Annotated in this window: 45 protein-coding genes, 1 tRNA gene and 7 pseudogenes (1 of these 53 cut by a window edge); 29 read left to right on the top strand and 24 right to left on the bottom strand. The window is 51.7% G+C overall.

The features are described from left to right. Window positions 1-27 precede the first annotated feature (27 nt). Window positions 28-1,053 carry an SDR family NAD(P)-dependent oxidoreductase gene (locus ABV298_RS04980; RefSeq protein ID WP_353721071.1) on the top strand — a complete coding sequence of 342 codons (1,026 nt, stop codon included), beginning with the start codon at window positions 28-30 and terminating at the stop codon, window positions 1,051-1,053. 69 nt (window positions 1,054-1,122) lie between these two features. On the opposite strand, the gene ABV298_RS04975 is transcribed toward ABV298_RS04980, so the two are convergent. Both ABV298_RS04975 and ABV298_RS04970 read right to left on the bottom strand, forming a co-directional pair. Continuing rightward, window positions 1,123-1,914 (bottom strand): SDR family oxidoreductase, encoded by a 792-nt coding sequence (locus ABV298_RS04975; RefSeq protein ID WP_353721070.1) that lies wholly within the window; start codon window positions 1,912-1,914, stop codon window positions 1,123-1,125. A gap of 191 nt (window positions 1,915-2,105) precedes the next feature. Beyond that, a complete protein-coding gene (locus tag ABV298_RS04970; RefSeq protein ID WP_353721069.1) occupies window positions 2,106-2,543 on the bottom strand; it encodes a hypothetical protein in 438 nt (145 codons plus the stop codon). A 240-nt stretch (window positions 2,544-2,783) separates the two neighbouring features. Here ABV298_RS04970 and ABV298_RS04965 point away from each other — a divergent pair, with 240 nt between their 5' ends. The 3 genes from ABV298_RS04965 to ABV298_RS04955 are packed head-to-tail and all read left to right on the top strand — an operon-like array spanning window position 2,784 to window position 4,439. Continuing rightward, a complete protein-coding gene (locus ABV298_RS04965; protein ID WP_353721068.1) occupies window positions 2,784-3,818 on the top strand; it encodes a Gfo/Idh/MocA family oxidoreductase in 1,035 nt (344 codons plus the stop codon). Window positions 3,819-3,829: 11 nt separating this feature from the next. Further along, window positions 3,830-4,162, top strand: coding sequence for a hypothetical protein (locus tag ABV298_RS04960; protein ID WP_353721067.1), 333 nt, complete (start codon window positions 3,830-3,832; stop codon window positions 4,160-4,162). Beyond that, window positions 4,125-4,439, top strand: coding sequence for a hypothetical protein (locus tag ABV298_RS04955; protein WP_353721066.1), 315 nt, complete (start codon window positions 4,125-4,127; stop codon window positions 4,437-4,439). The genes ABV298_RS04960 and ABV298_RS04955 overlap by 38 nt, the downstream gene beginning before the upstream one ends. A gap of 7 nt (window positions 4,440-4,446) precedes the next feature. On the opposite strand, the gene ABV298_RS04950 is transcribed toward ABV298_RS04955, so the two are convergent. Genes ABV298_RS04950 through ABV298_RS04940 form a run of 3 tightly spaced genes read right to left on the bottom strand, consistent with a single transcriptional unit; the run spans window position 4,447 to window position 8,140 of the window. Next, on the bottom strand, window positions 4,447-5,451 hold the full coding sequence (locus ABV298_RS04950) for a glycosyltransferase family 9 protein (RefSeq protein ID WP_353721065.1): 1,005 nt from the start codon (window positions 5,449-5,451) through the stop codon (window positions 4,447-4,449). After that, complete coding sequence (locus ABV298_RS04945; protein WP_353721064.1) at window positions 5,448-6,431, bottom strand: glycosyltransferase; 984 nt, start codon at window positions 6,429-6,431, stop codon at window positions 5,448-5,450. The genes ABV298_RS04950 and ABV298_RS04945 overlap by 4 nt, the downstream gene beginning before the upstream one ends. Next, a complete protein-coding gene (locus tag ABV298_RS04940) occupies window positions 6,431-8,140 on the bottom strand; it encodes a carbamoyltransferase C-terminal domain-containing protein (protein WP_353721063.1) in 1,710 nt (569 codons plus the stop codon). The genes ABV298_RS04945 and ABV298_RS04940 overlap by 1 nt, the downstream gene beginning before the upstream one ends. Before the next feature lie 46 nt (window positions 8,141-8,186). Between ABV298_RS04940 and ABV298_RS04935 the strand changes: the two genes are divergently transcribed. The 4 genes and pseudogenes from ABV298_RS04935 to ABV298_RS04920 form a co-directional block, all read left to right on the top strand. Further along, complete coding sequence (locus ABV298_RS04935; RefSeq protein WP_353721062.1) at window positions 8,187-9,503, top strand: glycosyltransferase family 4 protein; 1,317 nt, start codon at window positions 8,187-8,189, stop codon at window positions 9,501-9,503. After that, entirely contained in the window at window positions 9,478-10,797 is a 1,320-nt protein-coding gene (locus tag ABV298_RS04930) for a glycosyltransferase family 1 protein (protein ID WP_353721061.1), read from the top strand. Before ABV298_RS04935 ends, ABV298_RS04930 begins: the two co-directional genes overlap by 26 nt. Continuing rightward, on the top strand, window positions 10,787-11,365 hold the full coding sequence (locus tag ABV298_RS04925; RefSeq protein ID WP_353721060.1) for an HAD family hydrolase: 579 nt from the start codon (window positions 10,787-10,789) through the stop codon (window positions 11,363-11,365). Before ABV298_RS04930 ends, ABV298_RS04925 begins: the two co-directional genes overlap by 11 nt. Then, window positions 11,358-12,236, top strand: a pseudogene (locus tag ABV298_RS04920) (glycosyltransferase family 9 protein); the annotation flags it as partial. The gene ABV298_RS04925 and the pseudogene ABV298_RS04920, both read left to right, overlap by 8 nt. A gap of 164 nt (window positions 12,237-12,400) precedes the next feature. On the opposite strand, the gene ABV298_RS04915 reads toward ABV298_RS04920, so the two are convergent. Then, window positions 12,401-13,768, bottom strand: coding sequence for an MFS transporter (locus ABV298_RS04915; RefSeq protein WP_353721059.1), 1,368 nt, complete (start codon window positions 13,766-13,768; stop codon window positions 12,401-12,403). A gap of 755 nt (window positions 13,769-14,523) precedes the next feature. On the opposite strand from ABV298_RS04915, the pseudogene ABV298_RS04910 reads away from it, so the two are divergent. From ABV298_RS04910 to ABV298_RS04900, 3 genes and pseudogenes are all read left to right on the top strand, one after another. Continuing rightward, window positions 14,524-15,206: pseudogene (locus ABV298_RS04910) on the top strand (HAMP domain-containing sensor histidine kinase); the annotation flags it as partial. Window positions 15,207-15,263: 57 nt separating this feature from the next. After that, window positions 15,264-16,172 (top strand): response regulator, encoded by a 909-nt coding sequence (locus tag ABV298_RS04905; protein WP_353723142.1) that lies wholly within the window; start codon window positions 15,264-15,266, stop codon window positions 16,170-16,172. A 204-nt stretch (window positions 16,173-16,376) separates the two neighbouring features. Beyond that, entirely contained in the window at window positions 16,377-16,646 is a 270-nt protein-coding gene (locus ABV298_RS04900) for a Mov34/MPN/PAD-1 family protein (protein WP_353723141.1), read from the top strand. Between the two features lie 159 nt (window positions 16,647-16,805). Here the strand turns inward: ABV298_RS04900 and ABV298_RS04895 are convergent, their stop codons facing one another. Further along, window positions 16,806-18,293 carry a gliding motility-associated C-terminal domain-containing protein gene (locus tag ABV298_RS04895; protein ID WP_353721058.1) on the bottom strand — a complete coding sequence of 496 codons (1,488 nt, stop codon included), beginning with the start codon at window positions 18,291-18,293 and terminating at the stop codon, window positions 16,806-16,808. A gap of 885 nt (window positions 18,294-19,178) precedes the next feature. Between ABV298_RS04895 and ABV298_RS04890 the strand changes: the two genes are divergently transcribed. Continuing rightward, window positions 19,179-19,589 (top strand): hypothetical protein, encoded by a 411-nt coding sequence (locus ABV298_RS04890; RefSeq protein WP_353721057.1) that lies wholly within the window; start codon window positions 19,179-19,181, stop codon window positions 19,587-19,589. Between the two features lie 148 nt (window positions 19,590-19,737). Here ABV298_RS04890 and ABV298_RS04885 read toward each other — a convergent pair whose 3' ends face one another. The 4 genes from ABV298_RS04885 to ABV298_RS04870 all read right to left on the bottom strand — a co-directional run bounded on the left by ABV298_RS04885 (window position 19,738) and on the right by ABV298_RS04870 (window position 23,038). Beyond that, the gene (locus tag ABV298_RS04885) at window positions 19,738-20,358 is read right to left on the bottom strand and encodes a hypothetical protein (protein ID WP_353721056.1); all 621 of its coding nucleotides are present in this window, start codon (window positions 20,356-20,358) and stop codon (window positions 19,738-19,740) included. 79 nt (window positions 20,359-20,437) lie between these two features. Further along, window positions 20,438-20,953, bottom strand: a complete 516-nt coding sequence (locus ABV298_RS04880; RefSeq protein ID WP_353721055.1) for a hypothetical protein — start codon at window positions 20,951-20,953, stop codon at window positions 20,438-20,440. Window positions 20,954-21,593: 640 nt separating this feature from the next. Then, a tRNA-Leu gene (locus ABV298_RS04875) sits at window positions 21,594-21,677 on the bottom strand. A gap of 116 nt (window positions 21,678-21,793) precedes the next feature. Then, window positions 21,794-23,038, bottom strand: a complete 1,245-nt coding sequence (locus ABV298_RS04870) for an ABC transporter permease (RefSeq protein ID WP_353721054.1) — start codon at window positions 23,036-23,038, stop codon at window positions 21,794-21,796. Window positions 23,039-23,209: 171 nt separating this feature from the next. On the opposite strand from ABV298_RS04870, the gene ABV298_RS04865 reads away from it, so the two are divergent. The 8 genes and pseudogenes from ABV298_RS04865 to ABV298_RS04830 all read left to right on the top strand — a co-directional run bounded on the left by ABV298_RS04865 (window position 23,210) and on the right by ABV298_RS04830 (window position 33,674). Continuing rightward, window positions 23,210-24,472 carry an asparagine synthetase B gene (locus ABV298_RS04865; protein WP_353723140.1) on the top strand — a complete coding sequence of 421 codons (1,263 nt, stop codon included), beginning with the start codon at window positions 23,210-23,212 and terminating at the stop codon, window positions 24,470-24,472. Window positions 24,473-24,660: 188 nt separating this feature from the next. Continuing rightward, window positions 24,661-25,905 (top strand): efflux RND transporter periplasmic adaptor subunit, encoded by a 1,245-nt coding sequence (locus ABV298_RS04860; RefSeq protein ID WP_353721053.1) that lies wholly within the window; start codon window positions 24,661-24,663, stop codon window positions 25,903-25,905. Beyond that, window positions 25,902-27,363 (top strand): annotated as a pseudogene (locus tag ABV298_RS04855) (TolC family protein). Before ABV298_RS04860 ends, ABV298_RS04855 begins: the two are co-directional and overlap by 4 nt. Window positions 27,364-27,473: 110 nt before the next feature. Continuing rightward, window positions 27,474-28,136 (top strand): ABC transporter ATP-binding protein, encoded by a 663-nt coding sequence (locus ABV298_RS04850; protein ID WP_353721052.1) that lies wholly within the window; start codon window positions 27,474-27,476, stop codon window positions 28,134-28,136. A 276-nt stretch (window positions 28,137-28,412) separates the two neighbouring features. After that, window positions 28,413-29,657, top strand: coding sequence for an ABC transporter permease (locus tag ABV298_RS04845; RefSeq protein WP_353721051.1), 1,245 nt, complete (start codon window positions 28,413-28,415; stop codon window positions 29,655-29,657). Window positions 29,658-29,696: 39 nt separating this feature from the next. Further along, on the top strand, window positions 29,697-30,863 hold the full coding sequence (locus ABV298_RS04840; RefSeq protein WP_353721050.1) for an FtsX-like permease family protein: 1,167 nt from the start codon (window positions 29,697-29,699) through the stop codon (window positions 30,861-30,863). A gap of 154 nt (window positions 30,864-31,017) precedes the next feature. After that, the gene (locus tag ABV298_RS04835; RefSeq protein ID WP_353721049.1) at window positions 31,018-32,391 is read left to right on the top strand and encodes a sigma-54 dependent transcriptional regulator; all 1,374 of its coding nucleotides are present in this window, start codon (window positions 31,018-31,020) and stop codon (window positions 32,389-32,391) included. After that, window positions 32,388-33,674, top strand: coding sequence for an ATP-binding protein (locus tag ABV298_RS04830; RefSeq protein WP_353721048.1), 1,287 nt, complete (start codon window positions 32,388-32,390; stop codon window positions 33,672-33,674). Before ABV298_RS04835 ends, ABV298_RS04830 begins: the two co-directional genes overlap by 4 nt. A 5-nt stretch (window positions 33,675-33,679) precedes the next feature. On the opposite strand, the gene ABV298_RS04825 is transcribed toward ABV298_RS04830, so the two are convergent. From ABV298_RS04825 to ABV298_RS04805, 5 genes and pseudogenes are all read right to left on the bottom strand, one after another. Next, window positions 33,680-34,681, bottom strand: a complete 1,002-nt coding sequence (locus ABV298_RS04825; protein ID WP_353721047.1) for a phosphotriesterase — start codon at window positions 34,679-34,681, stop codon at window positions 33,680-33,682. 62 nt (window positions 34,682-34,743) lie between these two features. After that, the gene (locus ABV298_RS04820; RefSeq protein ID WP_353721046.1) at window positions 34,744-35,943 is read right to left on the bottom strand and encodes a site-2 protease family protein; all 1,200 of its coding nucleotides are present in this window, start codon (window positions 35,941-35,943) and stop codon (window positions 34,744-34,746) included. Continuing rightward, window positions 35,933-36,568, bottom strand: a complete 636-nt coding sequence (locus ABV298_RS04815) for an HAD family phosphatase (protein ID WP_353721045.1) — start codon at window positions 36,566-36,568, stop codon at window positions 35,933-35,935. Before ABV298_RS04815 ends, ABV298_RS04820 begins: the two co-directional genes overlap by 11 nt. An 8-nt stretch (window positions 36,569-36,576) precedes the next feature. Continuing rightward, a pseudogene (locus ABV298_RS04810) lies at window positions 36,577-37,534 on the bottom strand (acetyl-CoA carboxylase carboxyltransferase subunit alpha). A gap of 35 nt (window positions 37,535-37,569) precedes the next feature. Further along, a pseudogene (locus ABV298_RS04805) lies at window positions 37,570-38,987 on the bottom strand (MBL fold metallo-hydrolase). Between the two features lie 202 nt (window positions 38,988-39,189). Between ABV298_RS04805 and dacB the strand changes: the two are divergent. Beyond that, window positions 39,190-40,395: a D-alanyl-D-alanine carboxypeptidase/D-alanyl-D-alanine-endopeptidase gene (dacB, locus tag ABV298_RS04800; protein ID WP_353721044.1), complete on the top strand. Its 1,206-nt coding sequence runs from the start codon at window positions 39,190-39,192 to the stop codon at window positions 40,393-40,395. Further along, window positions 40,316-40,612 carry a D-alanyl-D-alanine carboxypeptidase gene (locus ABV298_RS04795; RefSeq protein WP_353723139.1) on the top strand — a complete coding sequence of 99 codons (297 nt, stop codon included), beginning with the start codon at window positions 40,316-40,318 and terminating at the stop codon, window positions 40,610-40,612. Before dacB ends, ABV298_RS04795 begins: the two co-directional genes overlap by 80 nt. A 249-nt stretch (window positions 40,613-40,861) precedes the next feature. On the opposite strand, the pseudogene hslV reads toward ABV298_RS04795, so the two are convergent. The 3 genes and pseudogenes from hslV to lepA form a co-directional block, all read right to left on the bottom strand. Next, window positions 40,862-41,405, bottom strand: a pseudogene (gene hslV, locus ABV298_RS04790) (ATP-dependent protease subunit HslV). A gap of 98 nt (window positions 41,406-41,503) precedes the next feature. After that, window positions 41,504-43,199: pseudogene (locus tag ABV298_RS04785) on the bottom strand (pyruvate dehydrogenase complex dihydrolipoamide acetyltransferase). Window positions 43,200-43,313: 114 nt separating this feature from the next. Continuing rightward, a complete protein-coding gene (gene lepA, locus ABV298_RS04780) occupies window positions 43,314-45,101 on the bottom strand; it encodes a translation elongation factor 4 (RefSeq protein ID WP_353721043.1) in 1,788 nt (595 codons plus the stop codon). Between the two features lie 469 nt (window positions 45,102-45,570). Here lepA and ABV298_RS04775 point away from each other — a divergent pair, with 469 nt between their 5' ends. The 7 genes from ABV298_RS04775 (at window position 45,571) to ABV298_RS04745 (ending at window position 52,383) form a co-directional block, all read left to right on the top strand. Next, window positions 45,571-46,176 carry a TetR/AcrR family transcriptional regulator gene (locus tag ABV298_RS04775; protein WP_353721042.1) on the top strand — a complete coding sequence of 202 codons (606 nt, stop codon included), beginning with the start codon at window positions 45,571-45,573 and terminating at the stop codon, window positions 46,174-46,176. A gap of 76 nt (window positions 46,177-46,252) precedes the next feature. After that, window positions 46,253-47,536, top strand: a complete 1,284-nt coding sequence (locus ABV298_RS04770; protein WP_353721041.1) for a TolC family protein — start codon at window positions 46,253-46,255, stop codon at window positions 47,534-47,536. Between the two features lie 18 nt (window positions 47,537-47,554). Then, the gene (locus tag ABV298_RS04765) at window positions 47,555-48,487 is read left to right on the top strand and encodes an HlyD family efflux transporter periplasmic adaptor subunit (RefSeq protein ID WP_353721040.1); all 933 of its coding nucleotides are present in this window, start codon (window positions 47,555-47,557) and stop codon (window positions 48,485-48,487) included. Then, a complete protein-coding gene (locus ABV298_RS04760; protein WP_353721039.1) occupies window positions 48,487-49,398 on the top strand; it encodes an ABC transporter ATP-binding protein in 912 nt (303 codons plus the stop codon). Before ABV298_RS04765 ends, ABV298_RS04760 begins: the two co-directional genes overlap by 1 nt. Before the next feature lie 14 nt (window positions 49,399-49,412). Next, window positions 49,413-50,159 carry an ABC transporter ATP-binding protein gene (locus tag ABV298_RS04755; protein WP_353721038.1) on the top strand — a complete coding sequence of 249 codons (747 nt, stop codon included), beginning with the start codon at window positions 49,413-49,415 and terminating at the stop codon, window positions 50,157-50,159. 2 nt (window positions 50,160-50,161) lie between these two features. Further along, on the top strand, window positions 50,162-51,268 hold the full coding sequence (locus ABV298_RS04750; RefSeq protein WP_353721037.1) for an ABC transporter permease: 1,107 nt from the start codon (window positions 50,162-50,164) through the stop codon (window positions 51,266-51,268). Next, window positions 51,265-52,383: an ABC transporter permease gene (locus tag ABV298_RS04745; protein WP_353721036.1), complete on the top strand. Its 1,119-nt coding sequence runs from the start codon at window positions 51,265-51,267 to the stop codon at window positions 52,381-52,383. Before ABV298_RS04750 ends, ABV298_RS04745 begins: the two co-directional genes overlap by 4 nt. A 59-nt stretch (window positions 52,384-52,442) precedes the next feature. Here the strand turns inward: ABV298_RS04745 and ABV298_RS04740 are convergent, their stop codons facing one another. From ABV298_RS04740 to ABV298_RS04720, 5 genes are all read right to left on the bottom strand, one after another. Continuing rightward, entirely contained in the window at window positions 52,443-53,456 is a 1,014-nt protein-coding gene (locus ABV298_RS04740; RefSeq protein ID WP_353721035.1) for a zinc-binding alcohol dehydrogenase family protein, read from the bottom strand. 9 nt (window positions 53,457-53,465) lie between these two features. Continuing rightward, window positions 53,466-54,254 (bottom strand): SDR family oxidoreductase, encoded by a 789-nt coding sequence (locus tag ABV298_RS04735; protein ID WP_353721034.1) that lies wholly within the window; start codon window positions 54,252-54,254, stop codon window positions 53,466-53,468. 40 nt (window positions 54,255-54,294) lie between these two features. Then, window positions 54,295-55,548, bottom strand: a complete 1,254-nt coding sequence (gene fucP / locus ABV298_RS04730; protein WP_353721033.1) for an L-fucose:H+ symporter permease — start codon at window positions 55,546-55,548, stop codon at window positions 54,295-54,297. 132 nt (window positions 55,549-55,680) lie between these two features. Further along, window positions 55,681-56,430, bottom strand: coding sequence for a LytTR family DNA-binding domain-containing protein (locus ABV298_RS04725; RefSeq protein ID WP_353721032.1), 750 nt, complete (start codon window positions 56,428-56,430; stop codon window positions 55,681-55,683). Between the two features lie 236 nt (window positions 56,431-56,666). After that, window positions 56,667-57,671: the 3' portion of a cytochrome d ubiquinol oxidase subunit II gene (locus tag ABV298_RS04720; RefSeq protein ID WP_353721031.1), read on the bottom strand. Its footprint extends 21 nt past the window's final position; the window shows 1,005 of its 1,026 coding nt (coding positions 22-1,026); the start codon falls outside the window, past its right edge; it ends in the stop codon at window positions 56,667-56,669.

The following is a 57,671-nucleotide window of genomic DNA, read 5'->3' as shown; positions in this document are numbered from 1 at the left end:
TAGTTCACCGGCTTTTTTTTATCAATTATGAAAAACACATTTGGATTCCAGAATAAGAATGGCCGGTCGCTGGGTATCGTTTTGGCAGGGGTCGGATTACTGGCTTTCGCCCGGGCCGTATACCGCCGTGCGACCCGGCTCGATTTCCGTGACAAGGTAGTACTGATCACGGGCGGTTCGCGCGGGCTGGGGCTCGAAATTGCCCGGATCGTTCAGGAGAAGGGGGCGGCGGTAGCATTGTGCGCACGTTCCGAGGAGCATCTGAACAGAGCGGCTTCGGAACTTGGAGGAAGCGTACTGGCCGTTGCCGCGGACCTCACACGCGCCGGCGAGGCACAGCGCGTCGTGGACCAGGTTCTCGGGCGGTTCGGGCGGATCGACGTGCTGGTGAACAATGCCGGCATAATGCTGGTGGGGCCGGAGAATGTGTTGGAAGCCGAGGATTATCAGCGGGTAATGGCTGCTAACTGCTGGACTGCGCTGCATATGATCCAAGCGATACTACCGCATTTCAGGGCCAGGGGCGTTGGGCATATCGCCAACATATCGTCGATCGGCGGAAAGGTTTCGGTGCCGCATATGCTGCCTTACAGCGTGAGTAAGTTTGCATTGACAAGCCTTTCCGAAGGGTTGGCCGCGGAACTAAAAAAAGACTATATCCATGTAACGACAGTGATTCCCAGCCTCATGCGAACTGGTAGCCCGCGGAATATCTCGTTAAAAGGAGATCACGAGGAAGAATACGCCTGGTTCAAGATCGCCGATTCGTTGCCTTTGCTTTCGCAGGATGCACGGAAGGCCGCCTCCTGCGTTGTCGAGGGCATTGCGGCGGGCGATACCGAGGTATTTCTGACACCCGTTGGCCGTGCGGCGTCTGTGATGAACGGCATTGCGCCGGGCGCTGTCACAACACTTATGCGCTGGGTGGACCGCTTTCTTCCCCGAAGCGACAGCAAACACGTAAAAAAAGGATATGAAAGTGAATCGGAAGCCACCAGGGGTATAATTGGTTCCCGTACCGATGCGGCAGCAGCCAGAAATAATGAATTGTAAAAAGAAACCGGGGACAAACATCCCCGGTTTGGATAAACACCTCTGATTTAGTTCTGGTTAATGCTACTCCTAGTTTACAGGCTTTTGTTGCTCGCTCATCTGATGCGCCACCACGCTGTCGGGCATCACCGCGCTCATCGCAACCTGCATTTTGTTTTTAAAGCCTGAAATCACCTTGTCTTTGCCGGCCATCAACGCTTCGTAGCCATCGCGCGCTACCACGGCCGGGTCCGCGAGGTCGTCCTCGTCCTGGACCGCCCTGCTATTTTCCATATCGGCTTTGTTGAAGAAATCGGTATCGGTGACGCCCGGCATCAGGGCTGTGATCGTCACGCCACTGTCCTTGGTCTCTTCCCGGATGGCTTCTGTAAACGAAAGCACAAAAGCCTTCGTACCGTGGTAAACAGCCTGCCAAGGCCCCGGCAGCTTGCTTGCGATAGATGCGAGGTTGAGTATCCTTCCCGAATTCCGGGCCAGCATATCCGACAGGAAACACTTTGTCAGGATCACCAGCGAAGCGATGTTGAGGTCGATGATCCGCAGCTCACGATCGACGTCGATCTGCTCGAAGTGGCCGTATACACCCTGACCTGCATTATTGACCAGAACGTCTATCTCGATATCTTTCTGCTTGATATCGGCATACAAACCAAATGCCTGCTCGCGGTCGAAGAGGTCTTTCGCGATGGGTAGTACCTCTACGCCTTCGGCCCGCAGCAATGTGGCGGTTTCGTCCAATTCGGCGATATCCCGTGCAGTAATCACGAGGTTAAAACCGTCTTTCGCGAATAACTTGGCCAGTTCCAGCCCGATTCCACTCGTAGCACCGGTGATCAGTGCATATTTTCCTCTGTTTTCCATAATCTTGACTGTTGTTTGAAAGCGCACCAGTCAGGTAAAAACCGTGCCTCAGCCCCGGTGGGAATTGCCTCAATGGAATTGCCGCAATGGAATTGCCTCAATGGAATTGCCGCAATGGAATTACCTAAAAAGGATTACCGCAACGGCGTCGTGACAACGGCGAGCAGCGAAGCCACATCACTTCATCGATGTCACTTGAGACTTTTGATGGCCAGCGCCGCCGCCAGTCCGCCGAGAAGGTACCAGGCGACAGTCAGCAATTTGGTTTCGTCCGTTTTGCTGACGGGCCTTTCGTCAAGTCCGAGCGGTTTGGCCAGCCCTATTGCTCCCAATCCGGCCATTAACCCGTAGCCGGCACCGCGGAGCATGATGTTTTCGCTGTCGCCTTTGCCGATCATCGCATAATAGCCGGCATTGCTGGCAAGGTCGGCGACGAAGGTGGAGGCGGTCAGCGCCCGGCCAGTAGGCGCTTCGGCACCCACGGCCTCGACGGTTTTAGTCACGGCCTCCTCGCCCAGCAGGTCGATGCGCGGTGCCTTGTGAGATACGCGTTTAGCGATTTCGTGGACCAGATTGAGCACAATTGCCCCCGTGATCCCGCCCAGAATGTTTCTGATCTCCGGTTTCATGGTAATGTTGATGATTTTGATAAAGAATTAAAACAAGCGGAGTGCACGAAAAAACCGAACCAGCCGGGGAATCGCGACTTAGTTGACATTTTTCTACAACCGATGCGGCGTCGGGCGCATTGCCGGGGTGCGGGTACGATGGCATGTTTATTTCCCTGCGAGGCCAGTTGAGCGGGAACCGGCGCGTTAACGCCGTCCGGTGCGAATAGGAAATAATGCGTTCACATAAGTGGAATTACGATGGAAACAAAAAATAAACTCGGGGTTGCCCTGGTGGGCCTTGGCAAATATGCGACGGAGCAACTGATCCCCTCATTAAGGGTTACGCAAAACTGCCGGTTGGCCGGATTGGTGAGCGGCAGCGACGAAAAGAAAAGAAAATGGCAGCAGGAATTCGGGCTTAACGACGAAAGCCTTTACAGTTACGACGATTTCGACCGCATTGCCGCGAATCGCGATATCGACATTGTATATGTAGTGCTCCCCAATTTTATGCATGCCGGGTTCTGTATCCGTGCCGCCCGTGCGGGAAAGCATGTGATTTGCGAAAAGCCCCTGGCTATGAATGTGCGGGAGTGTTATCATATATTCGACGCCGTTTCGGAAGCTAACGTCCGTTTTTCGATGGGTTACCGGTTGCACTTCGATCCGTTTAACCAGGAAATGATGCGGTTGGGGCAGAAGGAAATATTTGGACCGGTCAGAAAAATGGAATTGCTGGATAGTATGGATATCGGCACTCAAAGCCCGTGGCGGATCGATCGACAGCGGTCGGGTGGCGGGCCGCTGGTCAACAACGGCATCTATTGCATCCAGGCAGCCATTTACATTACGGGTAAGTTGCCGTTTGCGGTGGAAGCGCGTTTTGCGCCGGTTACCAATCCCGAACGCTTCACGGAAGTCGAAGAAGGCGTAATCTGGACCCTGTTTTTTGAAGGAGGCGTTACCGCGCATTGCGAGACGAGTTATTCCAAAAATCAAAACCTCATGCGTGCCGAAGGCAGCGAAGGCTGGTTCGAACTGAATCCCGCTTACGAGTACGAGGGGCTCACAGGCCGGACTTCCAGCGGAGCGATGGACATCGCGCCGGTGAAACAGCAGGCCCGCCAGATGGACGATTTTGCCCGCTGCATTTTGGAAAACGGCGAAACCCGGGTGCCCATCGAAATGGGTATCCGTGATATGCAGATCATCGAGGCGGTGTACGAGTCGGCACGTACCGGTCAACGAGTGGAGTTGCACCTGGAAGAGTTTGCCTCGTTGCCGGAGTTTTAAACAACAAAATCATGGAAGAGAAAAACTACACGGGCGCTGTGCCCGAGAATCGCCGTGGCGAGGCCGTGACGGCGGAAGCAAGCCGTACCTTTAACGACGCAGCCCTTGCCGCCGGATTTTTTACAGATACTGTCCGGAAGTTACTCGATGTAAACCGCTGGCATGAACATGCGGGGGAGGCATTGGCCCGCTTTGTATTGACGGACAGTACCGGAAACGCCGTCGAAGGGGAGGCCAGGGAAGGGCTCCTGATGAAAATAGATATCCCCGGCCCAGGGTCGCAAGGGGGGCGGCGGGTTCGATTGGGTGGTGATCGAAGAGGTCAGAAAGGAAGATTCCGCTAATGTACAAAGCATTGCCCTGCGTGTTCGCCCGGTTCCTGCACCCGGCTCAGGCAATGAGAAGCCGACGCACTTTTACGACGGTGAATCGACCAGCACATTTACGCTTTCCCGGGAGAGTACGACGGTTACGGTCGCGATCTACGACCGCAACATCAGCCCCAACACCGAAGCCGATTCGCTGATAGACAAGGTAAGGAATGCCATTACAGGGCTGTTTGGCGAAAAGGTGTTTTCCGGAATACAATGGCAGGCGCTGGCGGACGGACTTTTGAAATAATGCCAGACTACGACTGGGCAGCCTGATATTGATCTTCGAGCAGCGATTCCATTTGTGAAAGGACTGAATCGAAATTTGCATCGCGGGTCCAGTCGATGGTTTTATGGAGTTCTTTGTTAAGCGGGCCCCACCGTTCGGGTTCGCCATCCATGCTGATGACAATGCTGGGCGTCCGGACAGCGGCCGCAATATGCGACACCCCCGTGCAGTTGCTGATCAGCAGATCGGCCTCCCTGATGAGTTGGCCTATCTCGCCCAGGTCGGTGCGGCCAGTAAGGTCGATGGCTGGATAGTCCATCAGTTCTATCACTTCCCGGGTAATTGGCGCCTCGCCTGCCGTGCCTGTAACTACTACCTGATAGCCCCTTCCCGCGCATTGATCGGCCAGGCAGGCGAAATGCGACGGTGGCCATTGCCGCCAGGCGCCCCGTGAGCCGGGATGTACGCATACGTAGCGTTCCCGCATGAGCGCGGGATTGTTTACGTAAAGATTTCTCGCTTCTTCTTCCCGTATCGGAAATTCCAGGTGGTCGCCCAGGGTGGGGATGCCCAGATGCTCCATCAGCCGCAAATGCCGGTGGATTTCCGAAATGCCGGTCGGATACCGCACAAAATACTCAGGGTTCCCTTCATTGCCTTCGCTATGAAACCCGGCGACGATACCCGCATCCATACCGCACAGCATTTCGTTGACGATCGAACCGTTGCCCTGCATCTGAAGTATCAGGTCGAATTTTTCATCCGACATGCGGCCTACGAACTGTTGCCAGGCCGGACGGTCGAAAGGCTGCTCGGGAAGGCCGGGATAGCCTGGAAAATGCAGAAAGCGGTCGAAATAGGCCGAAAACCGTTCGGTGAAGGCTTTCGCCCAGGGCAGGCCTAAAAGCACAATTTCGGCGTTAGGATAAGCAGCGCGCAGCGCCCGGAAAGCCGGTACGGCGCAAAGCATATCGCCAAGTTGCAAAGCTCTGAAAACGGCTATCTTACGGATGGTTTCGACCGGGAATTTCATAGGAAAAACACTTTGTAACGCAGCGCGCCGCGTAATGTCCAGTAAACGGAAAGATAAGGGATTATCAGGGAGGTGAAGACCATTTCGAGCCGGTGGGAGAGGGAATCCGAGGTACCGCTGAGACGCTTGACGATAAACGCCCCGACGGCGCCGGCCCATACCGCAAGTGCAAGCAGCGCGATCACAGGCGTGCCGGCAAGCCATGCACCGACGCCGATTATTGTGGCGAGGATAATGACGTAGTAAGTCCACACCGGCCCGGAGGCGATTTTGGCACGATAAAATTTCGGGTGCTTCTTGAACAGCAATGCGTTGAACATGCTTTTTTTCTGCTCGGCCACGCTCACTCCCCACGATGCTTCGCGTACGGGATGACAGACGACCGCATCCGGCACATGCAGGATCGGCACCTGTTTTTCGAGTAGTTTGAATTCCAGATCGGAATCTTCGCGCCAGGCGATGGGAAATTCTTCGTCGAAACCGCCCGTCAGTTCCAGCGTCGCCCGCGAACAGGCGCAGTTGGCGGTAATGAACTCGGCGGTCGACAAATGCGCCACATTCTTTTCATAGTCGGTAGGCTTTTCGGAAATCGGTACGAGGACTTTCCCCGTCAGCCCGAGGAAACGTTCGCCGGCTGTCCGGTAACTGTATTCGAATTTTTCGAGCCAGCACGGGTCGGGAATACAGTCGTCGTCGGTAAACACAACGAGTTCGCCGCTGCTCTTTTTCCAGCCGTGGTTCCGGGCGGCGGCTGGTCCGAGCTTGGCGGGTAACGGATAGAAGTAGATCGCAAAATCGGGCCGCTCGCCGACGTAGCGTTCGATAAGCAGTTCGGTTTCACGGTCGGGACCATCGGACACGACGATTACCTCGTAGAATGTCCGCCGATAGGTTTGATCCCGAAGGGCGTCCAGGCACTTTTTCAAAAGTGCCGGGCGCCTGTAAGTCGGTATCACAACGCTGATGCTGGTCGGTAGCATTACTTTTCAAGGATAAACGAGTTGATAATCAATGCATCGAAAGGGGACGTCCAGAAACATTCGATCGCGTCCCTCGGAGAACATACGATGGGTTCTCCGCGTGTGTTGAATGAAGTATTGACCAAAACAGGTACGCCCGTAAGCGCCTTGAACTCCGTGATGAGCCCGTGGTAAAGCGGGTGCTGGTTTGCGTTGACGGTCTGCACGCGGGCGGTGCCATCGGTGTGGCGCACGGCCGGTATCCGTTCGGCCTTATCGTCTTTGACCGGGTAGACAAACAGCATGAAAGGCGAAACATCGGCTTTTTCAAACCATTCTCCCGCCTCTTCTTCCAACACTACCGGTGCTACCGGGCGGAAGTCCTCGCGGTCCTTGATGTCGTTAAGCCTGGCCTGCATTTCGGGGTTAATGGGCGAGGCGAGGATCGATCGTGCCCCGAGCGACCGCGGGCCGAACTCCATCCTCCCCTGGTACCAGGCGATGATTTTGTCCTGGGCCAGTAATGCGGCCGTTTCTTTTGCGACGTTGTAGAGCCTTTTGTAAGGTGTTTTGGCCCAAAGCATAAATTGCTCGATTTCTTCGTCGGTATACTCTGGTCCCCAGTAAACGTGTTCCATCGGCGCGGTGTAGCGCGGGCCGGTTGTTGTTGCATTGAGTTGAACGTCAAGCCACTGCGCTGCGCCGAGGGCAGTTCCGGCATCTCCCGCCGCGGGTTGCACCCACACGTTCTTGAACGGTCCCTGGTCGCGGATAACCGCATTCATCACGCAGTTTAACGCCACACCGCCCGCCATGCAGAGGTTTTCGGCGCCTGTTTGGTCATAAAGCCATTGAACCAGTTTCAAAACGGTTTCTTCCAATGCTTTTTGCAACGAATGGGCGATGTCGTGATGCAGCTGCTCGAAAGGGTCGTCCTTTTTGCGGCCGGGGCCCCACCACTGTTCTGGATCGAAGTCGTCGATGGTGTACTGGCCGTTTTCGCCCACATGGATAATCGACCGGAAATCTTCGAGGTAAACGGGCTTGCCGTACGAGGCCAGCGCCATCACCTTGTATTCGTCCGACGAATGCAAAAAGCCCAGGTAGGTGGTGATTTTTTCATACAACATACCCAGCGAATGGGGCATATCCACCGTCGCGATTTGTTCCAGACTATTGCCTCTGCCCATGAAATAACCGGTCGTTGCCTTTTCACCTCGCCCGTCGATCGTCAGCACCGCGGCTTCGGTGAATGGCGAGGGAAAGAATGCGCTGGCAGCATGCGAAATGTGGTGGTTTACAAATTCCCATTTGCCCGAAAGATCGCCTGCGCCGGCGAGGCGTTTTTGCAAATGGTGCGGATAACCGTCGCGGAGCTGCTCGGGTGCTTTGCGGATATAGTTCAGAAAAATAGTATCCCAACCGTTGTATACTTTCGAAGGCATCATGACGTCATCGTACCCTTCCTCTTCATAAACCGACGCGTCACTCACACCTTCCGGATCGAAGGAATAGGCGATGCGATCTATGTCCCGCAACGTGATCCCGGCGGTCTTCAGGCAATAGTCGATGGCGTGAAAAGGCAATTCCCAGGTCGTGAAAGGGACAGGGCGCTTGCCGTGTTTGATGTGTGTAAATCTCTCTTCCTCCGCGGCTGCTATAATCCGGCCGCCTTTCACCAGAGCGGCAGCGCTGTCGTGGAACGCTGCATTGATTCCCAGTATGTACATAAGCGATGTGTAGATTTTGAAATGCGGCGAACTCCGTACAAGTACCATGCCAGTTACCTTTCCGGGACGGCCGAAAGAGGCATTCGCCCGGGCCGGAAAGCGCCTCGCGCACGATCTGTATAATGCGCGTATGAATCTTTCCCGGAAAGCGCCCGCTCCTGTCCGGACGGGGCGTTTCTTACCTGTGGAACTTCTTCCCTGCACGGCAGGACGACGGAAATGTGCCTATACGTTGCGTTTGGAAGCGGTTCTCCCATACTTCCGGGTGCCGGCCGGTAACAGCCTCGCAATCAGGAAAGCGTTTCTTCCCGAATGGCATTGTTTTTTACAGGGCGGCGTCTGTTTCAATTCAAACGCAACAAATATGGATGGGACGAGCGCCATTAAACCACGGCTGAAAATCTTCACATGGCATATTCATGGAAGTTATCTGTACTACCTTTCACAAGGCAATTATGACATTTACATCCCGGTCAACCAGGCACGGACGGAGGGCTATTACGGCCGCGGCAAAACTTTCCCTTTCGGTGCGAACGTGATCGAAGTACCGGCGGCCGAAGTGCGGAACATGGAGTTCGACTGTATCCTGTTCCAGTCGGAGCGTAACTTCCTGATCGACCAGCACGATATCCTCTCGGATGTCCAGAAACGCCTGCCGAGGCTGTATGTGGAACATAATACCCCCGAGCGGCACCCTACCAACACCCGGCACGTCATGACCGACCCCGCGGTAACCCTGGTGCACGTGACGCATTTCAACAAACTGATGTGGGACAATGGCGGTCTGCCCCACGTGCGGGTGATCGAGCATGGCGTATGTATTCCGGAGATCTCCTGGAAAGGGGATATTCCAAAGGGCATTGTGGTCATCAACCACATTCAGCAGCGCGGGCGGATTACCGGCTGGGACGTTTTCGAGGAAGTACGAAAACACGTACCGATAGACCTCATCGGAATGGGGACCGAAGAATCCGGTGGCCTGGGCGAAGTGCTCAACCCACAGTTGCCCGGTTTCATCAGCCGCTACCGCTTCTTTTTCAACCCTATCCGGTACACCAGTTTCGGACTGGCCGTTTGTGAGGCGATGATGACCGGCATGCCGGTCGTGGCCATGGCTACTACCGAGTACGTGACGGTGATTAAGGATGGGGAATCCGGATTTATCGACACCAACCCCGACAAACTCATCGAAGGCATGCGTAAGCTGATCGACGACCCCGGCCTCGCGCGGCGTATGGGCGAAAATGCCCGGCGGATCGCGGGAGACAGGTTTGCGATCGGCCGGTTTACCTCCGAATGGGAAACTATCTTCAGAGAAACTATTCAACTTCATCATCATGAAAAGGAAAATAGCATTTATTAGCGAACACGCATCGCCGCTGGCGGTGCTGGGCGGGGTCGACAGTGGCGGCCAGAACGTGTACGTGGCCGAAATTTGCAAGTCGCTCGCCAGGCTGGGTTACACCATCGATATTTTTACCAGAAAAGATGATGAGGACCTCCCCGAGATTGTCGACTGGCTGCCCGGGATCCGGGTCGTGCACGTCGAGGCGGGGCCTGCCCGCGAAGTGCCCAAGGAGCAGTTGCTGGGCTTTATGGACGAGTTTACGACCAGTATGGTAAGGCTGATCCGGCGCATGCACCTGCAATATGAACTGGTGCATGCCAATTTCTTTATGTCGGGACTGGTGGCTTCGCGCATTAAACTGATCCTCGGCATTCCGTACGTGGTTACTTTCCATGCCCTGGGGAAAATCCGGATGATCCATCAGAAGGAGCTTGACGCGTTCCCGGCTTCCAGGCTGGACATCGAACAGATGATCGTGGAAGATGCCGATTATATCATAGCCGAATGCCCGCAGGACCGCCAGGACCTGATCGAACATTATCAAGCCGATCCTTCGCGCATTACGATCATTCCGTGCGGGTTTAGTTCGGAAGAATTCGGCCCTGCGTCGAAGGCGGGTGCACGGCGCAGGCTTGGGCTGCACAAAAACGAAGTTGTTTTGTTACAACTCGGGCGTATTGTACCCCGGAAGGGTGTCGATAATGTGATCCGTGCGATGCGTTACCTGCGCGATATTCCCCGTATCAAATTGCTCGTGGTGGGTGGTTCCGATGAAAAGCCGGATTTCGACCGCGACCCTGAGTTCAAACGCCTGAAAGCCCTCGCAAAAGCCGAAGGAGTGGAAGATAAGGTGCTGTTTACGGGACGGAGAAACCGCCGGCAGCTGAAATACTATTACCAAGCCGCCGATTTCTTTATTTCGACTCCCTGGTACGAACCTTTCGGCATTACCCCGCTGGAAGCGATGGCTTGCGGTACGCCGGTGATCGGCTCCGAGGTTGGAGGGATCAAATACACGGTCCGGCATGGAGAAACCGGTTTCCTTGTGCCGCCGCACGATCCGGAGGCATTGGCGGAGGCCGTGAAGACCGGTATTGCCTGTCCCGACAAATACGGGCAACTTTGCCGGAACGCCTTGAAGCGCGTCAACGAGCACTTTACCTGGTCGTTCGTGGCCCGGAAGGCCGACCGGCTGTACACGCGGGTGATCGGCGAGCGCAAAACGAAGCCGGCTTATCTGCTGGACCTGAGAAAGCAAAGCAAACCGCTGGTGGGCTACCAGGCAAATGCGATTACCTATGCGTCCTGATCAGGAGTTGGTAAAGGCGGTTTTCCTCGATAAAGACGGCACCCTCATCCGCGACGAACCCTATAATGTGGATCCTGCGAAAGTGGTGTTCGAGGAGGATGTTTTTGAGGGATTGCGGACATTACACGGGGACGGCTACCGGCTGGTGATCGTCTCTAACCAGCCGGGCATTGCCATGGGCTTGTTTTCCCAAACCGAACTGGACGCATTGATCCATTATTTTGACGACCAGTTTGCGCAAAACGGGCTGGTGCTGTCGGGATTCTACTATTGCCCGCATCTTCCGGCTACCGCGGAGCCGGCTTGCGAATGCCGCAAACCGGAACCGGGCCTGCTGCTGCGCGCCGCGCGCGAACTGAACATCGATTTGGGACAGTCGTGGATGATAGGCGATATTCTGAACGATGTGGAAGCGGGGAAAAGGGCTGGTTGCCGGACCGTGCTGATCGATAACGGCAACGAAACCGAATGGGAAACAGGCCCGTACCGTGAACCGGATTATACCACACGCTATTTTCTCGACGCGACAGATTACATTACCACACAGACGATCAGAAGGGATGCCTGACAATATTTGCCAGCACGTGCTTTGTATCAGGGCCGATAACATGGGCGACGTTATCATGTCGTCTCCGGCCATACGTGCATTGAAACAATCTTTCGGAAGCCATATCACCTTGCTTACGTCGCCGGCCGGTGCCGTTATCGCTCCCTATCTCGATTGCATAGACGACGTGATCGTGGCCTCGCTGCCATGGGTGAAAAGCGACGGTATGGACCGCGAAGCGCTGCTGCTCCTGGCCGATGATCTGCGAAAGCGGGCGTTCGACGCGGTGGTGATCTTCACCGTGTACAGCCAGAGCGCGCTTCCCGCAGCCATGCTCGCATACATGGCGGGCATACCCGTGCGGGTAGCATACGCGCGGGAGAATCCCTATGACTTACTTACGCACTGGGTTCCGGATCTGGAACCCTACCAGCGTATATTACATCAGGTTGAACGTGACCTGGACCTGGTGAGGTCGCTCGGCGCACGCGTAGACGACGACCGGTTGATATTGAAAACCGGAGCAACGCCTACGCTGGCCGGCAAGCTCGCCGGTGCGGGCGAAGGCCCGTTCATGATCTTGCACCCCGGGGTGTCGGAAGCCAAGCGGGAGTATCCCGCCGAGCGGTGGATAGCGGCCGGAAAACTGCTGGCAGAAAGGTACGGAATGCATTTGCTCGTCACAGGCTCCGCTTCCGAAAGCGGACTTGCGGACGAGATCGCCGACGGAATAGGAAACCTCGCAGTTTCGCTGGCCGGAATGCTGGATATCGCTGAGTTCATACAGCTGGTTGGCCGGGCGGCTTGCATCGTATCGGTCAATACGGCGACGATTCATATTGCCGCCGCGATGCAGGCGCCGGTCCTGGTTTTGTATGCCCAAACCAACCCGCAGCATACGCCGTGGAAATCGGCGCATGAGCTGCTCCCGTTTTCGGTGCCCCGTCACCTAAGAAGCAAAAACCCCGTTATCCGGGATGTTGCAGAAAGGATTTATACTCAGGATATTCCTTATCCCGAGCCCCATGCTGTGCTGGGGGGGCGTTCAGAAGCTGCTTACTGGCCGCGGTACCGATCGGGTTCCGAGAGACGGTCTTCACTTATCCGCTTCCTCTTGAGCATGTCCGTAAGGGCCGATTGCCAGTTGAGGATAATATCTATTACAAAAAAGTCGCGCAGGTTGCTGCGCAGGCTTGTACGCATAATACGCTTCACGATGCTCTTGTTTACTTCTCCCGCTTCACGTACTCTCGGCAGCAACTGAATGGCAATCACCGTCAGCACCGCCCCGATCAGGAAAAGGAAATTCCATTCGTGCAAAAGCAGCAGCCGGAAACTTTTCTGCAATTGAGGTCCCGTCCACTCGGCGATCACACGCAATTGCCGCAGGGTGTAGTAATCGGCCAGATAGCCACCGATAAGCGGAGCCAGGGACGAGAAAACGGAGGTGATAATGTTTTTTACAGATAAATAAATAATAGCCTCTTTTGCCGGGGCCAGTTTGAGGCCGATGTTCGTCAATGCCAGGTTCGTGCCTGCGTTGCTTGCGCCGCTAGCGATATGGATGACGGCCAGTAATGCCAGGTTCGAGACCAGATTGGAATAAATCCCCACAAAACACCATGCAACGACACAGCACAGGTACAATGGCGCACAAATGGCGATGATCGTTTTATTGCTGTAACGATCCGCGAAAACGCCCCAGTAGCCAATGGTGACGATGCTGCTGAGCTGGCTGAGAATGGTGAGCGGGACAATATACATCAGCGTCAGGCCGAGGGTTTTCAGCATAAATACCGTGAAAAACGGCGTAGCCATATTTACCGCGAACAGCCAAGCCGAGTTGAATACCAGCAACCTTCTGAAATTAAGGTCTTTGAGCGGCCGCTGGAACATTCTGAGGATGTTTTCTTTTCCAAGGAACGACATTGGTTCCGGCACCGTCGACAACAGCCACGCCCCGGCCAGCCCGATTACGCCTGCGAGCATGAACATGATCGAATAAGCCGTAATTTCGAAATCCGGGAAATTTTTGCGGATATAATCGACGATGAGTGCCAGGACGATGCTCATCACGACGTTGAGAATCTGCGCATAACGCCCCCGTTTGGAAAAATAAACCCCCAGCATTTCCCCCGGCACAAGGTCCTTCATCCAGGCATTCCAGCTTGGCCCCGCGATGGAGCCGAACAGGTAGAAGAAAAAGAGGAAAAGGAGCAGCAGGTTTACCGGTGCATCCCCGGGAAAAATAAAAGGTAGTATCCCGATGAGGACGAGCGGAATCCGCGCAAGGACCAAGCAGATCACCGACACCGCCCGGCGATTGTTGTAGCGGCGGATCAGCCAGACGGACGTGAGCTGGAAGATATTGGTAAACGTCGGCAGCGATGCCAGCAGGCCGATCTGGAAGTTGTTGGCGCCCATCAGAAGGGCAAATGCGACCAGGAATGTGCCCCCCTGTGAGCGTGGTCATGGCCTCAGTGGTCAGGCCTTCTTGGAGGACGGTGTTCAGGCCTTTCTGAACTTCCTCCTGGGTCAGTCTTTCCCTGGGTTTTAGAATCATAGGTGTGGTCCGGTTTGTTCGTCAAATTGTACGGTTGGCCGCAAAGCAGCTCCATCGGTCGTAAAGGGCGGTTTCGATTAAAATCATACCAATAGGGGATGCGTGGTTTTGAAATTGCCTTCGTATGGAACCCCAAACCCGGTCCGTTGACATAAATGTCCGAGCAGCCTTTGCTTCCAGGATTTGCCCGCCATTTAAGTTCCCGTCGTTGGGCCCGCAAACGAGGAAGGTGGCGATGTCTTTCAAAGTACAGCGAAGTTGCCCCGCCGGATAGTCGGTAAACCGATTTTGCGGCTGTTTCACGAGCAATCCCGTAGAGTGGGAAAATGTACGGTATAGCCAGATATGCTTCCGGAAATTCCTGTGGAAACTACCTGGTATCATTCATCCCCGGGGGGGTGGAGAGGCGGGTGCTGCGATATTTACCGAGAGGTATTCCTGCAATATACTTTGGATCCTGTTAATTTCGGTATCCAGACCCCACCTGTGGTGGATCCTAGGAGTTATACCGTCCCTAATAGCGCATTCAGCGCGACACCTCCGGCAGTATTTCCGGTGGAAGCGGGTTATCAGTCTATTCCGGCATCGTCATCGAGCCTGACCGGCTGTCCGACCGGTGGTTCGCTTTCAGGTTCGGACGCAGAAGATTGCGCGGCGGCGGGCACGCTTCTTCTGGCTCCGGGCCTCGTTCAGGAAGGAAAATGCACTCACCCAGACCAAACTCGATTTTTTTACCAATATTTCGCATGAGATCAGGACTCACCTTTCGTTGATCAGCGGGCCATTGGAAAAGGCTTTCCAGCATTCGACTCAAGGTAAAAATGTTGATCATTACCTGGCTTATGCAAGAGATAACTCCGACAGGTTGATGCTTTTAGTAAACGAGCTGCTTGATTTTCGCAAAATCCAAAGCGGAAATGTCCGCCTGCAAGCTCGTGAGCACGATGTAGGTAAGATTATCAAAAGTGTGCTCGCCGCATTTGAACATATTGCAAAGGAAAAGCACATCGAAACATCGCTTCTTTGCCCAGATACGCCTATACTTCTCTGGTTTGACATTGCCCAGATGCAGAAGGTATTTTATAACTTGTTAGGTAATGCTTTTAAATTCACACCGGAGGGAGGCAAGGTAGCGGTGCACATAACTCAAACTTCTGATGAAGTAGTCATTACAGTACAGGACAACGGTGCCGGATGTCAGATGAGCATTTGCAAAAGCTGTTCAAGTACTACTATCAAGCGGATTCTGAAAAGCCCGGCTACGGAATCGGGTTGGCACTATCGAAAAGTATTATAGAGCAGCATCATGGCTCCCTCACTGCGGAAAGCCGTCTCGCATCCGAATCAGCTTCAGGGATGACGGCATTGACGATCAGAATGCTCCGTGAGAACAAGCATTTCTCCCCCGAGCAGATTGCGGTGAACTCCGGGGGCTACGCAGATATTGTGATCCCCGAGAAAATCGCAATGCCCGCTATCATCAATGCCGCGGTTTCAAAACAAAACAACACTATTCTGATCGTCGAGGATAACGGTCAGCTACGCGTGTTTCTCAGAGAGATTTTTGAAGGACAATATAACATCCTTGAGGCAGAGAACGGATTACAGGGGCTAGAATTGGCAAATGCGCATATTCCTGACATTATTCTATCCGACGTCATGATGCCTGAAATGAGCGGATTGGATCTTTGCAACAAATTAAAAACGAGCGCAGGGACTTCACACATTCCCATCGTGCTTTTAACTGCCAAAACGCAGAGCGAACAAATTATTGAAGGTCTTGCGGCAGGGGCAGACGACTATCTGGCCAAACCGTTTAATCCGCGCATTCTCGAATTAAAGATCGATAATCTGATTCGCGTCAGGGATGAGCAAAAAAAGCGCTTCCGGCAGTTGGCATTAGAAGGTGAGGAGGCTGAAAATAGCATTGCCCAAAATGTGAATGAGGCCTTTATTGCAAATCTAAGAACGTTGGTCAAAGAAAATATATCGAACCGTGACTTCGGGGTTAATGAACTGGCTGGGCATGTCGGGATGAGCTTATCGGTTCTTTACCGGAAAATGCGCGCACTCACCGGTTTAACGATAAATGAATTCGTAAAGGCTATCCGGCTTAATGTGGCCAGGGAGCTTCTCGAATCCGGCGTCTATAACGTCAGCGAAGTGGCAACAATGATCGGATTTGAAGATGCTAAGTATTTCAGCAAAGAGTTTAGAAAGGTATTTGGCAAGAATCCCAACGAAGTTAAAAAGATGCTTAGCTAGGCCAAAGACTCCATTCGGTGAAGGTGATTTATATACCGAATGAGCGCATCCGAGTATCGAATCAGGTAAGTACAACTCATCACCAATTGTTCATTTAATTGAGGATGCATTTCTTAGCAGATTAAAACACCGGAAACTCTACTTTCAACCGTCTGAACACCTGGGAAGAGGTCAAGAACCAGGACGACCTTTGAACGACACCGGATTAGTGGACAAATTATTATTAATTACGAATTTGAAAATAGCCACGGCCAGATCATCTATTTGGGAGAATGGCATACACATCCGGAATGTTCACCTTCTCCTTCACAGAGGGATTTGAGTATGATAAGGGAACAATTCAAGCTCACAAGTTTGAATACAAATTTTGTCTTGCTTCTTATCCAGGGTTTTGAAGTCCTGGATGTCGGGGTTCTTGATAAAAGAGGCTTCGTTTCACGTCTTATTACGTACCCTGTGCATCCACAACTCTAGAAGCGGGAAGGTGTCTGGAGTATGTAAAGACTTGAAAACGCGATGGACGTAAGAGCGAAGCAGGTTGTCTAAAAATTCAGGACTCTAATTGCTCGGAAGAACCTTCACTTGTGTCGTACTTATGCCAGAAAGCCAGAGCCAACAGCTTGAATATCTAGCTTATAATACAGTTACCTGACCGAAAAGAAGCTGAATTTGACGGCCGGGAAGTTTGGCTAGTATTCGGTAAGCGAATACACCACGTACCACTTGTCCATTATACTTACCATCCCAAATTGCAGATCCACTATTTAAGGTGCCGGGCCTGCTGATATACACAACTTCGCCCCAACGGCTAAATATTTTTACCTCTTCAATTTCAATTGTAGGAACCGGACAGAAAATTGTCCACGCATCGTTTATTCCGTCTTCGTTTGGCGTGAATGCAGAAGGTATAGATAGCGTACTACTGCAAGGCGCGTCCAAATCAATTCTGCTTTGGACAACGCAGCCTGAACCGTCTTTAACAGTTATGACATACTTACCTGGCGCAAGCTGCCGAAACGATGAATCCTGTTGGAAATTGACCGAGTCTAAACTATAAAAATGCGGGCGAGGGCCGGCTACCGATATCGATAGTTGTCCATCGGATAGGTTACAGGTTGGCTGCTGTGAATGAACGGCGACAATAGTAGGGCCCCGGCTGTCATTCACCACCACAACCTGACTGCCAACACAGCCATCTTCATCGGTTGCCGAGACTTGGTAAGTACCCGCCTGCAAATTCTCAAAAATACGCGATGCCTGCGGCGGACGTCCTGAAATTGAAAATGATATAGCACCGTTTCCTTCTGCGAACGCTAGGTTAACCTTTCCATTCGGTTGCCCACACGATGTAGGCACTATCTCAACTTTATTGAGCTCTAGTGCGACACTCTTTCTTAAAAAGACTTGTTGAGATACTGTGCAAAGGCTTTGATCTCGAACAATAACCGTGTAAACACCGCCTGTCAAACTGTCAAATCTGTTATTTGTAGAGAAAGCGGATCCATTCAGTGAATAGCTTAGAGCACCATTGCCGCCATAAGCGGCAATACGCAAGGAGCCGTCATTTTGTCCGCACCGAGGGGCAACAGAGTCTATCTTAGCGATAATTGGGGATGGCTGTTGACCAATTGTTACGTCGATTGAGCCAAAGCACTTGGCTGCCTGAAGTGTGAGTTTGTAAGTGCCAGGCGCAAGATCTTTAAAAGTTGAAGTTGTCTGTAGGGGACCTTCGTTGAGCTTGAATCGTACCGGGTACTTTTCGGTTCCTCCTTTACCCGTGACAATTAGGCTCCCATCATTTTTACCACAACTCGCGGGCGTTGTTTTTAAATCGACGAGAACAGCCTCAACAATTTCAATCGTAATCGCTTTCACATCAGACTCAATCCCATTAATTTTTTGAGTCAAGTAAAAAGTGGTTGTTTTTTCCAATGAAGCGGAATGATAGGTATTCCCGTTTGCAAGAAGTACCTTTTTTCCTGGGTCTGCGTACCAACGCACGTCTTGCCCGGTTACTGTTAAAACAGGATCTCCGCCCCGACAAGCGACGTCGTCAGACAGCAGGGTGATCGAATCTACTTCGGTGGTCGTTGGATGTTGAAAGTTGTAAATTGTCGGCATCGATCTTGGCGTCGAGCCGTAAGAAGGCGCATAGAAAAGTAGCAGCCAGGTGCCGCCTACAATCCTACGAATCTGCCGCATTTTATCCATTAGCGTGAGCCGCATCGCCTATTTGCACAAAATCGATAGTCCGGACCTGTTAATAAAGAAATGTTTGGTCTCCTGTTACTTGTCTTACTTTATGATTTTAAGCATAATGTTTAGTCGATACCAAAGCCACTAGGTTTAAAGCTGTGGCTTTGGTGTCGCTTATTCGGTAAGACAAGTATTATAATTACTTCAAAACAATTCGCACTTTTTGAATGTCTTGTTTTGAACCCTGAGCCGGTATCGCGTGCAGGTAGTAAATACCTCTGGGCAAATCTGATACCGATATTTTTAATTTATCCCCATCAATTAAAGCTTTGCTTTCGAAAGCCTCCTTGATAGAAACTGATTTAGTAGCCGATGCTAAGCTCTCATGGTACAGATTTAAACTTCGGGTAGAAATTCCATTCTCTCGGCGTTGCTAAATTGAATGAACAGTTCATTTTGCGCCGGATTTGGTGAGACTGCTCTCAGCATTCCGCCACTTGCCGGTAGAGAAAAGCAATAGGGGGCGCCGCTTCCACAAACGTTGGTAGCGGTCACGCAAATGGTCGCACCTGTGGAAGTTGTAATATAAGCATCGCCGGAATTCTGAATTATCGAGGCCGAGCCTGATGTGACCGTAAATGCGTAGGTCGTTATAGGATACTCCGAAATCTGACTGAATTGCCACATATTCGAGCCTGGATCAAAGAGCCAGTAACTGGGATTTTTTATTGAAGGCACACCAAGTTTTCTGAACTATGGCATGGTAGTTCAGGGTACTGAATCAGTACTTTAAGGCTAATAATCAAGTGTATGTCTGACCAAGAACCTGCGTTTAGACCAAAGATTTCCTTTGTCATCATGTATATTAGTATATTAGGTCGAAATAAAAAAAGTAGAAAATCGCTCCTTTTCAAACGAAAGGTTGTCGGAACATTCCGGGCGGAGATTGCCACCGCAGACCAGATCCAACAGACGCTGCACATTTCGCAGACCGAGCTCCGCCGTCTTAACCGGTGGTACTTCAAGCATCGCTTAAAGCCATATTTATTTCTTGAGTCATTTATTCAGACTATGAAAAAGAAAACTGATGCGTCATATCTGAAAGCCCTGGAACAAAGGCTTTTGGAAACGGAAAAGGAAAACCGGTTCCTTCGACTTAAAGCCGAAGCATTTGAAACTGCCATACAGATCGCGGAAGAACATTTAACATTCCGATTCTAAAAAAAGTCTGACCGCGGTGGCGTACCACCCAAACAACCGAAAAGCTGACCCGTCGCTACCCGCTTGCAGGTATGGAACAGCTTACTAATTTGTTTGGATTGTCAAGACAAGCCTGATATGCGGCTGCCAGGCGTCGGGGGAAGGTTAGCTATTTAACTTTGGCCACAAGCTTGCCTTGGAGATGTACTTTCTCGGGATAAACTGGACCAAAGTTCGAGTTCCTAACGATCATTGAAAAATATACATCATATTCGGCATGAATTTCCTTATTTTCAATGTCATATTGTGTAATTTTAACAATACTTGGTTTGGAACGATCAAGAGCATATTGATCTTTACCTGCGTCGCAATTTATTGACGTAAACTTCACATGCGCGTATTCGGGATCATGTAGTTTAGTGAAGTCATTAATAGATGTGGTTGAAACCTTCAACGGCGCACGAACCAAAAAGCTTTCCATTAAACAAGGCTCGATTTGTGAGCCAGTAAGCATCGTAGCAATATTAATTATCACCTCTGGTTCGTTCGCGGTAGTCTTTGGAGGATCGAACCTGGTTACATTAATAGACAGGAAAGGAGCATGATTCCAGCTATGTCCGTTAAAATAACCCTCAATTTTTCCACCAATTACTTGGGTGTTGTATGTCTTCATTTCAGATCCGTCCAGATTACGTGGGTACTGTCCGTCGTAGTTGTTGGGATCAAATTTTTCATCATCCTTACATGAAAATGCAAGGATGATGAAAAGCCAGATTAAGATTCTACTCATGTCCGTTATCTAATAACAACCAGTTGCTTGTTCGATACTTTTTCTCCGCTTCTAAATCGTAAAATATATAGGCTGCTGGTTAGCGATTCAGGGTTAAGTCGGTGGCGATGAAACCCGCTCGGTAAATTTCGATGACTTTGTTAATTCTGTTTAATCCAGTAATATCTGCTAACTGTAATTCTACATCCGATTTATTCTTTAAATAAATATCTACATCAACGACTTTATTCGCCGGGTTAGGAAAAACTGCCTTCACCTCACTTTCGCCATCTCCGTCGCTTTCAACGATTGCATCCTGTGAAACACGACAGCCACCACAAATATTAACGTTAATAGTTGTGGTAGTAACATAGTTCTGTCCGTTATTATTAATTGTACAGCGAAGGAACAAGTTGCCGTTATTAGCGTCGGTTATATTATAGTTGCTAACCATGTCACCAAATCCTACCGGAGAGCCATAGTTAAAACCATCCTTACTAAATTGCCAGGTTGTCGATCCTAACGGCTTGCAAAAGTAATACAGTTCCCAATTGTACCAACCCGCGGTGTTGATACTCGTCGGTCCAATAATAGCGGCGTTAAATTGTTGACTCACAGACGGCCGGAAATTTGCCGTATTAACATTAGTCTCGGAAATACGCTTGCTACGTGGTTAGTATTTGAAGTTCCAGTCGGCACATTGTTGAAGTTGACGTTGGGACTTGAAAAGTGCATAATGCGGGTGGAACTTGCATCGAAAGTATGCATCATAGTCCGAAATGACCCATTGGCGGCAAATAGGTACCCGTGCGAATAAGCCGGACCGCCTGGATCATTCCGGTGACGACCCCTACGAGGTCTCCTAGCTCGTGGGTAAAAGTGAAAAAATTGTTTAAACTCGAGAATGTAGCGCGAACAGCAGCTGTATAATTGGAATTATTAGCCAGTATGGTAGTAACTGAACCGATTACGCCATTGGCATATTCACGTTCTACAAGACAAATTACCAAATCTGCATTTGTTTGAATACGAAGATTCTGAATAGTAGCATTGTCTCGAACAAATGCGGCATCCTGCTCCATATCGTTTGTTGCCTCAGGATTATTGCCGCCAGAAAAACTTACCAGCTGTGATCCCGCTAACGTTATCGAACCGGAAAAGTCAACGAAGTGGCTTCGTTATCTATCAGATAAACAGTGATTTAGCTAAAACAAAAAACGGAACTTAGGACGATTTCTCGCTAAAGTTCCGTTCTGTACCCAGAGCCGGAGTCGAACCGGCACGAGTGTTACCTCATTGGTGTTTGAGACCAACGCGTCTACCGATTCCGCCATCTGGGCATTGATCTTCTGGGTTGGGAGTGCAAAAGTAGACAGAAAAAAAGATTAAGCAAGTCCCCAGCGCAAATTTTCCCGAGATTTTTGGAATAAAAATCGGGGGATGCCGGTTAATTCGCTTATTCATAGCGCAATGCCTCGATTGGGTCGAGACGGGACGCTTTGATAGCCGGATAGATCCCCGATAGCACGCCTACCATCACGCATATCGCTATACCCACCGCCATCCAGAGCCATGGCACCACAAAAGAGCTGTTTTCGCTGATGAGGCCGGTAATGCTGTTCCCGACGATGATGCCGAGTACCAGCCCGCCGATGCCCCCGAGTACGCACACGACAATGGCTTCGATCAGGAATTGCATGCGGATGACACGCGGCGTTGCGCCGAGAGATTTGCGGATTCCGATCTCACGCGTCCGCTCGGTAACCGATACCAGCATGATGTTCATTAGTGCGATGGAAGCCCCAAGTAATGTAACGGTACCGATCACGAAACCGCCGATGCGGAGATAACCGGTGATATTATCGAAATCCTTCACCATCGCGTCGGCACGGTCGATGGTAAAGGAATCTTCCTTACCCAGTTCGTCGTTGCGGATCCGGCGCATAATGCCGCGTGCTTCTTCGACGATCAGGTCGCCGTCGCCGGCGTTGGGGGCGGATGCAGTGATATTATAGGTCAGCGTGCGGTTGGCAGCCAACCCACGGCCGTTTTCAAGCGGAATGAGAATAAGGCGGTCGGAATTATTGTTGCCTCCCAGCGAACCCTTTTTTTCGAGTACGCCTACTACCTTATACCGGGCACCCATAAAGGTAATCTCCTTATTGATGGGGTCGGTGCGTTCGAATAACTTACGCGCAATTTCCTGTCCCAGCACTGCAACATTCAGAGAGTTTTCGAGGTCATTTTTGTCGAGATTGCGGCCGAGGGCGATTTTGTAGCCGTTAATGGCCAGGTATTGGTCGTCGGAACCGACCACATTGCTGTTCGGGTTGGTTTTGGCGCTGCGGTAATTGACCTGTACGGCTCCCGCGATATCGGCGGAAAGCGACGCGGTGGCTTCGTAAGAGGCTTTGAATTTGTCGGCGAATGCTTTGGCCTGGCGATAAGTGACGGGCGGATATTGCTTACTCCGGCGGCCTTCGCGACGGAAATTGTCCTCATCGCGGTTACGAACGGTGAAGGTGTTGGCCCCGAGGTCGGCGAAACTGCTGTTGACTGAACCCTGTATCCCGTCAATGGCCGTGAGAATGCCCACCAGGGAGGTAATGCCGATGGCGATGATCATCGCGGTAAGAACGGTCCGGAGCAGGTTGCTCTGGATCGAACGCAAGCCCTCTTCGATATTTTCGCGTATTATCATAGCGGTTAAAACTGGCGCACCAGAAACAGGATTTGGTCGTTAGTAATGGAGTCTGAGCGTCGGGAGCCGGTACGTGTTTTGTAGTAAATTTCGGATCGCGACGGTTTCTTTACTATATTTAATCTTTACCTGAATGTAAAACTGCGCATGAAAGTCGAAAGAATCAAACCAGTGATACGCCTGTATATCCCGCTCGTCATTTTTTTGATCGGCTCGCTCAACGCGATGGCCAACCGCCTGCTGATCCCGATGGACGAGACGCAAAAGAACCATTTAAAGGCATACGGCATATCTTACTGGATCCTGAAAAATTACGAAATGGAAATGGACTGGCTCCTCAATTACCGGGGTGGTAGTTTTATGGTGGCTTACAATCAGCAGTTTGCGTCGGAAATGACAGTGCGCGGCGTGAGCTTCGAAGTGATCTCCGAGGCCACCGCCGGCCAGATATTGAACCAGATCAGCGCACCGGACGTGAATATGGATGCGGTGAAACTGCAAAAGGCGCCCCGCATCGCGGTGTATTCCCCCAAATCCAAGCTTCCATGGGACGATGCCGTGACGCTGGTGCTTACCTATGCGGAAATACCATACGACGTCGTTTATGACGACGAAGTACTCAATAACAAACTCCCCGAATACGATTGGCTGCATTTGCACCACGAGGATTTCACCGGCCAGTTCGGCAAGTTCTTTCAATATAAGGACTACCCATGGTACCGGGAGCAGAAAAAGGAAGCGGAGGAAACCGCTGCCAAATTCCAGTTCAACAATGTGCCGCAAATGAAGCTGGCCGTCGCCAAAAAAATCGCCGAATTCGTGACGGGCGGGGGTTATATGTTCGCGATGTGCAATGCCACCGATACCTTCGACATCGCGCTGGCAGCCGACGGTCTGGATATCGTGGACGCGATGTACGACGGTACGCCGGCCGATCCGACCGCGAACGGAAAACTGAACTACGACAACACATTTGCATTCCGCGATTTCAAGACGATCCCGTATCCTTATGAAATCGAGTTTTCGGATATCGACAATCAGCCGGAAGAGCGGGGGATGATCGAGTCGAACGATTTTTTCTCCCTGTTCCAGTTTTCAGCCAAATGGGACCCGGTACCAAGTATGCTGACCCAGAACCACCAGACCATCATCAAGGGGTTTCTCGGGCAAACAACCGCGTTTAAAAATCGGCTGATCAAACCGGAAGTTATTGTTCTTGCCGAAAACAAAAACGCCAAAGAAGCACGCTATATCCACAGTACCCATGGCAAGGGTTTCTTTACATTCTATGGCGGCCACGATCCGGAAGATTACCAGCACCGGGTAGGTGAGGAGCCAACGGATCTGAACCTGCATCCTAACTCGGCAGGTTACCGGTTAATACTTAACAATATTCTTTTCCCGGCGGCGAAAAAGAAAAAATTAAAGACCTGAACGGAAAGTTAACACCGAAAGAAAAGTGTTTGAAATCACACCGACCGTGCGTTATCGCACGGTTTTTTGTTTTTATAGTTCATTGCAAGTGGTTGATTTGTAGTGGTTTATGCATTGGCATGGATTTCGGATAAAAGTGAGGTGTATTAGCCATGAATTTTTCCACTGAAACCTCCAATCAAACCCACATGGATCGGGAAATTGCACCGGAATATGTCAGGCAAACCAGAACCCGCCGATGGACGATCATCGGTGTGGCGATGGTGGCGCTGGCTGTCCTTTTTTATTTTTTCAAAAAATCGCTTTCCAGCAGCCTGGAAAAAGACCGTGTCAGGACCGGGACCGTTGAAACGGGAGACGTGGAGAACACGCTTACAGCTTCGGGCGAAGTTATCCCCGCCTACGAACAGATCTTTACAAGTCCCATACGGGCGAGCATCAAGCGTATCCTGCTGACGCCCGGGACACGCGTCAGGCCGGGCCAACCCATTGTTGAATTGGACAAGTCGTTGACGGAGATCGAGTTTGAGCGCTATCAAGACCAGCTGGAACTTAAAAAGAACGGGATCGACCAGCTACGGATGAAGCTTAACAAGAATTTGTACGATGCAGAGATTAATGACAGGATCAAATCGTTGAATATCAATAAACTGAAAGCGGATTTCGAAGACGCCAAACGACTTCAAAAGGTGGGCGGCGGTACGGTCGAGGACATTACCCGTGCGGAAAACGCGCTGAAAATCGCGGAACTTGAAAAGAAACAGCTCGAAAACGACCTGAAATATAACCGCGAATCGATGAGCGCCAGCCTGCGGGAAACAGAGCTGGGAGCGCAGATCGAAAGTAAGAATTTGCAGGAGTTGCAGCATAAGCTCAGGATGGCCGATATCGTCGCCGACCGCCCCGGGGTGCTTACCTGGGTGAACGAGAATATCGGCTCGTCGGTAAGCGAGGGCGAGATGCTGGCAAAAGTCGCCGATCTGGGTAGTTTCAGGGTGGAAGGTAGTTGCTCGGATGTGTATGCGGAGCAGGTGAAGACGGGGCTCGGGGCTATTGTAAAGATCAACGAAACGCAGCTGCGCGGCGTGATCACACAGGTAAAACCGGCTGTGAAGGACGGTGTAATCGGTTTCACGATCCAGCTCGACAATGCCGGAAACGAATCGCTGCGCCCGAACATGAAGGTGGAGGTGTTCGTGGTGACGAGCAAAAGCACCGGGACGCTCCGGGTGGCAAATGGCCCCGCGTTTACAGGCAAACGGAAACAATATGTGTACGTGCTGGAAAACAGGACGGCGCGCCGGCGGGAAATCGAGACCGGGCTCTCCAATTTCGATTATGTCGAGATCAAAAATGGCCTGAAACCCGGCGAGAAGGTTATTCTGACCAACATGAATGATTATGAACACCTCGAAGAGCTTACCATTCAATGATTATGAGAAAGCTTTTTACGTGGATAATCATTCTGCTGGCGGGTCGGGCAGCGCAAGGGCAGGTCCGGAAGCTGACCCTCGAGGATGTCGTGCAGCAGGCCAAAGAGCATTCCATCGCCTCCAAGCAGGCCGTGACGCAAAAAAAGACGAATTACTGGCAATTCCGTTCGTTTCTGGCCGATTACAAGCCTCAATTGAGTTTGCTTGGCACCGTTCCCGGTTTCACGCGTTCATACATCGAAGTGGTTCAACCCGACGGTACGGTTACGTTCCAGCAGGTTTCGAATAATAATTCGACGCTTAACCTGTCGCTCAGCCAGAGCATCGCCATGACCGGCGGTACGATTTATATGCAGCAGCAAATTCAGCGTTTCGACGATTTCCAGCGGAATGTGACGCGCTATAACGGCATTCCGTTTGAAATAGGCATTAAACAGCCGTTGTTCCAGTTCAACCCTCTGAAATGGGACCGGAGAATCCAGCCGCTGAAATACCAGGAAGGCAACCAGCAATATATCCAGTCGCTCGAACAAGTGGCATTGGATGCGACGGGTTTCTATTTCGATTTGCTGGTGGCGCAGGTGAATCTGCAGATCGCCGAGAAGAACAGAAGTAACAACGATACCCTGTTCAAAATCGCACGCCATAAGCTGGAATTGGGTAAAATATCTCAAAATGACCTTTTGCAACTTCAAATGGGCCTGCTAACGGCGCAGAAGGACCTGGCTTCGGCCCAGCAAAGTGCCGCGGTAGCTTCGCTGAAACTGAAAATGTACCTGGGTTCCCGCGATGAACGCGAACTGGAACTGGATATTCCGTCGGAGTCGGGGGAGTTCGCGATCGATCCGCAAAGGGCGCTCGACGAGGCATTCGCCAACCGGCTCGGCTTCCGTCGCATTCCGCAGACGGCTGCTCGAAGCCGAGCGGGATGTGCAGCTTGCCCGGAAAAACAACGGCTTGAATGCAACTCTGAATGCCACGTTCGGGTTGTCGAACCAGGGAAACCGCCCGCGCGACGTGTACGTGAGTCCGCAGGACCGGGAATTTGTGGAATTGCAGCTCACATTACCGATCCTTACCTGGGGACGAAACAAAGCCCGCACGGAAGTCGCCCGCACCGCCCGGGAATTCGCACAACAGTCGGTGGAACAGGATAAGCTCACCTTCGAACAGGAAATATTTACCCAGGTAACCCTTTTACAAATGCTGCAAAAACAAGTTAAGCTCACACAGGTGGCCGACGGCATTGCTGCCGACCGCTATCGGATCGCCAAGGAACGTTTCATCCTCAGCGACCTCAGCGTAACCGATCTGGGCATCGCCACGCAGGAAAAAGACATCGCCCGCCGTGACTACATCCTCGCATTACGCGACTACTGGCAGGCATATTACAGTTTACGGCTGCTGACGCTTTACGATTTTGAGCTTAACAGGAAGATAGCTTATGGTAATGAGTGAATGAGCCACCGTGGAACGGGGAATGATTCACTCATTCGAAATTCACTCATTCACTCATTACCGCCCCACGGCGGAGCATTCAAAACGTCCAACCTACAAGTATTATCGCCATGATCAAACTTCAAAATGTCGAGAAAGTTTACCGCACCAGTTCTATTGAAACATTGGCCCTGAATAACATCAATATTGATGTGAAGAAAGGCGAGTTCGTTTCGATCATGGGACCTTCGGGCTGCGGGAAGAGTACATTGCTGAACATTATCGGACTGCTCGATGCACCGTCGAAGGGGCGGATCGAGATCGACGGCACACCGGTGGAACGTTATACCGACAAACATCTGGCCGAATTACGCAACCGCAAGCTGGGTTTCATTTTTCAGAGCTTTCACCTGATCAATGATCTATCGGTGATAGATAACGTCGAAATTCCACTGCTTTACAGGAATACGTCGGCCAGGCAACGTCGGGAGCTTGCGCAGGAGGCCCTGGAAAAAGTAGGACTGAGCAACCGGATGAAGCATTTTCCGAAGCAGCTTTCCGGCGGGCAGAAACAACGCGTCGCCATTGCACGGGCGATCGTAGGCAACCCTGAAATCATCCTGGCGGATGAACCCACCGGTAACCTCGACAGCGCGATGGGTAACGAGATCCTCGGTATTCTTCAGAAGCTCAATACCGCCGGCACCACCATCGTAATGGTAACCCACGACGAAGCGATGGCCAAAAAAACCGACAGGTTGATACGGTTGTTCGACGGGACGCAGGTCGGTTAATTGTGAATGAGCCGCCGTGGAACGGGGAATGAGTGAGTGCGTAAATTTTAAATGACTAAATGACTGACCGGGCCGCCGGAGCAATGACCGAACAAGGTAGTCATTGGGTCAGAAGTAGTCATGAGTTATCTAAACAACGCCTGACCACACTTGACTAGACCTGGCCCTCTATTCACTCATTCCCGTCCCACGGCGGCTTATTCATACATTCACTCATTCGAATTCAGTCATTCCCCGTTCCACTGCGACTCATTCGCTCATTCACTCATTAAAAAAATGCTCACAAACTACATAAAAATCGCCTGGAAGGTATTGCTGCGGCATCCTTTCTATACTTTCATCACACTGTTCGGCATTTCGCTTACCCTGACGGTACTGATGGTGGTGACCTCTTTCCTCGACCACCTTTTCGGTGCGCATTACCCGGAAAGCAAACGAGGCCGTTCGCTGTACATTGCGAACATCGTGCAAACCGATTCGGCCAATACGACGATGTCGTCGGGGCCCGCTTCTTTCGATTTTTTGACAAAATATGCCAAAACGTTAAAATCTGCCGAACGGGTGTCTATCATGAACAATTTCGGTTTCTCGAATGCGTATGTGAACGGAAAGCGGATCAAACTGAACACAAAGTACACCGACGTCGATTTCTGGTCGGTGACCGATTTCGAATTTTTGGAAGGCAAGCCGTATGACGAAACGAATATTCGGAATGCCGACCATGTGGTGGTGATCACCGACGCACTGCGCGAACAGTATTTCGGCGACGACTCGGAAACGGCTGTGGGTAAAACGATCGATATCGAAAACATCGACTATCGGGTAATCGGGGTGGTGAAGGGTAGTCCGCCGACACGGGTCTACACTTATTCGGACGTGTACTTTCCTTATACGGCACCCAAAAGCAATTACCAGGAAAAAGGAATACGCGGACGCTATGTGGCCATTGTGCTGGCACGAAGCGCGGCCGATATTCCTGCCGTAAAAGCCGAGTTCGACAGCCATATAGCCCGCATTCCGCGCTCCGATTACTCGGATAACAACCGGTTCAACATCCTGACCGTGAAGGCGGACACCTATTTCGACCATTTCCTGAACACCTTCACACGAAGCGAAAAAGACCGGATCGCACTTTACGCTATCGTCGGGCTGGTGCTGCTGATGATCATGGGATTACCGGCGGTTAACCTTGTAAATGTGAATGTGAGCCGCATTCTCGAACGCGCTTCCGAAATAGGCGTCAGAAAGGCGTTCGGGGCTCCGTCGAAAGCGCTCTTGTGGCAGTTTATCATTGAAAACATCTTCATTACTTTCATCGGAGGGGCATTTGCATTGCTGCTGACGCTGGCGGTCATCCATTTCATCAATGCCAGCGGATGGATCGCCTATGCCGACCTGACAATCAATCTGCCGGTGTTCCTGATCAGCATTCTGGTTTGCCTTATTTTTGGCTTGCTATCCGGGGTTTTGCCGGCTTTCAGAATGTCGCGACTCAAGATAGCGGAAGCGCTGAAAGTGTAACCTGTCATGCCGATTCACTCATTTTAAACCTGCATAGCCATGCTACGACATCTTTTTAAATTAATATGGAATAAAAAAGGCACGCATTCCCTGCTGATCATCGAGGTATGGGCCGCCTTCATGGTGCTCTTCGGCGTGCTGACGCTCATTGTTTTTAACCTGAGGAATTATCTGCAACCCATTGGTTTTCAATATGAACAGGTGTGGAACCTGGAACTGTCCTCTAACCAGGATACTACCGAAATAGGCGCAAAACTGCAACGCGCCATGCAGCGGGTACGCTCGTACCCGGAAGTGACGGCTGCCAGCCGCATGAGCGGCAATACACCCTTTTCGGCGAATCAGATCGGTAATTCGGTAACATACAACAAGGTTAGCGTCGGAGGCGATTTTTATTATACGGACAGCGAATTGGCCACGGTACTCGACCTGCCGCTAAAAAAAGGGCGGTGGTATGGCGAGGCCGACCGGGTTGGCAAATTTGTCCCGGTCGTGATCAATCAAGCCATGGAAGACAAGCTCTTTCAAAACGAGTCGGGGCTGAACAAGGTCATCAAGCGCGACGGCAAGACCATGTATAAAGTGGTTGGGATTGTCGACAAGTTCAAGGCGAAGGGGCAGTTTATGTCCGACAGTCCCGCACTTTTTCAAATTCTGGAAAAAGACGACCGCTGGAATTCGAATATTTTAATCAAAACCAAACCGGGCACGGACGCGACGTTTGAAGCCCGTCTGGTGAAGGACATCGCGACGATGCTGCCGGGCTGGGGGATAGAAGTAGGGTATCTCAAAGATTCACGCAAAAACCGGGAAAATCTGACGCTTGTGCCGGTACTGATATTCCTGATTGTGAGCGGTTTTTTGCTTACGAATGTGGCATTGGGCCTTTTCGGTGTGCTGAACCTCAATATCGCGAAGCGCAAAGGAGAAATCGGCCTGCGCCGTGCGATGGGCGCCACGGAATCCAGGGTGACGGGCCAGTTTCTCGGCGAAATTTGGGTACTGGCTACATTCAGCCTTGTGATCGGGCTTATTTTTGCCGTCCAATTCCCGCTCATGAACGTTTTTGACCTCGACAAGGAAATTTACATCGTCGCGATCTTGGCGGCCGTCGCCATAATATATATCATTGTAACGCTGTGCGCCTGGTTCCCGAGCAAGCAGGCAGCGACGATACACCCGGCGGTGGCGCTGCATGAGGAGTGAAGAGAATGACTGAATGAGCCGCCATGAAACGGTGAATGAGCCGCCGCGAACGAGGGATGACCCGTTTTGGAGAGGAATGAGACCTGAAATGGCGTTTAAGATATTTAGTAACAAACAATCGACGGCCGATTGCCGACAGCCGAAGTTAAAAACAATGCTCCTGATCGTAGACGACGACCTCGCTATCCGCACTTCGCTGATGCTTCTTTTGAAAAAGGAAGGGTTCGAAGTACGCGCGGCCGGGTCGCCGGAGGAAACTTTCGATATTCTCGAATCCGTAACACCGAAGCTGATATTGCTTGACCTGAACTTTTCAATTGAAACATCGGGAAAGGAGGGAATGGATTTGTTGCGGCGCATTAAAAAACACGATGCAACCATTCCGGTTATATTGATTACCGGCTGGGGAACGATCGATCTGGCGGTGCGGGGGATGAAGGAAGGGGCTGCGGATTTCGTGACCAAGCCGTGGCAGAACGACTACCTGATTCAATCCATCCGCACAATCCTGAACCTGGCCAGACCGGTGCGGCAGGCTGGAAGCCGCCGGAAACTGGATCAGCAATACCATTTTGAAAATATCGTAGGGGAAGATGCCAAATTACTCGATATCCTCGAAACGATCGGCCGGGTCGCGCCTACCGATGCTCCCGTGCTCATTACGGGTGAGAGCGGCACCGGTAAGGAGCTGATTGCCGAGGCGATCCACCTTAACAGCCGCCGGAAAGCACGGCCGTTCGTCAAGGTGAACCTGGGCGGCATTTCCTCTACATTGTTCGAAAGTGAGCTGTTCGGGCATGTACGAGGGGCATTCACCGACGCTAAAACCGACCGGATAGGCCGTTTCGAAATGGCGCACCGCGGCACGATTTTTCTCGATGAGATCGGTGAACTCGATTTGTCGAGCCAGGTGAAGTTGCTGCGTGTGTTGCAGGAGCGCACATTCGAGCCGCTGGGCAGCAGCAAGAGCAGAACGGTGGATGTGCGGGTGATATGCGCCACCAATCGTAACCTGGAAGAAATGGTGGCCCAAGGCACGTTCCGGGAGGATCTGTATTATCGTATCAATCTGATCACCGTAAAGCTGCCCGCTTTGCGGGAGCGGCCCGACGATATTCCATTGTTGTCGGCGTTTTTTGCCGATAATTTAAAAACAATCTATAATCGTACGGATTTGAAAATCAGCAATGCCGCGTTAAAATGGCTTAAAACACTACCATTGCAGGGAAATATACGCCAGCTAAAAAACCTGGTTGAACGGACGGTGTTGTTAGCCGGAAGCGACGTGCTGGACATCGACGATTTCCAGCGTAACCTGCATACCGGCAATGCAACGGGCGCACAAAAGCATGTGCCCGAAGTAGGGAGCATTACCCTCGAGGAAATGGAATATCAGATGATCGTGAGGGCGATGCAACACCACCAGAACAAGGTCAGCAAGGTAGCCAGGTCGTTGGGTATCACACGGTTCGCATTGTACCGCCGGTTGGACAAGTATGGAATATCCTTTGATTCGGACGAGGCATGAGGCTATCCACGAAAACGAAATACATCGCCTACATCGCCGTCCTGCATCTGGTGCTGATCCTGCTGGTTTACAAGCTGCTTTTCGAAAACAAGGCGCTGTTCATCGCTTCTGAGGTATTTCTGCTGCTGTCGGCGGGCATGTCGATCGTTCTCTACAACAATTTTATGCAACCTATCCAATTTGTGAAGTCCGGAATCGAGGCCATTAAGGACAAAGACTTTTCGATCAAGTTCGTTCCGACGGGCAAGGGAGAGGTGGATGTTCTGATAGAGGTCTACAATATGATGATCGATCAGCTGAGGGAAGAACGCGTCAGGCTGAACGAGCAGCATTTCTTTTTGGAAAAACTGATCGAAGCGTCGCCTATTTCCATCATTGTCCTCGATTACGACGACCGCATCGAGTCGCTTAACAGCAAGGGGAAAAGCCAGTTTGAGCTGACCGATAAAACGTTGGTAGGGAAGAAGCTCGCGGAAACCGGCCTGCCGCTTCTGGCAGAGCTGGCGGATATGCTCGATGGCGAGTCCCGGCTGATCAAAACGAACGGTATCGAGACGTTCAAAGCCCAGCGCTCGTACTTTATGGACCGGGGTTTCCGGCGTTCGTTTCTGATGATCGAGGAACTGACGAACGAAATCCTTGAATCGGAAAAGAACGCGTATGGAAAGGTGATCAGGATGATGGCGCATGAAGTGAACAACACGCTGGGCGCCACCGATTCGATATTGCAAACGACCACCCATTTACTGTCCGACACCGATTACGGGGATATAAAGGAGGCATTGCACGTGGCCTCGGAACGGAACCAGCAGCTGACGCGCTTTATGCGCAACTTCGCGGACGTGGTGCGTTTGCCCGCGCCAATGCCCGGACAGACGGATATGGGGCAGCTCATTCGCGACGTTACCGTGTTTATGCAGAATGCCGCTTCCGCCCGAAATGTAAAAGTTCTGAGCGAAGGGCGGGAAAACGTGTTCTGGAATGTCGATAAAGGACAAATGGAGCAGGTGCTCATCAATGTGATCAAGAATGCGGTGGAAGCATGCGAAAGCGGGCAGGAGGTGCGGGTCGTGGCGACACCCGACCGCATTGTGATCCGTAACAACGGCAAACCGATCGAACTCGAGGTGAGTACGAAACTTTTCAACCCGTTTTTCAGCACCAAACGCGACGGCCAGGGAATTGGCCTCACATTAAGCCGCGAAATACTCGGTAACCACGGCTTCGGGTTCGCATTGGAAACCGGCCCCGACGGCTGGACCGAATTCCGGATCGAACGATAAGCGGATCAATCCCTGCGAACGCGGATCGCAAAAGCCTTTGCTGGGTTGGCGACCATTAAAATACGGATATCGGCTTCCGTGAAGCCTTGCTCTTTCAATGCGGGAACCAGCTTGTCGGATATCGTCGTAAAGCCCCTGAACTCGCCCCCATCAGGTTCTCCGGGCCGGTACCAGCCCGCGTCGTGTGAAATGAGCACCTGCCCCAGCCGGCCTTTACTTTTCAGGAAAGTAATCCATTCCACATGCTTGCCGATATTGTCGGTATTTACACCATCCAGACTGATCCAACACCCGCTACGGCCTACATTTTCCAACTCTTCCGCGCTTCCGCCTGCATGCACCCACACGAACGCGGACGGATGCACGCCCGATCGCACGAGTATCCCGATTTCCTCACGCGCGGGCAATGCAGGGCCGGTGTGGGAGCAAATGGTGAGGCCGGTTTTTAAGTGCGTCAAAGCCGCCGCTTTGACGAGCTTTTGATGCAGTTCCGAAAGCCTCCCGCTGTTGACCCCGGTTTTGATAAATCCAGGACGAATGCCCGTTCCCTCGATGCCTTCCTCAAACTCGACGGTCCAGCGGCTTGCAAGTTGCTCCGCGGTTTCCGTAAACGCCCATTTGGGTAAATACTTATTGTCGGAGGCACCATAGTAGCCGGTATTGGTAAGAATATGCAGGCCCGACCGTTCCGAAAGCTTTTTCAGCAACACCACGTCCCGGCCTATGAACGCCGGCGTGCATTCTACCAGCGTTTGAATGCCCCGGGATTTGATTTCCAGCAAATAGGGCAGGACTTTCCCGATGACCTCGCCGTGGTTCCAACGGTTGGGGGAAATGCTGTCCGCACCGATGAAGTCGACCAGTACGTGCTCGTGGATTAATGCGGTGCCGAGCGCGGACACGGCGATTTGACCCTTTACGGAGTAGGTATAAGGAGGGCCGGCAAGGTCAATACCCCGCATAACCGGAGCAATGCCCATTGTTGCCAGAAATTGTCTGCGGGTCATCTTGGGCGCCATAAATCCTTTCAGGAATATCCGTAAAAGATTTCCGGCCGGCCGATCTCCTGCTACTCGATGACAATAAACGGCGTGGGACTGAATGAAATCACAAAAATGACGAACGCAATTACGCCGAGTACCATCCGGCGCGTGTCGAGCGGGGTGTTGTCTTCCGTTTCGGGGTGGCGGATGCCCAGAAAGCGGCCGAGGATCAGCACGAACGGCAACAAGTTTATCGAACCGTCCCAATCCGGGCGGACATAGCAAACCGCGAACTGTCCTATGACGATCAGCAGACTGACCATCAGTGCGGTCGACGGATTGTCGAATGCGCGTTTGAAACAGATGTAGAGAAAATAAATGTAAATGGCCAGATATAACAGCCGCTCGTAAAATACCGCGTCGCTGCCGGTCGCGAACGATTCGGTGCGGAACACGCCCAGGCCGGCGTAAAATGCGAAAATGCCGAACAGGATTGGCGCCACGATGTCGAAACGCTTTTTGCCGATCATGCCGTAAAGGATATGGCCGCCATCGAGCTGGCCGATGGGAATGAGGTTCAGCGAGGTGAAGAACAACGCCAGGTAACCCGCGAAAAGATAGGGGTAATGGATAATCTCGTACGCATGCGGCAGGCGTGCTGGGTCCGCTACGTAGTTTTTGAAAAACCAGAAGAGGATGTTATCCCCGAGCATCAGATTACCCGACGGATTTTCGTAGGCAAACTGCGGATAGTTGAGCCCGAAACGTTCGTATTCGGGATGTATTTTAAAGATATAATCGGGTGGGGGCAGGTGGGTGAAACCGTACCAGAGCACCACCAGCGCCGTTATAAAGCCGGTTAGCGGCCCTGCGACGCCTATATCGAAGAATTTGACACGCGACCTCACGACCTCCTTGATCCTGATAAAAGCGCCGAGCGTTCCGATGCTCTGCGAAATGCCGAACCAAAGCGGAATGTAAAAAGGCAAGGTGACTTTCACTTTATGCGCCCTGGCTACAAAATAGTGCCCGAATTCGTGAATGGTCAGGATCAGCAGGAACGGAACCGAAAAGTGGAAGCCCTGTACAAACTCCGCCCAACCCATCGGCTCGGTGGGTATCGGCACTTCCTTGCCTTCCTGTTTGCCGATCAGGAAAAAGAATATGTCGTATACAAAACCGAATATGTTCCCGAACATCCATTCGGCACCTGCCATCGTCGTGGTGATGATGGTAATAACAAAAAGCGCTGCCTGGATAATGTGGGTTCGTGTGTTAGACCGCATAGTCTTTAAGATATTCCAGAATAGTGACAGGCTTTTGGACATGAATGGTTTTGATGCCGAGCTGCGCCGCGCCGCGGATGTTGTCTGCGTTGTCGTCGAGGAAAAGCGTCTCTTCCGCTTTCAGGCCGGCCTTGTCGAGCACTTCCCGGTAAATGCGCGCATCGGGCTTCATCAGGCCCATTTCGTAGGAGAGGAAAACGGTTTCGAATAAATCTTCGAGCTTTTCAACACCCGTCGACGCTTTCAGGATTTTGTTAACCTGGGTAATGTGGATCGAACTGGTATTGCTGAGCAGGAACAGCCGGTATTGCGTAGCAAGCTTTTTGAGCAGCTCCACGCGCTCGGGCGGGAGGTCGAGCAGCAGGCTGTTCCACGCGGTGTCGATCGCGTCGTCCGACAGATCAGGAAAATTCAGGATTTCGCGCACGTAATTCCGGAATGTTGGTTCGTCCATCAAACCGGTTTCAAACTGGCGGAAAATCTCGCTCTCCTTGAAAATCGTAAGTATCTCGCTCTGTTCCCGCCCGCTCAGTTCTGCAAATGATTTGGAGGCGATGGGTACGTCGATATTGAGAATGACGTCGCCGAGGTCGAAAATGATGTTCTTGATCTGGTCGTTTTTCATGGATATCGTTATGCTTCAACTACCACGCCCATGGAGCAGAATTTCTCGATACGCTGGTCGATCCGGTCCTGTTCTTTCATCGGGGATAGTTCGGCAATATTTTCGAGGATTACCCTTTTCAGCTGTTCGGCCATCCATTTATGGTCGAGGTGTGCGCCACCGAGCGGTTCGGGGATAATGCCGTCTACGAGCTTATAGTTGGTCATATCTTTGGCTGTGATCTTCATCGCTTCGGCCGCCTGCTCCTTGAAATCCCAGCTTCTCCAAAGGATGGCCGAGCAGTTTTCGGGGGGAGATTACCGAGTACCACGTGTTTTCGAGCATCAGTACGCGGTCTCCGATGGCGATACCCAATGCACCGCCGGAAGCGCCTTCACCGATCACGATGCAGATCACGGGCACTTTCAGCATGAACATTTCTTTCAGGTTGCGCGCGATTGCCTCGCCTTGTCCGCGTTCTTCGGCCTCCATTCCCGGAAATGCCCCCGGCGTGTCGATGAGCGTCACGATCGGCTTGTTGAACTTTTCGGCCAGTTTCATCAGGCGCAATGCCTTGCGGTAACCTTCGGGGTTCGGCATACCGAAGTTCCGGTGCTGGCGCTGCTTGGTATTACGGCCTTTTTGTTGCCCGATCAGCATGAACGACTGCCCGCCGACATTCGCCAGCCCACCGATAATAGCCGGATCGTCGCGCACCTGGCGGTCGCCGTGCAGTTCGATGAATTCGTCGCAGATCAGTTCGATGTAGTCGAGCGTGTAGGGGCGGTCGGGGTGGCGTGAAAGCTGCACACGCTGCCAGCGCGTGAGGTTTTGGAATATTTCTTTCCGAAGATTGGTGATATTGCCTTCCAGCAACGCAATAGCGTCCGAAAAATCCACATTATTTTCCTTCGCCAGTGCTTTCATTTCTTCGAGCTTTCGTTCAAGCTCGGCCATAGGCTTTTCAAAATCCAGGTATGTTCTCATAATTCAGGTTCTGGTGATTAGTAGGCGTGGGGCTGTCAGAGTTCGTAAGTGGCGCCCCTCAACGGCGTTTCCACCGAATGATAGCCGATTTCTTGAATTTTACTTTGGAACTCAGCCATGCTTTGCTGCTCTCCGTGGACGAGGAAAATGCGTTTCAGTTTTTCCGGATCCTGCATTTTTACAAAGTGAATTAAGTCGTTTTGGTCTCCGTGGCCGCTAAATACGTCAATTTTTTCAACATTAGCCAAGACCTGGTGCTGCTTTCCGCGAATCGAGATCGTATCCTGGCCATTCAAAAGCCGCCAGCCGAGTGTTCCTTCCGAAGCATAGCCGATCATCAGGATCGTCGCATAAGGATTACCGATATTGGCCTCCACATGGGCCTCCACACGCCCTCCCTGCACCATTCCGGACGACGAGATGATTATGCACGGTTCATTGTAATTTGAAACCGCCCGGCTCGCGTCGGAGCTTTCGAGGTAAATCAGGTTTTCGAAGTCGAAGAGCATATCGTTGTCTTCCTTGAAATCACGCGCCTCTTTGTTCAGCATCCGCACGTGTTTCTGGTATACTTTGGTGCTGCTGTGTGCCAACGGGCTGTCGGAGAATACTTTAATGTAGGGGAACGAGCGGTCGAGATACAGCTTGTTGAGCGTGTAAAGCAATGCCTGAGTCCGGCCGACGCTGAACGACGGAATAATCAGTCGGCCCGGAATATCGATGCATGTCCTTTTGATCACGTCCGCCAGTGTTTCCACCGGTCCGCGCTGGTCTTCGTGCAAGCGGTTTCCGTAGGTCGACTCGCAGATCAGGTAATCCACTTGCGGAATCTCCTGCGGATCGATCAGCAGCGGATAATTTCTGCGGCCGATGTCGCCCGAGAAGCACAGCCGTTTTTTCTCGCCATTCTCATAAACTTCCAGGACGATATGCGCCGCGCCCAGCAAATGGCCGGCGGCATAGTAGGTCACCGTTACATTGTCGGCAATGCGGTAGCGCTGTCCGAATGCCACCGGCACGAAGTTATCCAGCGCCTCGATCACATGTTTTTCGACATAGTAATCCATGGGAACCTCGCGTTTCTTCTTTCCTTTTTTTTGGAGTTAATGCGGGAATTGAGCCGTTTCTGGTGCAGATTGGCCGCATCTTTCAGCAAAAGCGAAGTGAGGGCCATGGTGGGCTCGGTGCAAACCACCCGCCCTTCGAAACCTTCTTTGTAGAGGTTGGGGATGTTACCCGAGTGGTCGATGTGCGCGTGTGTGAGCAGTACGGTGTTAATCAGGCTGGGTTCAAACGGAAAAACGCTTTTTTGCTGTTCGTATCTTGTTTTCTTACCGATCTCATCCAGATCAAAATCGGAGCCGCAGTCGATCAGAATCCGGTAGTCGTCCGATTCGAGGAGGAACATGCTACCTGTAACCTGCTGCGTTGCTCCCCAAAATGTCAATTTCATATAAATAGTATGGGGTGAAAGCTATATTGGTATTTTTCGTCTGGCGGAAAAATCAATATCACTATTGTATCTTTTCTTTGTAAACTACTAATCGTTTGTCTAATATCTTACAAAAGTACCAAAAAACAGCCTGAGAAACGGACATTAGTTACTAGATTAGGCAAAGAGGCACAAATTTTGTGTCCTGTGAATATTTAATATGATGAGAGCGCCCCTTCTTTTGTTTTTGATCCTCCTTGCAACCCGCATTGTCCGCGCACAGGCAGTGGATAGCGTCGGCCTCGTTCGTTTCAGCGACGCGGTGCTTGAATTGCAAAACAGCGAATTCATGCGGAGCGGCTCGCTGGCCGTGAGTGTGAAGGCGGTAAAGGACGGTACGAACGTCTTTGCACTCAATCAGGAGCGGTCGCTGCCGTCCGCGTCCACATTGAAGCTCGTTTCCACGGCAACCGTCCTGACGCTCTTCGGCGGAGATTATAAGTTCCAGACTTTCCTCGAATACGACGGCGCTCTCCGCGGCGATACGCTCGCGGGTAACCTCTATATCCACGGGACAGGCGATCCGGCGCTCGGTAGCGACCGGTTCAAAGGTTATCCAACGGCACCCGAAATGATCAGCCGGTGGGTTGCAGCCGTGAAAAAAACAGGCATCAGATACATCAAAGGCAAAGTCCTCACCGACGCTTCGTTTTTCGACAAAGAAGCTGTCGCGAGCACGTGGATTTGGGGCGATATGGGTAACTACTACGGCGCCGGTGTGCAGGGACTTAATTTCAACGAAAATCTTTACCGCGTCAAATTCAAGCCCGGTGTGGAAGTCGGCGATCCGACGACCCTCCTGGGGACCGAGCCTGCGATTCCCTATTTGTCGTTCACAAACCAGGTCACTACCGGCGAACGCGGCTCAGGCGACCAGACGATCATTTACAGCAGTCCACTGGGCAACAACGTGCTGCTTACTGGCACCATACCAGCCGGAAACGCGGTTTTTACCGTCAAAGGCTCTATTCCGGATCCGGCGTGGTATGCGGCTTATGCGTTGAAAAATGCATTGTCGGAGAGCGGAGTGGTGATTGCGGAGGGAGAGCAGCTTTCCGGCAGCGAACCCGTACTTGCATCAAACCCGAAGAAGATTATCGATGAATATAAATCGCCGCCGTTGCGGGAGCTCTGCCAGCAAGCCAATTACTGGAGTATTAATCTGTTCGCGGATGCTTTTTTCAAACAGGCTGGCAAACGACTTTCCGGTAAATCGGGGTTTGACGACGCGGCGACTGCCATTACCGGCTACTGGTCGGGCAGGGGGGGCGGATTTAAGAGGGTTTTATATCAAGGACGGGAGTGGCCTTTCGCCTTCCGGCTCGGTTACTGCCGGCAACCTGACCGACATACTGAACCTGGCCAATAAGGATACCAGTTTCAAGGATTTTTATCAAAGCATTGCTGTTTTGGGGCAGAACGGCACCGTTCGGAATCTCGGAAAGGGCTCTCGCGCCGCGGGTAACATGCATGCGAAGAGCGGATCGATTGAAGGCACCCGTGCTTTTGCAGGTTATGTGAATGCAAGATCGGGGGGCGCTGCTGAGTTTCGCGATCATCACGCACAAGTATGTGCCGGGGAGTAATCGGGTAATTTCGGATTCGTTGGTAAAATTGATGACCCTGTTGGCCGAGTTGTAAAGCTACTAATTGTTGTTACATCCCTGACGGGATTCAGATTGAGGGAAATGTACCGTTCTTCTACCAATATTACGTGCCTGGCGGCACTTGTCTTGCAAAATGAAGAGTTGCGTTAGCGACGCAATATTGGTAGCAAAGAGAGTGTATCCAGCTTGAAGGGCAATGCCGTAGGCATGTAACAACAATGACAAGAATTACTGAACGACTTTCTCGATCACGAGATTATGATTGGTGTAAATGCAAAGATCGGCCGCGATTGTAAGCCCTTCCCGCACCATTTCCTCGGCACTTAAATGCGTGGCATGTTTCTTAAATGCCTGGGCTGCGGATAATGCGAAATTGCCCCCCCGAACCGATGGCCGCAATGCCATTCTCCGGTTCCAGAACATCGCCGGTCCCCGAAATAACCAGAATTTCATCTTTGTTGGCAGTGATCATCATCGCTTCCAGCTTGCGCAGGTAGCGGTCCGTACGCCAATCCTTCGCAAGTTCGATGGCGGCGCGTTTCATATTACCGCCGTAGCCATTCAGTTTTTCTTCGAAACGATCGAGTAGGGTAAATGCGTCGGCTGTTGAGCCTGCAAATCCGACGAGGATTTTGCCGCCCTGCAGCGTGCGGATTTTCTTGACATTGCTTTTGGCAACAGTATTGCCCATCGTAGCCTGGCCGTCCGCCCCGAGTGCGACAGTGCCGTTGTGAACCACACCGAGGACGGTGGTAGCGTGTATTTTCTCCATATTCAATTTTTTAATGTCAGTCGCTTTGGATAAAGCCTCCGAAAACAAAAGTGCCAGACTTTGCGGGCCTGACACTTTTTCATGTATTCGACTTTGGGTTATACCAGCATGCTCATAGGCTCTTCCAGCAATTTTTTTACTGTCAGTAGGAACTGGGCTGCCGTTGCGCCATCTACCACACGGTGGTCGGCCGAGAGCGTTACTTTCATGATGTTGGTCGGGTAAACCGTTCCATCTTCCTTGAATGCAGCAACTTTCTTGATCGCGCCGATTGCCAGGATACAGGAATCCGGCGGGTTGATGATCGCCGTAAATTCGTCTACACCAAACATACCGAGGTTCGACACCGAGAAAGTGTTGCCTTCCCAGTCTTTCGGTTGCAGCTTCTTATCTTTCGCTTTGCCGGCCAGGTCTTTTACTTCGCCTGAAATGGCGGAAAGCGTTTTCTTGTCAGCTTCGCGGATTACCGGGACGAGCAGACCTTCGTCCACCGCAACGGCCACACCGATATTGACATAATTGTATTTTCTGATTTTGTCACCCAGCCAGGCGGAATTTACGGCAGGATGTTGTTTCAACGCCACGGCACAGGCTTTGATCACCATATCGTTGAAGGAAATTTTCGCGGTAGCCACCTCGTTCAGCTGCGGGCGGAGCGCCATAGCCTTGTCCATGTTGATTTCCATGGTCACGTAGAAGTGAGGGGCAGTGAACAAGCTTTCGCTCAGGCGGCGCGCAATAGTTTTGCGCATTTGTGATACCGGGATATCGGTAAAGTCGCCGGCGGCCGGCGCTGCTTGCGAAGGAGCTGCCGCCTGCGAAGGAGCTTCCGCTTTGGCAGCAGGCGCAGGCTGTGCCGTAGGGGCAGTTTTGGCAACTGGCTTGAATTCGTCGATATCGCGTTTGATGATACGTCCGTTGTCGCCGCTTCCCGCTACTTCGTTCAGGTTAATGCCCTTTTCGTCGGCCAGGCGTTTGGCCAGTGGCGATGCTTTTACACGGTCGCCGGAGTCGGCTACCGAAACAGCTTTTTCGGAACCATTCACAGCCGGAGCCGGTGTCGCCTGTGCGGGTGCGTCCTGCGCAGGTGCTTCGCCGTTCTCGCGGGCGAGCAAAGCTTCCACATTCGCGCCTTCCTCGCCGATTACCGCGATGATCGCGTCCACAGGAACCGCATCGCCTTCCTTGATACCTACATAAAGCAGGGTGCCGTCTTCATATGCTTCGAGCTCCATCGTAGCCTTGTCGGTTTCGACTTCGGCCAGGATATCGCCTGATTTTACTTTATCGCCCACTTTTTTCTGCCATGAAACCAGCGTACCTTCTTCCATGGTATCGCTCATTTTCGGCATGCGAACCACGGCAGCATTGATTTTCCCCCCAGAAGCGGCCGCAGCAGCAGGTTTTGCAGCAGGGGCTGCCCCGGCCGGCGCAGGTGCACTTTGTGCTGTAATGGTTTCAACGGCAGGAGCAGCTTTCGCTTCTTCTTTGGGACCTTCGGCAGGAGCAGCAGCACCATTGCCGGCACCTTCGAGCAGCGACTGGTAATCTTCCCCTTCGTTACCAACGATCGCCATGATACCGTCGATAGGTACTGCGTCGCCTTTTTTCACACCGATGTAAAGCAGGGTACCGTCCCAGTAAGATTCCAGGTCCATGGTCGCCTTGTCGGTTTCCACCTCAGCAATCACTTCACCGGATTTAATTTTATCGCCTACTTTTTTTGTGCCATTCCGCGATAACACCTTCTTCCATGGTGTCGCTCATTTTGGGCATACGAATTACTTCTGCCATATCGCTTGTTAAGGTATTTTTTGTTCTTGGTCGAAATTTAGCTTCCGGTCAAAATTACAATAAAAGGGCAATTTCGCACCTGCTTTTACGGATAATTCTAAACCGCCTGGATAATTAGTTGATCTTCAAAACGGCCATAAATGCCTCCTGCGGGATCTCTACGCTGCCGACCTGGCGCATCCGTTTCTTTCCTTTCTTCTGTTTTTCAAGGAGTTTGCGTTTACGGGAGATGTCGCCGCCATAACATTTGGCCAGAACGTCCTTCCGCATCGCTTTTACGGTCTCACGCGCAATGATCTTCTGTCCGATGGCCGCCTGGATGGCTATCTCGAACATTTGCCGCGGGATCAGCTCACGCAGCTTCTCGCAAAGCTTTTTGCCCCATTCGTACGACTTCGAACGGTGTACGATAGCCGACAATGCGTCCACTGCTTCGCCATTCAGCATTACGTCGAGCTTCACCATGTCCGACTCCTGGTAACCGGCCAGTTCGTAGTCGAGCGAGGCGTAACCTCTTGATATTGTTTTGAGTTTATCAAAAAAGTCGAATACTACTTCCGCCAGCGGAATCAGGAATTGCAATTCCACGCGCTCGGCGGTGAGGTAAATCTGGTTTTTGAGGATGCCGCGCTTGTCCATACACAGGTTCAGGATCGGACCGATGTAATCCGACTTCGTGATGATCTGCGCATTGATATAGGGTTCTTCGATGTATTTAATATGATTCGGTTCGGGCATTTCCGAGGGCGCACTGATATTCAATAGCTTATCTTTTGTAGTCAAGACCCGGAACTGCACCGAAGGTACCGTCGTGATCACGGTCATGTCGAACTCGCGTTCCAGACGTTCCTGCACGATTTCCATATGCAGCATGCCGAGGAACCCGCACCGGAAACCGAAACCGAGCGCCGCGGAGGTCTCCGGTTCCCAAACCAGCGCCGCGTCGTTCAGCTGCAATTTTTCCATCGCTTCGCGGAGCTCCTCGAATTCGCTGGTATCCACCGGGTAAATACCGGCAAAAACCATTGGTTTAACCTCCGAGAAACCGACGATGGCATCCGGAGCAGGACGGCTCACATGTGTCACCGTATCACCCACTTTCACCTCTTTCGCGACTTTAATACCCGAAATCAGGTAACCTACGTCGCCGCATTCCACCACTTGTTTTGGAATTTGTTGCAAACCGAGCGTTCCGATTTCCTCGGCAACATACTCCTTGCCGGTAGCCATGAACTTCACCTTGTCGCCCTTCCGGATGCTGCCGTTTTTGACCCGGAAAATTACCTCGATACCACGGTAGGAGTTGAAAACCGAGTCGAAGATCAATGCTTGTAACGGGCCATCCGGATCGCCCGATGGCGCCGGAATGCGTTCCACGATCGCATTCAGAATGTCTTCGATACCGATGCCTTCCTTGCCGCTGGCCGGGATAATGTCGCTGCGGTCGCAACCGAGCAGGTCCACCATCTCATCCTTGATTTCCTCCGGCATTGCGCCGGGAAGATCGATTTTGTTTAAAACCGGGATAATCACCAGGTCGTGGTTGATCGCCAGATAGAGATTCGAGATTGTCTGGGCTTCGGTACCCTGTGAAGCATCCACGAGCAGCAATGCACCTTCACAGGCGGCGATCGAGCGGGAAACTTCGTACGAAAAGTCGACGTGCCCCGGAGTATCGATCAGGTTCAGTATATATTCTTCTCCTTGGTATACATAGTTCATCTGGATTGCGTGGCTCTTGATGGTGATGCCACGTTCGCGTTCCAGGTCCATATTGTCGAGCAACTGCGCCTGCATATCGCGTTGCGATACCGTTTTGGTAAATTCCAGCAGACGGTCCGCCAGGGTACTTTTGCCGTGGTCAATATGGGCAATAATGCAAAAATTACGGATTTTCTTCATGAAAACAGTTCCTATTCAAGTGCTTTGAATGTACGTTCAGGCCAAAGCAAACGCAAAATTACGAGGGTAATTAATATTTCAAGATGTTTTCGGCTGGAAAACGAAAAGTATTGGGGATCGGGGGTAAGAACGAAGGGTACCGTGTGGTATATAGGGAAGCATCTAAGGAGCCGCCATTTGAATGGAATACCGTATTTGCTACAAACAGAGCCCCGGCCTGGGCCTAATCGGCAGAAGGGTAGCCCAATACGCTATATCCATGTAGCGCACCGCAATAATTATAACGTAGCGTTCAAAAACATCACGCAGGTGCAGCGCACCGCAATAATTGTAGCCCTCCGATATCATACCGTTATGTCGCTCGCATTTCGCAGGAACATCAATGAATTTTTTTAATCATTTGATTAAAAATTTTGGTTAAATCAAAAACTGCATTTACTTTTGATGCATCAAAACTGAAAACTGGAAGATGGCGAAAAAGGAAGCGTTGGATTTGAGCACGGAGGAGAAAATCAAGGAGGCGGCGAGCATCGTGTTTACCAAAAAAGGATATGGAAATGCCCGTACGAGGGATATTGCGGAAGAGGCAGGCATTAACCTCGCGCTGTTAAACTACTATTTCCGGAGTAAGGAAAAGCTCTTCCAGATCGTAATGGCCGAGCGAATCGACAAGCTGTTCGGTGTGCTGGCGCCGATCCTCAATGACGCGTCGACGACTTTGGAAGAAAAGCTGGAAAAGATCACCGGGAATTACATCGATATGCTCATTGAACACCCCGATCTCCCGATTTTCGTGCTGAGCGAGATCCGCAACAACCCTGAGCAGCTTTCGAGCCGCCTTCAGGCGCCGAAGCTTTTAAAGGAATCGGTCTTTGTGAAGCAACTGGCGGACCGCCGAAGCGATATCAACCCATTCCATTTTTTAATGAACCTGTTGGGTATGAACCTCTTCCCGTTTGTCGCAAAGCCGGTGTTGCAGCCTATTCTCGGAAACGAGGACTTTTACAGGCAACTCATGGAGCAGCGCAAAAAGCTCATTCCGGCCTGGATGAAACTCATGCTGGAACACGGCTGACAGCGGGCGATCAGCGGGAAGCGCTATTTTTTTGCATTGTTGTTAATCAAATGATTAAATAAAACGAATAAATAAAATGATTAATGGAATTAAAATATTGATAATTAGCTGCCTGGCGCTTGCCGCGCGGGAGGCGAGGGCGCAGGATAAGCCGCTGACGATCCGGGAGGCTTACCAGCTTGCCCGGAAGAATTATCCGATGATCCGGCAACGCGGATTGATCGAAAAAGCACGAGATTACTCGGTCGGCAATGCAGCCAGGGGGTATTTGCCGCAACTGACGGTACAGGGCCAGGCGACTTACCAGTCGGCGGTGACGGAGTTCAAGCTGCCTGTGGCGATCCCGGGCGTGGAATTTCCGAACATCAGCAAGGACCAATACAAAATACTAGGCGAAGTGAGCCAGACGATCTATGACGGAGGGAATATCCGCACGCAGGTCCGTTCGCACGAGGCCAGCGCGTATGTGGAAACGCAGAAGCTGGAAGTGGAACTTTACAAGCTGAACGAGCGGGTCAACCAGCTGTTTTTCGGGATATTAATGCTTGACGAGCAATTGAAACAGAACGAGTTGCTGAAAAAGGATATTAACCTGGGTATCCAAAAAGTACGGGCGCTGATCGACAACGGGACGGCGTTCAAAAGCAATGCGAACACATTAAAAGCGGAATTGCTGAAAGCAGACCAGCGGACAATCGACCTGCGTGCCAGCCGGAAAGCTTATACGGAAATGCTGGGCCTGCTCACCGGACGAACGCTGGGGGACTCGGCGGTGCTGGAAAAACCGGCGGAGCTGACGGCAAGCGGTGACATCAATCGTCCGGAGCTAAAACTTTACGACGCCCGGAACCGGAGTCTCGACATCCAGGCGCAGTTAATCGACGTTCGCAATCGTCCCAAACTCAATTTTTTCTTTCAGGGAGGCTACGGAAGGCCGGCATTGAATATTCTCAACAATGGCTTTGACCCTTATTACATTACCGGTGTCCGACTAAACTGGTCGCTTTCAGGTTTTTATACTGTCAAAAAAGACCGGGAATTAGTCAGGATAAGCCGCGATGCCATTCAGCTTCAAAAGGAAACATTTCTTTTCGACACTAATCTGGCGGTGAAGCAGCAAAATGCGGAGCTCGACCGTTTCCGCCAGCTGCTCACCACCGACGACGAGATCATTGCCTTGCGGGAAAGCATTAAAACCACTGCCGCCGCCCAGTTGGAAAACGGGGTGATTAACACCAGCGATTTTCTGCGCGAGGTGAATGCCGAGGATCAGGCGCGGCAGAACAGGATATTGCACGGCATTCAGTTGCTGATGTCGGAATACGCCCTGGATAACACAATGGGAACAAGCATCGAATAAGCATTTAAATATAAACACATGAAAACATATCCCTATCTGATCATATTGGCCGCGGCGTTTGCCTGCAATGGCGAGGAAAATCTTTACGACGCTTCCGGCACTTTCGAGGCGGTGGAAACGATAGTGTCCGCGGAGGCGACCGGCCGGATTATGGCATTGAACCTGGAAGAGGGCCAGCAACTGAAAGCCGGCCAGACGGTAGGTTATATCGACAGCCTCCAATTGTTTTTGCGTAAAAAACAACTGGAAGCGCAAATCCGGGCTACGGGGAGTCGTCTGCCCGACATTGCCGCACAGACTAACGTATACAAACAGCAGATTGCAGTTTCGCAAGTTCGTCTCGATAATTTGCTGCATGAGCAAAAGCGCATCCAAAACCTGCTGAAAGCCGACGCCGCGACGCCCAAACAGCTCGACGATATTAATGCGCAAATAGCCGAACTGCAAAAACAGCTGGATGTAATCCGCAAGCAGGACGCCGCGCAAACTTCCGTTCTGAAAACGCAGACATCCGGTCTTCGTGCCGATGCCCTGCCATTGTACGTTCAGATAGAGCAGGTTAACGACCAGCTTTCGAAATCGAGAATAGTAAATGAAGTGGGCGGAACGGTATTGACCAAGTATGCCGAAGCGAACGAGATGGCAGTGGCCGGGAAGCCTTTATATAAAATCGCCGACCTGTCGACCATCGTCCTGCGCGCGTATGTGACCGGCGATCAGCTGACGGGCATTAAACTGAACCAGCAGGTTAAGGTATTGGTCGACAGCGCAGCCGGAAAGTATCGTGCGTTGCCGGGCACGATCGAATGGATCAGCAGCAAGGCCGAATTTACGCCCAAAACGATCCAGACGAAGGACGAACGGGCCAATCTGGTGTATGCGGTGAAAATTCGCGTGAAAAATGATGGTTATCTGAAAATAGGCATGTACGGAGAAGTGGCGCTGAAATGATGGAAGCGGTTGTCGTCAAAAATCTGACTAAAACCTACGGCAAGGAAAGGGCCATTGCAGTGGACGGTGTGTCGTTTTCCGTAAACCGGGGCGAACTTTTCGGGCTGATAGGGCCGGACGGGGCCGGTAAAACCAGCATATTCCGGATGCTTACGACATTGCTGCTGCCCGACGGCGGCTCGGCAACCGTGGACGGCCACGATATCGTGCGGGATTTCAGGCAGATACGGAGCTCGGTGGGATATATGCCCGGTAAATTCTCGCTTTATCAGGATCTGACCATCAAGGAAAACCTGCATTTTTTTGCCACCGTATTCGGTACGACGATAGAAGAGAACTACCATTTGATCAAAGACATCTACGTTCAGATAGAGCCATTCAAAAATCGACGTGCGGGCAAGTTGTCCGGTGGTATGAAGCAGAAACTTGCATTGTGTTGCGCACTGATCCACAAACCGACGACGCTGTTTCTCGACGAGCCCACCACGGGTGTGGACCCCGTTTCGCGGAAAGAATTTTGGGAAATGCTCAAAAGGTTGAAAGAGCAGAACATCACCATTCTCGTTTCGACGCCCTATATGGACGAAGCTTCGCTCTGTGGCCGTATTGCATTGATCCAGGACGGTAAAATCCTGTCTATCGACACCCCGCAAAACATTGTCGGGGCTTATCCCGACCGGTTACTGGCAGTCAAAGCCAATGAAATGTACCGGCTGCTGAAAGCGCTCGAAGCGTATCCGGGGATCATGAACAGCTATGCATTCGGCGAGTATGCGCATGCCGCTTTCCGCGATGCACATGCGGATTTGGATGCGTTGCGGGCGTACCTCCGCGAGCAGGGGCTCACGGGCGTAGAGGTGAAGGATGCGGACGTAACGATCGAGGATTCATTTATCAAACTATTACATTAAAAAACGCCACGGCTATGATGCAGGACGACAAAGTGATAGTCTGCGAAAAGCTAACCAAGCGTTTCGGGGATTTTATCGCGACCAACGAAATTACATTCGATGTGCATAGGGGAGAGATATTCGGCTTTCTTGGCGCAAACGGCGCCGGCAAAACCACCGCCATGCGCATGCTGTGCGGCCTTTCCTCGCCGAGCTCGGGAAGGGCAACCATCGCGGGATACGATGTGTACACGCAAACCGAGCAGATCAAACGGAATATCGGCTATATGAGCCAGAAGTTTTCGCTTTACGAGAACCTGACGGTGCTGGAAAATATTGAATTCTTTGGTGGTATTTACGGGCTTTCCGACGAGCGCATTAAAGCCAAAGCCGAAGAATTGCTTACGGGCCTGGGGCTGAAACCGGAGGGTAACAAACTGGTGGCGTCGCTGCCCCTGGGTTGGAAACAGAAGCTTTCGTTCTCGGTGGCGGTGCTACACGAGCCCAAAATCGTGTTTCTCGACGAACCAACCGGCGGCGTCGATCCGGTTACGCGGCGGCAATTCTGGAACATGATCTACGAGGCGGCCGACAGGGGCATTACGGTTTTCGTCACTACCCATTACATGGACGAGGCAGAGTACTGCAATCGTATATCCATTATGGTGGATGGCAAAATGGAAGTGCTCGATACGCCGGCGAACCTGAAAAGCAGCTTTCATGCGCGGTCGATGGACGAGGTGTTCTACCAACTCGCGCGCGGCGCCAAAAGAGGAGATTGACCATGAAACAGTTTCTCGCATTTGTCAGAAAAGAGTTTTACCACGTGCTGCGCGACCGGCGCACGTTGCTGATCCTGTTTGGAATGCCCATCGCGCAGATATTGATTTTCGGCTTCGCGTTGACCAACGAGGTGAAGGATTCCGAAATACTTGTAGTCGATTATGCCAAAGACAATGCCTCCAGGGCGTTGCTGACGAAGATCGGTTCAAGCCGGTATTTCAGGATCAGACAGGCCGCTTTGAGCCACAGGGAGATATTAAGTACGTTTCAAAAGGGGAAAATCAAAGCGGTGGTTGTGTTTCCGGCCAATTTCAACGAGGATTTGCTGCACCATAACAAGGCGCAAATCCAGGTAATTACCGACGCCAGCGACGTGAACACGGCCAATTTAGTAGCAAACTATTTGTCGTCGATTATTTTGGATTACCAGAACGGGATCGATGCAACCCTGGAAATGCCCTATCGCATTATCCCCGAAGTACGTATGCTCTACAATCCGCAACTCAAAGGCGCGCACGGTTTTGTGCCGGGCGTGATGGCGCTGGTATTGTTGCTCGTGTCGGTGATGATGACGGCCATTTCGATTGTCCGCGAAAAAGAAACGGGTACCATGGAAATCCTGCTTGTTTCGCCATTCAAGCCCGTACTCGTCATCTTTGCCAAAGCATTTCCCTACCTCGTATTGTCGCTCGTGAATGTAACCGCGATCCTGCTGCTGAGCGTTTTCGTGCTCGATCTGCCGGTGAAGGGGAGCGTTCCGTTGTTATTTGCCGAAAGCACATTGTTCATTGTCACTTGCCTGGCGCTGGGCATTTTTATATCCATTAAAACAGCCTCCCAACAGATCGCCATGCTGATTTCGCTGATGGGAATGCTGCTGCCGACGATGATGTTCAGCGGCTTCCTGTTCCCCATCGAGAATATGCCCGTTCCATTGCAGGTAATTTCCAATGTTGTCCCTTCCAAATGGTTTTACATCATAGTGAAATCTATAATGATCAAGGGGTTGGGGCTGACCGCGCTTTGGAAAGAGACTTTGATTCTGCTCGGGATGACGGTGTTTCTGCTGCTGGTGAGTTTAAAAAGCTTTAAAATCCGTTTGCAATGAGGACATTACGATTTTTGTTACGCAAGGAGTTCCGGCAGATTTTCAGGGATAAGGCCATCGTGGCGATGATCTTTTTCATGCCCATGGTACAACTGGTACTAATGCCGCTGGCAGCGGATTACGAGGTCAGAAATATCGATCTGTCGGTCGTCGATCATGACAAGTCGCCGTATTCGCAAAAACTTATTTCCAAAATAGTGGCATCCGGCTATTTCCGGCTCACGGGTTACAATGCCTCGTTTAAAGAAGCATTTGGCCTCATCGAGTCCGACAAGGCGGATCTGATCCTCGAAATTCCACACGATTTTGAAAGAAACCTGATCCGGGAAGACCATGAGAAGCTGTTTGTCGCGGTGAACGCGATCAATGGCACAAAGGCAAGCCTGGGCGGTTCGTACCTGGGCAGCATTATCGGTGATTTCAACGCCGATATCCGGATGCAACTCGTCACGCCGCCCCGTTTCAGCAAGTTTCCCGTGATCGACGTGGTGGCTTCCAACTGGTTCAATCCGGTATTGAATTATAAGGTATTTATCGTTCCCGGAATCCTGGCTATTCTCGTAACGATGGTCGGTGGTTTTTTGTCCGCATTAAATATCGTGCGGGAAAAGGAAATCGGTACGATCGAGCAGATCAATGTGACGCCCATTAAAAAGCATATTTTTATATTGGGTAAATTAATCCCTTTCTGGGTGCTGGCGAATATCGTTTTCACGATCGGCCTGCTTGTCGCGCGGTTTGTGTATGGAATTGTACCGGTAGGGAGCTTGCTGACGCTCTACGCATTCATTTCGGTATACCTGCTCGCCGTTTTAGGCTTCGGTTTGCTGGTGTCGACGTTTTGCGACACCCAGCAGCAGGCCATGTTCATCATGTTCTTTTTCATGATGCTGTTCATACTGCTGGGCGGGCTGTTCACTTCGATCGACAGCATGCCCGATTGGGCGAAATTGATTACGTACGCCAACCCGGTGCGATACATGATCGAGGTCATGCGAATGGTCATACTCAAAGGCAGCAGTTTCGTGGATGTGCTGCCACATGTAGGAATAGTATCATTAATGGCCGCCATCCTGAACGGCTGGGCCATTTTGAACTACAAAAAAACCAACTAACGCCCCCCGGTCCCCCCACCACGCCCGACCACACCTGACCAATTCCGGCACAAACCCATCTAATCGATTTCGACCATTGCCTTAATCACCCCATATGCGGGATCGAGCCAGTTTTCGAACTCATCCTTCACCCGTCCGAACGCGACGCGGTGGGTAATGTAGGTTTTGGGATCAACGAGCCCGTTTTTCATGCTGTGGATCACATGCTCGAAATCGGCGCGGGTGGCGTTTCGGCTGCTCATTAGTGTAGCCTCCCGTTTGTGAAATTCAGGATGGCTGAATGCGATTTCACCCTTTTGGAGACCTACAAGCACATATTTACCGCCATGGGCAAGGTATGCAAATGCCGTATTGATGGCGCGCAGATTGCCCGTAGCGTCGATTACGGCCGTGGGCATATCGCCGTCGGTAATCGCTGCCAGGCGCTCGGCGACATTTTCGGTGAGGCCGTTGATGGTATACTCCACACCGATGCGCTCGCGGCAAAAAGCAAGGCGCTGGTCGTTGATATCCAATGCGATAACCTTTCCCCCGGCAATGCGGGCGAACTCCATGGTCCCCAAGCCGATGGGCCCGGCACCTACAACAAGCACGAATTCGTCCCTGCGCACGTCCGCGCGGCGCACGCCATGCGCACCGATCGCGAGCGGTTCCACGAGCGCCAGTTCATCGAAGCTCAGGCCGTCGCCATGAACGAGCGAGTAGGAGGGAACGGAAAGGTACTCCACCATGCCGCCGTCGATATGGACGCCGGAAACTTTGAGGCTGGTGCAGCAATTGGGCTTGCCGTTCCGGCACGCGACGCATTTGCCGCAGTTGAAATAAGGCACGAAAGTAACAGCTTCGCCAGGCACAAAACCCGGCGCGTCGGTCTCGACGATCTCTCCGGCCAGTTCGTGGCCGAGGATCCGCGGATAATTGAAGAAAGGCTGCGTTCCCTCGAATGCGTGCAGATCGGTGCCGCAAATGCCTATTCTCCGGATTTTCAAGATAGTCTGCCCCGGCATGCTTACCGGCGCTTCCGCCTGTTCATATGAAAACGACCCGGGCGTGGTGCAAACAAGTATTTCCATCGGTCGGGATCAGGAATTGGCGAGTGCGCGGTCGAGGTGGACGTAGCCGCCGTCGACATAAATAAGCTGCCCGGTAGTGTGGCTGGATTTTTCCGAAAGCAGGAAAACGGTCATGTTCGCAATCTCCTCGGCGGTAGTCATGCGGTTGCCCAAAGGAATATTGGCGGTAATCGACGCCAGTTTCTCTTTGGGATTGGGTAGCGTCTCGATCCATTTCTCATAAAGCGGCGTCCAGCATTCTGCTACGATCACCGAGTTCACCCGGATACCGTATTTAAGCAATTCCACGGCCCACTCACGTGTCAACGCGTTGCGGCCGCCATTCGAAGCGGCGTAGGCGGACGTGCCGCCCTGGCCGGTATCCGCCGTTTTGGAGCTGATATTGACGATCGATCCTTTGGAAGCCTTCAGGGCCGGCAACGCGTAATGCGCCATCAGGTAGTAATGCACCACGTTTTTGTGCAAAGAAGCGATAAAACCTTGGTAATTGCCGTTTTCAAGCCCGACTCCATCGTTTACGCCGGCATTGTTCACCAGGCCGTCGATCCGGCCATATTTTTCAAGCACCGCTTTAACCGCCTTCTCCGACTCTTCGGGGCGGGTCAGTTCGGCCGTCACCTGGAACGACTCTTTACCTTCCGCCGCCAGCGCATCGACGACCTTTTGGTTGTCCTCCGCATTTCTGCCTACGATCACCGGAATGGCGCCTTCCGCTGCCAGTACCTGTACGATACCTTCACCGATTCCCTTGGCGCCGCCCGTTACGACAACTACCTTATTCTGAAGTTTTAAATCCATTATGATTAAAATAAATACTTATAAATGAACTGCTTTTCTCTTAATGCGAAGTGCTCAGCGTGACGTTTTTCACCGAACTGTTGCGGATCGCGAAGTACAGTACTACGAGAAAACACACCGCAGGGACTATGTAGGCCGTTTGAATGGACGAAATATCCGATACCTGACCCATGATCACCGGGAAAAAAGCGCCGCCGACAATCGACATAATCACCAACGACGAGCCGATTTTTGTCTTTTCGCCCAGCCCGCGTATGCTCAATGCGAAAATAGTCGGGAACATGATCGACATAAAAAATTCGACACCCACCAATGCATAAACGGAGAACATGCCGTCGGTAAGCACCGCAATGACGAGGAGCACGATGTTGGCGACACTGTAAATAGCCAGCAAGCGCGGCGGCGCCACGAAGCGCATCAGATAGGTGCCGATAAACCGCCCGACCATGAATGCCAGCAATGCGCCCGACAGCAGGTAGGCAGCCGTTTTTTCGTCGATACCAGCCACGTGATCGGCAAAACGAATGAAAAAGCTGCTGATGCAAACCTGCGCGCCTACGTAAAAGAATTGTGCGGTAGTGCCCAGGATCAGGTTTTTCTCACCCCAGATTGAGCCGCTCACCTTTTGTTCGGATTCCTCTTCGTCCTTGATTTCAGGCATCGAAGTGCGCCAGATCATAACCGCTACAAGTAACACGACCAGACCGATGAGTATAAACGGAACCTGCACCGAGGAGGCCTCTTCGTTCAGATAGGCATTCAGCTGGTCGTGCGACATAGCCTGTTGCTCGGCGTCGCTGAGTGTTTTTCCGGAAAGAATAAATTTCCCGCCCATCAAAGGTGCCAGGAACGCGGCCAGGCCGTTGAACGATTGTGCAAAATTGAGACGTTGGGTAGCGGAGTCGGGGTCGCCTAAAACGGTAATGTAAGGATTGGCCGCGGTTTCCAGCATGGTAAGCCCGCTGGCGATCACAAACAATGCAAACAGAAAAAAACCGAAATGCCGCATTTCGGCCGCGGGATAAAAAAGGAATGAGCCAGCGGCAAAAAGAAGCAATCCAAAGGCGATACCGGCCTTGTAACCATATTTTTTCATAAAAAGCCCTGCCGGCAAGGCAATGAGGAAATAGGCAATGTACGAAGCAGAATCGATAAGCGCCGATTGAAAATCGCTGAGCTGACAGGCCTTCTTTAAATGCGGGATCAGGATCGGGTTCAGGTTAAGGGCGAAGCCCCAGAGAAAAAACAGTGACGTGATAAGGATGACAGCCAGCCGCGTCTTACGATCGGTCATAAAAGTTAAGTATTAATAGATGCAGGAACGGCTGTAAAGTAAAACAAAACAATGCAAAGGAATTATATTTTTTTACGGGGAAATGCTTCACCGGCTTTATAAATATCCGATACATTGTTTTGCAAAGGCTGGTCAATGGATGTTAAGCTGCCGCTGCACCTCTTCTTTTTTTCGGCGCGATACCTCGATGCGCGAGCCGTCGGAGAGGATAATGAACTCGTTGTTGTTGCTGATCCGGATAATATGGTCGAGATTGACCAGATGCGACTTATGCGTGCGGACAAACCGGAACTTCACAAGCATGTCCTCGAAGTGTTTGAGCGTTTTGCTGGCAACGAACGGGCGTTTGTTGATCAGATGGATGATCGTGTAATTGCGGTCGGCTTCAAGGCGGAGGATTTCATGGATCATAAAAAAGAAAACGCCTTCGCTCGACGGCACAGCCAGGCGGAAATCTTTCACATCCCGCTTTTCGATATTGATCGCCAGGTTGTCATAAAGCATTTTCCGTTGCCGGAAGCTTTCGCGTTTGGTGAAATGCCGCTTCACTGCCGCGCGGAGGTCTTCCGGACTGATGGGTTTCAGCAGGTAGTCCAGCGCGCTGAACCGGATTGCCTGGATGGCGTATTGATTGAATGCGGTGGTGAAAATTACGTCGAAATCCGGGTTATTGGGCAGAAGCAGAAAATCGAACCCGTTCTGATGGGGCATTTCCACGTCCAGGAATACGAGGTCCGGCTGGTAAAATTCCAGTACGCCACGGGCTTCCTCTACCGATGCCGCCGTCCGTACTTCCGTGATTTCAGGTACGAAACTGATAATGAACTGGTGTAAAACATTGCGTGCCCGCGGCTCGTCGTCGATGATTAGCGCTTTGATCATAGTGGGACATCCGTTATTAAAATCCTTGCGAACGGCAGCTGTCGGGCTGCGATTCTTTTCACAAAGTATGATAACGGGCACAACCCAACCCATTCCGATGTCCGAATGGTACCAAACGGTTATTGAAAGGAATGGTACACCTGCGATGAAAATGGCAGGCGGTTAGCGATCCGGCCGACCGTCGCAGGCGGGCGCGGCCGCAACCGCGCCGTATTCCGGCATTGGAAAGATTTGAATTAATGTCCCTCTTCCCCGTAAGCCAAAGGTTTTTTCTGGAAACTGTAAATCAGGTAGAACAACGCCGGCAGAATCAGAATGCTGCCCAGAAGCAAGGCCCATGCCAATGCTTCGATGGTTTTTTCCTGGCCCGCATGTTCGGTAAGGGACAAATAACCGCCATCTTTGAAGATAATGATGTTCGGAAAGTGCCTGAAAGTGGTAGTAAGCAAAATCATCGTTACCTGGAAGCCCGCCAGCGGCCGCAGCAGGCCGATTTTGCCCTGATACAGCAGCGTCCACATCCAGACCAGCGAGAGTGTCGCCGAAAGGATGGCAATGCGTCCGACCCAGTTGCCGAACACCCACTCGAACAACGGGATATGCTCGAACCACGCCGCCACGAACACCAATGCGCCGCAAATCACCGCCGCGATATTGAAAAACTGGGCCTTATGCGCGAAACGCAGCCGCTCATGCTCGACTTTCGTCTCGCCGATCAGGTAAACGGAGGCCAGAAACCCGCAGATGGATACGGTGAACAACCCGACGGTGATCGCAAACCAATGCAGCCAGCTGAAAACATACGCGTCTAAAAACGAATCGGCCTGGGGGTCGATATGCCCCGAAACGGCGCTGCCGGCGATGATCCCGAGAAAAAGAGGCGTGGTAAAGCTGGAAATAGCAAAAATGGTATTGTAGAGGTGTTGCATATCGTCCACTACGGCATCATAATGCCGGAAAGTGAATGCGGTACCGCGTGCGATGATGCCTATCAGCATAATCGTCAGGGGAATATGCATATTGATGGACATCGTCGAATAAATGACCGGGAACCCTACGAAAAGTATGACGATTGCGATGATCAGCCACATATGATTCGCTTCCCAGATTGGTCCAATGGCGGAATAGAGTGTTTTGCGGGTAACCTGCTTATTTTTTTGCGAAGTAAAAAGCTCGATGATCCCCGCACCAAAATCCGCCCCACCCAGGAGCAGGTAAAGCAGGATCGACGCCCAGAGGTA

Origin of the sequence: Dyadobacter sp. 676 (genome assembly GCF_040448675.1) — a bacterium.
Taxonomy (GTDB): domain Bacteria; phylum Bacteroidota; class Bacteroidia; order Cytophagales; family Spirosomataceae; genus Dyadobacter.
This window is presented reverse-complemented; position numbering and strand designations above follow the sequence as displayed.

Excerpts from the sequence above, each read along its gene's own strand:
- ABV298_RS04980 (WP_353721071.1), top strand. The coding sequence starts at position 28 with ATGAAAAACACATTTGGATTCCAGAATAAGAATGGCCGGTCGCTGGGT.
- ABV298_RS04975 (WP_353721070.1), bottom strand. The coding sequence starts at position 1,914 with ATGGAAAACAGAGGAAAATATGCACTGATCACCGGTGCTACGAGTGGA.
- ABV298_RS04970 (WP_353721069.1), bottom strand. The coding sequence starts at position 2,543 with ATGAAACCGGAGATCAGAAACATTCTGGGCGGGATCACGGGGGCAATT.
- ABV298_RS04965 (WP_353721068.1), top strand. The coding sequence starts at position 2,784 with ATGGAAACAAAAAATAAACTCGGGGTTGCCCTGGTGGGCCTTGGCAAA.
- ABV298_RS04960 (WP_353721067.1), top strand. The coding sequence starts at position 3,830 with ATGGAAGAGAAAAACTACACGGGCGCTGTGCCCGAGAATCGCCGTGGC.
- ABV298_RS04950 (WP_353721065.1), bottom strand. The coding sequence starts at position 5,451 with ATGAAATTCCCGGTCGAAACCATCCGTAAGATAGCCGTTTTCAGAGCT.
- ABV298_RS04945 (WP_353721064.1), bottom strand. The coding sequence starts at position 6,431 with ATGCTACCGACCAGCATCAGCGTTGTGATACCGACTTACAGGCGCCCG.
- ABV298_RS04940 (WP_353721063.1), bottom strand. The coding sequence starts at position 8,140 with ATGTACATACTGGGAATCAATGCAGCGTTCCACGACAGCGCTGCCGCT.
- ABV298_RS04935 (WP_353721062.1), top strand. The coding sequence starts at position 8,187 with ATGCCAGTTACCTTTCCGGGACGGCCGAAAGAGGCATTCGCCCGGGCC.
- ABV298_RS04930 (WP_353721061.1), top strand. The coding sequence starts at position 9,478 with ATGAAAAGGAAAATAGCATTTATTAGCGAACACGCATCGCCGCTGGCG.
- ABV298_RS04925 (WP_353721060.1), top strand. The coding sequence starts at position 10,787 with ATGCGTCCTGATCAGGAGTTGGTAAAGGCGGTTTTCCTCGATAAAGAC.
- ABV298_RS04915 (WP_353721059.1), bottom strand. The coding sequence starts at position 13,768 with ATGGGCGCCAACAACTTCCAGATCGGCCTGCTGGCATCGCTGCCGACG.
- ABV298_RS04905 (WP_353723142.1), top strand. The coding sequence starts at position 15,264 with ATGACGGCATTGACGATCAGAATGCTCCGTGAGAACAAGCATTTCTCC.
- ABV298_RS04895 (WP_353721058.1), bottom strand. The coding sequence starts at position 18,293 with ATGCCGACAATTTACAACTTTCAACATCCAACGACCACCGAAGTAGAT.
- ABV298_RS04890 (WP_353721057.1), top strand. The coding sequence starts at position 19,179 with ATGTCTGACCAAGAACCTGCGTTTAGACCAAAGATTTCCTTTGTCATC.
- ABV298_RS04885 (WP_353721056.1), bottom strand. The coding sequence starts at position 20,358 with ATGAGTAGAATCTTAATCTGGCTTTTCATCATCCTTGCATTTTCATGT.
- ABV298_RS04870 (WP_353721054.1), bottom strand. The coding sequence starts at position 23,038 with ATGATAATACGCGAAAATATCGAAGAGGGCTTGCGTTCGATCCAGAGC.
- ABV298_RS04860 (WP_353721053.1), top strand. The coding sequence starts at position 24,661 with ATGGATCGGGAAATTGCACCGGAATATGTCAGGCAAACCAGAACCCGC.
- ABV298_RS04850 (WP_353721052.1), top strand. The coding sequence starts at position 27,474 with ATGATCAAACTTCAAAATGTCGAGAAAGTTTACCGCACCAGTTCTATT.
- ABV298_RS04845 (WP_353721051.1), top strand. The coding sequence starts at position 28,413 with ATGCTCACAAACTACATAAAAATCGCCTGGAAGGTATTGCTGCGGCAT.
- ABV298_RS04840 (WP_353721050.1), top strand. The coding sequence starts at position 29,697 with ATGCTACGACATCTTTTTAAATTAATATGGAATAAAAAAGGCACGCAT.
- ABV298_RS04835 (WP_353721049.1), top strand. The coding sequence starts at position 31,018 with ATGCTCCTGATCGTAGACGACGACCTCGCTATCCGCACTTCGCTGATG.
- ABV298_RS04830 (WP_353721048.1), top strand. The coding sequence starts at position 32,388 with ATGAGGCTATCCACGAAAACGAAATACATCGCCTACATCGCCGTCCTG.
- ABV298_RS04825 (WP_353721047.1), bottom strand. The coding sequence starts at position 34,681 with ATGACCCGCAGACAATTTCTGGCAACAATGGGCATTGCTCCGGTTATG.
- ABV298_RS04820 (WP_353721046.1), bottom strand. The coding sequence starts at position 35,943 with ATGCGGTCTAACACACGAACCCACATTATCCAGGCAGCGCTTTTTGTT.
- ABV298_RS04815 (WP_353721045.1), bottom strand. The coding sequence starts at position 36,568 with ATGAAAAACGACCAGATCAAGAACATCATTTTCGACCTCGGCGACGTC.
- dacB (WP_353721044.1), top strand. The coding sequence starts at position 39,190 with ATGAGAGCGCCCCTTCTTTTGTTTTTGATCCTCCTTGCAACCCGCATT.
- lepA (WP_353721043.1), bottom strand. The coding sequence starts at position 45,101 with ATGAAGAAAATCCGTAATTTTTGCATTATTGCCCATATTGACCACGGC.
- ABV298_RS04775 (WP_353721042.1), top strand. The coding sequence starts at position 45,571 with ATGGCGAAAAAGGAAGCGTTGGATTTGAGCACGGAGGAGAAAATCAAG.
- ABV298_RS04770 (WP_353721041.1), top strand. The coding sequence starts at position 46,253 with ATGATTAATGGAATTAAAATATTGATAATTAGCTGCCTGGCGCTTGCC.
- ABV298_RS04765 (WP_353721040.1), top strand. The coding sequence starts at position 47,555 with ATGAAAACATATCCCTATCTGATCATATTGGCCGCGGCGTTTGCCTGC.
- ABV298_RS04760 (WP_353721039.1), top strand. The coding sequence starts at position 48,487 with ATGGAAGCGGTTGTCGTCAAAAATCTGACTAAAACCTACGGCAAGGAA.
- ABV298_RS04755 (WP_353721038.1), top strand. The coding sequence starts at position 49,413 with ATGATGCAGGACGACAAAGTGATAGTCTGCGAAAAGCTAACCAAGCGT.
- ABV298_RS04750 (WP_353721037.1), top strand. The coding sequence starts at position 50,162 with ATGAAACAGTTTCTCGCATTTGTCAGAAAAGAGTTTTACCACGTGCTG.
- ABV298_RS04745 (WP_353721036.1), top strand. The coding sequence starts at position 51,265 with ATGAGGACATTACGATTTTTGTTACGCAAGGAGTTCCGGCAGATTTTC.
- ABV298_RS04740 (WP_353721035.1), bottom strand. The coding sequence starts at position 53,456 with ATGGAAATACTTGTTTGCACCACGCCCGGGTCGTTTTCATATGAACAG.
- ABV298_RS04735 (WP_353721034.1), bottom strand. The coding sequence starts at position 54,254 with ATGGATTTAAAACTTCAGAATAAGGTAGTTGTCGTAACGGGCGGCGCC.
- fucP (WP_353721033.1), bottom strand. The coding sequence starts at position 55,548 with ATGACCGATCGTAAGACGCGGCTGGCTGTCATCCTTATCACGTCACTG.
- ABV298_RS04725 (WP_353721032.1), bottom strand. The coding sequence starts at position 56,430 with ATGATCAAAGCGCTAATCATCGACGACGAGCCGCGGGCACGCAATGTT.